Here is a 55,225-nt window from a genome sequence, read left to right on the forward strand (position 1 = left end):
CCTATCAAGCATCAAACCAGTATCGAGCAGTCATTCAACAGTATCTGGAAGACATTACCGCCGAGCTTGGAGAATCCTCATCCCTGGCGGTTCTGGATGGTGACGATGTAGTGTACGTGGTGCGGTCGGCCGCCCGGCATCGCCTAATGGCTATTACGCTGTCGGTGGGTACCCGCCTGCCTGCGGCCTATACCTCCATGGGGCGGGTGCTGCTGGCACAGTTGCCGCAGAGCGAGCTTGAGACCTATATAAACAGGATTCAGCTTGAGCGTCATACGTTATCCTCAATCACAGAAAAAAACGTTTTGCGGGAGGAGATCGACAAGGCGCGAAATCTCGGGTACGCCGTCGTAGATCAGGAGCTTGATCTTGGTTTGCGATCTGTGGCGGTGCCCGCCTATTCTGCGAGCGGCGAGCTTTTGGGTGCACTTAATATCAGCACCAATGCCGCCCGAGTGGACATGGATACTTTGTTGAACATGTATTTGCCGAGGCTGCAGATTGTGGCTGATCAGATTCGCCAGGCGGCTCGATAAGCCTCACGGATAACGACCGGTCAGCCGGTTCTGTACGAGTTCATCCAGGATAGTGTTAGCCAGCCGCATCACGGCGTTCGGGTTTTCGCCTCGACGACGGGAGGCGATAACGGGCGTGGTGATGTTGTTATCCTCCAGCGGCATGAATTCCACCCCCTCACGATTAAGTTTTCGGACCTGTTCTGGCACCAGCGTGAACCCCATGTCGGAGGCGACCAGCGATAGGGCCGTTTGAAGATCGTTGACATGCTGGCTGACATGAATTTTCAGGCCGCGTCTGTGAAAAAGCCCCTGGGTGATATCTGCAAAGTTTGGGCCCGGCCCGGAAGGGAAGGCGACCATGGGGTGGGCAGAAAGCTCTTTCATAGACGGAGGGTGTTTGCTGAGCGGGTGACCCATGGGTATGGCAGCGATGATGGGCTCGTCGAACAGTAGCTCCTGCTCCACGTCGGGGTCTTCTATGCTCACCCTTCCAAAGCCAATGTCGATCTTGCCAGTCTTAAGTGCTTCGACCTGTTCCCGTGTTTTCAGTTCATGCAGGACTATCTCCAAGTTCTTGTTTCGGCGCAGACGCCGAACCATGAGAGGTAGCTGGCCATAAAAAACGGATGGGACAAACCCGATGGAAAAAATAGTCTTTCGATGCTGTGCGATCCTGCGAGTGTCATCAACCGTCGCAGTTACTTTGTCCAGTATCTGTCGGGCCTGTTCCAGAAAATATTCCCCTCCATTGGTCAGCTCAAGGCCCCTGGGCTTGCGGATAAAAAGCTCTACACCTATTTCTTCCTCAAGCTGCTTCATTGCCCGGGTTAGTGGTGGTTGTGCAATAAACAGTTTTTCTGCTGCCCGGGTGAGGTTGCCTTCCTCTGCAACGGCGACGAAATATCGCAGGTGTCTGAGTTCCATCCATACCTCCTAGGTATCGCTAGCTACTTAATCAATATTGGTTCACATCCGTGAAACTTCGTACTGTTCGAGTCACAGGCATTATAACTTGCGATTCGGAGAGCACATGTCCGCAACCATTCAGTCCATCGAAGCGATCCTGGTCGACATTCCGACCATCCGGCCGCACAAGCTTTCCATGACAACCATGGGGGTTCAGAGCATGGTGATCGTGCGGATGAAGGATTCCGATGGTCTTGAAGGGTTGGGTGAAGCCACCACCATCGGTGGCCTTGCCTACGGCCCGGAAAGCCCCGAAAGCGTGAAACTTACCATCGACACCTATTTCAGGCCACAACTGATTGGCCAGCCGGCCGACGCAATCAATACCCTAAGGGTAAAGCTAAACCGAGCGTCCCGTGGAAACAATTTGGCCAAGTCCGCTATTGAAACGGCTCTGCTGGATCTGCAAGGCAAGCGGTTGAACTGCCCGGTATCCGACCTATTCGGCGGGGCTGTACACCAGCATATCCCGGTGCTCTGGACCCTTGCCAGTGGCGATACCGCCAAGGATATCGAGGAGGCCCTCGGCCTAATCGAAACCCGGCGCCATTGTGATTTTAAGCTCAAGATTGGGTCGCGGGCGTTAATGGACGACGTTCGTCATGTGGCGGCCATCAAGGATGCCGTGGGTGAGTCCGCCAGTGTTCGGGTTGATGTGAACCAGGCTTGGGATGAGTCAACGGCTGCCAAAGGCATGGCGGAACTGCAAGCCGCCGGTATTGACCTGGTCGAGCAGCCCACACCCATGAAGGATCACGCCGCGCTGGTGCGCCTGTCGCAGAAATTCCACCTGCCTATCCTGGCCGACGAAGCCGTCGCCGATGCCAGCGATATGTACAACCTCTCTGCCGCCGGCTTTTCGGGGGCCGTCGCCCTTAAGATCGCCAAGGCTGGCGGCCCGGCGCAGGCCCTAAAGCAGGCCGCGGTTGCCCAGGCGGCGGGTATCGGCCTGTATGGAGGTACCTTGCTGGAAGGCACGATCGGCACCGTCGCTGCACTGCATGCCTGGTCCACTCTGGAAACCCTGCACTGGGGCACGGAAATGTTCGGCCCGCTACTGATGAAGGACGACATTGTGGAAAAGCCCCTGAGCTTCCACGACAACGGAGTGGACCTACCACAAGGCCCTGGATTGGGCGTCACGCTTAACGAAGACAAGCTCGCTGAATACAGCCGCAAAGATCAATAACGGAGGAGCGCACATGCTGTTCAAAGTTGAAATGAAGGTCAATCTGCCCACCGATATGCCGACTGAGGTTGCTGGCGAGATCAAGGCCCGGGAAAAAGCCTACGCCCAAGGCCTTCAGGAAAAAGGCAAGTGGCGCCATCTGTGGCGTGTGGCGGGCAGCTACGCGAATGTCAGCATTTTCGACGTTGAGGACAACGCCGAGTTACAGGACCTGATCAGCAACCTTCCGCTGTTCCCTTATATGGACATCACCGTTGCGCCCCTTTGCCGCCATCCGTCCTCCATTCACGAGGACGATCGCTAAGCAAAATTTTTCACAAGATCCGGCCCCGTTCTGTGGTGAAAGGGGCTTCAAAGATGATGTTGCCAACTGATTGGGACGTCTTGAGCAACAACAACAAAAGACCGAGGAGACCAACAATGACTGTTAAAACCATGCAAACCGCCGAAGTGAAAGATCTTCTTGAAAAAGTTGCCGGCTTTGATCAGCAAGGCGGTGACGAGCGGATGAAAAAGATTGTCCACCGTGTAATGCACGACATTTTTCAGATCGTGGAAGATTTCGATGTCACGCCGGAGGAGTTTTGGAGCGCCGTCTATTACGTTGGCGAACTGGGTGCAAACGGCGAAGCCGCCCTGCTGGCCCCGGGCCTGGGCATGGACCGTTACCTGGATATCCGTCAGGACGCCGAGGACGAACAGGCCGGCTTGACCGGCGGCACGCCACGCACTATTGAAGGCCCGCTTTACGTGGCCGGTGCCCCAATCAGCGAAGGATTTGCTCGCATGGATGACGGCTCCGACAAAGACGCCGAGGTGATCCTGATCAAGGGCCAGGTTACCGACGAGAACGGCGCGCCGCTGGCCAATGCTATCGTGGATATCTGGCATGCTGATACCAAGGGCGCCTATTCCTACTTCGACCAGTCGCAGAGCGAGTACAACCTGCGCCGCCGCATCAAGACTGATTCTGAAGGTCGCTATGCTGCCCAGAGCATTATGCCGTCCGGTTACGGTTGCCCGCCTGAGGGTTCAACCCAGCAGCTGCTGAACCATCTGGGCCGTCACGGCCAGCGCCCGGCGCATATTCATTACTTCGTGTCCAAGCCTGGTTACAAGCACCTGACCACTCAGATCAACATCGCCGGTGACGAATACACCTACAGCGACTTTGCTTTTGCCACCCGTGAAGAGCTGGTGGTGGAAGCCAAGCGCGTAGACCAGTCCAAAGAAGGGACCAAGCACGGCGTCACAGGACCGATTACCGAAGTCGAGTTCAACGTCGCCCTGGTTGCTACTGACAAGCCCGAGCTCCAGGAACGCCACGCACGTCCGCGTGCCCTGGAAACCGACGCTGCGTAAGCGCCACCCAAGAACAAGACGGAGTGAACGACATGACCAGCAAGCTTGAAAAACTCGCCGAAAAGGTACGTGACGCGGTAATAGCCGATCCGAAAACCGGACGCTACCAGTGTGATCGCAGCATCTTCACCGATCAGGAACTGTTCGATCTGGAGATGAAGTATATTTTCGAGGGCAACTGGGTTTACCTAGCTCACGAGAGCCAGATCCCGGAGCCGGGTGACTACTTTACAGTAACTGTCGGTCGCCAGCCGGTGATCATCACTCGTACCAAGGATGGCGAGCTGAAAGCCATCCTCAACACTTGCTCGCATCGTGGTGCGACCCTGTGCCGTAAAAAACGGGGCAACAAGACCTCCTTTACTTGCCCGTTCCACGGCTGGACCTTCCGTAATGACGGTCAGCTGTTGAAGGCGAAAGACCAGAAAAAAGGCGGCTACCCAGAGCAGTTCAACACCGACGGCTCCCACGATCTGAAGCAAATGCCAAAGTTCGGCAACTACCGTGGCTTTCTGTTCGGCAGCCTCAATGCCGACGTGGTCTCTCTCGAAGAGTATCTGGGCGAGACAACCAAGATCATTGACAACATCGTGGATCAGTCCGAAGACGGCCTGGAAATCCTGCGCGGAAGCTCGACCTACACCTACGAGGGTAACTGGAAGTTGACCGCCGAGAACGGAGCAGATGGATATCACGTGGGCACCGTGCATTGGAACTACCTGTCCACCATGGGCCAGCGCAATTACGACAAAGGCGGCACTGAAGCGGTCGACGCCAAGAGCTGGTCTGCGGAAGGCGGTTTTTACTCCTTCGAGAACGGTCACATGATGCTGTGGACTCGACTGCTGAACCCAGAAGTGCGTCCGATCTTCAGCCAGCTGGAGCGCCTGAAGGAAACCTACGGAGAGGCTCGTGCGGACTCCATAGTAAGGACCACCAAGAACCTGTGTCTCTACCCGAACGTTTACTTGATGGATCAGTTCTCCACACAGATCCGCGTGACCCGGCCCATCGACGTCAACAAGACGGAAGTGACCATCTATGCCTTTGGTCCAAAGAACGAGCCGGCAGAGCTACGTGCCAAGCGTATCCGTCAATATGAAGACTTCTTCAATGTGACCGGCATGGGCACACCAGACGACCTGGAGGAATTCCGCGCCTGCCAGAACGGCTATGAAGCCCGCGACATGCGCTGGAACGACATGAGCCGTGGTGCAGCGCACTGGATCGACGGCCCCGATGAGCACGCCAACCAGATCGATATGAAGCCCATCATGAGTGGCGCGCGGCCCGACGACGAAGGGCTGTATGTTAATCACCACCAACATTGGCAGGAGGAAATGACCCGTGCCATCGAGGCGGAGCGGGCCCGTTTCATTCCAGTGACTTCAGAGGAGGCGTCGGCATGAGCCTGAGCTACCACGATATCGAGCAATTCATCATCCGCGAAGCCCGTTTTCTGGACGACCGCGAGTGGGACAAATGGCTGGCCTGCTATCACGAAGACGTCACTTACTGGATGCCGGCCTGGGACGATGACGATGAGCTGACCGAGGACCCGCAAAGCGAGATCTCGCTCATCTATTACCCCAACAAGGAAGGCCTGGAAGACCGGATCTATCGCATAAAGACTGAGCGTTCCGGTGCCAGCTCCATGCCGGAGCCGCGAACCACGCACTTCACCAGCAACTTGGAGATCCTGTCCCAGGATGAGAGTGAAGTGAAGCTGCGGTTCAACTGGCTGACCAAGGCGTACCGCTACAAGAAAACGGCGGAATTTTTCGGAACGTCCTTCTACACCCTGGACACTACTGGCGAGCAGCCGCTGATTCGGGAGAAGCGACTGGTTCTGAACAACGATTGCATCAATCAGGTGCTGGACGTTTATCACCTGTAATTGATGGGGAGAGCATCATCATGAGTTACAACATTGCGCTGAACTTTGAAGACGGCGTTACCCGTTTTGTGTCCTGCAACGAAGGCGAAACGGTTCTCGACGCCGCCTACCGTGCGCAGATCAATCTGCCCATGGACTGCTCCGATGGCGTTTGTGGCACCTGTAAGGGTGCCTGCCGTCAGGGCGACTTCGACATGGGTGAGGAATACATTGACGAAGCGCTGTCTGACGAGGAAGCCGAACAGGGCATGGTACTGACCTGCCAGATGGTGCCTTCCAGTGACTGTGTGGTGGAAGTGCCTGTCGCTTCCACCATGTGCAAAACGGGCAATGCCGAAGTCGGTGGTACCGTGGCGGAGGTGAACCTGATCTCGCCCACATCGATCGAACTGAAGATCACCGCGGACGATGACATTGCCTTCCTTCCTGGGCAGTACGTGAACATTCAGGTGCCGGGTTCTGAAGAGACGCGCGCTTATTCCTTCAGTTCCAAGCCAGGTAGCCGTGATCTGAGTTTCCTAATTCGCAATGTGCCAGGGGGGCTTATGAGCTCTTGGCTGGTGGGCAAGGCCCGCACTGGGGATAAGGTAACCCTAACCGGCCCCATGGGAAGTTTCTATCTGCGACCCATCGAGCGTCCGATACTGATGCTGGCAGGAGGCACTGGCCTAGCGCCCTTCCTATCCAAACTAGAGCATATGAAAGCCAATGGCTGCGACTTACCAACACATCTGATTTACGGCGTCACTAATGATGATGATTTGGTGTACCTCGATATCCTGGACCGTTTTACCGAGGAGTTGGCCAATTTTACATACGTCACTGTGGTTTCTGGAGAAGAGAGCGACCATCCGAGGAAAGGATATGTTACCCAGCATATGGATGACGCTCCCCTAAATGAGGGGGATGTCGATGTCTACTTGTGTGGTCCCCCTCCCATGGTTGATTCGGTGCTCGGATTTTTCCGAGAAAAGGGCTTGAAACCGAATTCGTTTCATTATGAAAAGTTCGCTCCTAGCGCTCCTGCAGAAAAGGAGAAGGTCGCATGACATCTCGCTTCACCGATAAGGTAATGGTGATCACTGGAGCCGCCCAAGGAATAGGTAAGCGTGTAGCCGAGCTGGCGGCCGCAGAAGGCGCTCGCCTGCTTCTCGTAGACATTGCGGACTATATTCACGGCGTCGCTGCAGAGTTGCGTGATGAGGGAGCTGATGCTGTTGCTGTTCAGGCCAACCTTGAAACTTGGGCAGGGGCCGAGAAAGTAATGGCGGAGGCGCATCAGCACTTTCAGCGTATCGATATTCTCATTAATAATGTCGGTGGCACTATCTGGGCTCAGCCGTTCGAGCACTACACGCCGGAACAGATTGAAAAGGAAATTCAGCGTTCGCTTTTTACGACTCTATGGTGTTGCCGCGCAGTTTTACCTTACATGCTTGAGCAAAATGAAGGAGTGATTGTCAACGTCTCCTCCATAGCAACGCGTGCTTTAATGCGGGTTCCGTACGGTGCAGCCAAAGGAGGGGTTAACGCTTTGACTGTGAACATGGCGTATGAATATGCGCCACACAATATCCGAGTAAATGCCGCAGCGGCGGGCGGTACAGAAGCGCCACCGAGACTGACGCCTCGAAATGCGGAAGAACAGAGTAAGCAGGAAAAGGCGTGGTATCAAACCCTGATTGATCAGACCATAGGGAACAGCTTCATGCATCGATACGGAACTTTGGATGAACAGGCTGAGCCAATTCTTTTCCTGGCATCTGATGCTGCCAGCTACATTACGGGAACAGTGGTCCCAGTTGCTGGGGGCGATCTAGGGTAAGTTCTGTAGGAAATGCGACCCCAGGGTAGACAGTCAGTCATGCCCTCTTTGGCCCCGGCGTTTAACCGCTCGGGGCCCTTTTTCATGACCTGAATCTACAATAATCAATAACGGATTCACACTTATGCAAAAACTTCTAAAAGACCTTTCCCTGCCGGCAGTCGTGGCGGGCTTCTTAGCGGTTCTCGTATCATATTCGGGCCCCTTAGCCATCTTTTTCCAAGCTGGAGCCAGCGCTGGAATCTCGTCCGATATGATGACCTCATGGGTTTGGGCTATTTCTGTGGGAGCCGGCATATCAGGGATCGCGTTATCGATTTGGCTTAGAGCTCCTATCGTGACCGCTTGGTCTGCACCGGGCACCGCGTTGCTGGTTACACTGTTCCCCGAGTTGTCTCTAAACGAGGCAATAGGCGCTTATATTAGCGCGGCGATTATGATCTTTATTATTGGTATTTCAGGTACCTTTGACACATTTGTCAGAGCGATTCCGAAGGGCATTGCTGCTGGGATGATGGCGGGTATTCTTTTTCAGTTTGGTGTGGGTGCTTTCACCGCAATAGAAACCACTCCCGCTTTGGCCATCGGAATGCTTGTTTCCTATGTTGTGTTTCGTCGCCTTTTTCCCAAATATACCCTGGTTCTCTTGTTAATTTCAGGGGTGGTACTTGCGGTCGCTCTGGAAGGTGCCTCCTTGTCAGGCGTTCGCTGGAGCGTTGCGGTGCCTCAGATCATTCAGCCAGAGTGGACATTAAGTTCAACCCTTAGTTTTGCCATTCCGCTTGTCTTGGTGAGTTTAACTGGACAATTTCTGCCCGGCATGGCGATCCTCCAAAGTGCAGGCTACCCGGTTAAGGCAAAGCCCATTATCGGAATAACAAGCCTGGTTTCACTCCCAATGGCTTTTTTCGGCGGAATCACTACTGTGGTAGCTGCTATTACCGCTGCCATCTGCACAGGTAAAGACGCCCATGAAGATCCGTCTCGTAGATACATCGCGGGGGTGTTCAATGGTGTTTTCTATCTGGTGGGAGGTTTGTTCGCCGGTACCATCGTTAGTCTATTTACATCACTTCCAGCGGCATTTGTAGCTGTGCTTGCCGGGCTTGCTCTCCTTGGAGCGATTGCAGGTAATCTATTCTCCGCCTTAGAGGAGCCTAGTCACCGCGAAGCGTCATTGATTACCTTTGTTGTTACAGCTTCGGGCATGTCTCTATTTGGACTCTCATCAGCTTTCTGGGGTGTTGTCATTGGTTACTTCTGTTATTTGGTTCTGAATGGTAGCGGCGGTCGCAAACGCTCCACTTGAAGTATTGGTCAACCAATCGCTCAGAAGATTTCAAGTCTACCCTCGTCTGTAACGTGCAGAATGCCCCGGTGACTGCGTAAGCTCATTGACGGTTATAAAAGCCCAGTAGAGCGCCACCGAGTTCGTTTTTACTCTGGACGAGAACTGCTACGAAATCGCCCCTTCGGCCCACTTGCGCAGGAGGTTTCGGATTTTTTGACAGCCCTGTTTCGTTCCCATCAGCGAGATTGGGGGGTGATTACCGAGTGCCCGAACAGAAGATGATAACCACCTATCAGCGGCAACTGTGTCGCCTTCAAATAGATCAACAGCCTCCTGATAAGTGAGTTCACGAAGTTCGGCAATGTTAGGTTCTCTATTCATAGTAGAAGCTCCAGCATTTGTTTCCGTGTCAGTCTTTCATAACTTTCCACGGCTGCAAGCAAAAGATGGTGTAGACCGAGCGAAGCTTCGCCAGTCTGATCTGCCTTGTAACCATCCCCTAAAATCGGAACACGGGTAATTAAGGGTTTTCGTTTCGCAGTAAGACGATTCCAGAATGGCCTTGAGGCTTTTCAGTTTCGACCATTGTCAGACAGATGTTGGCTCCAAATTGAGGGCCAGCATCTGTCGACAAAGTTCACTACCCCCCCCCTCTCAGATAACGGTTAGGTCGTCGGTAAACTAAAAGTTCTTTGTTTCTGACTGGTGCTCGCCAGCGTCTCGCTCATCGTGCTCTTGCAGCAGCATGTACATTTTTGCCCCGAATTCGACGGGCCTCAGCATTGGCAAGTGATCGTTGACTCCAACGATGCCTTCCAACACGGCCTGCTTGGCGAGTTCGTGCATGAGTCGCTCCTGATATTCAACAACTTCATCGTGTTTGTTTTCGGCTTCTTGGAGCTCTGCCTGATACTTATCAACAGCCTCACTCAGCCACTCGATTCTCAACCAAGCCGACTCGACGACCGAATGCATCTCGATAATTTCCCAGAGTTTTTCTTTCAAATTCATAATCTTCCTCGTGTGTGTTTTGAACATCACAGCCAGAGTAAAGAGGAATCACAATCTTGCGGTTCGTCTAATTGCACGAAAAATCGAATTAGACTGGAAATTGGCCTTTTTGCAGAAAAAAACATCTACACACCATCAGTGGATCGGTGATAGCCCCTTGTTTGAGCCGGTTTTTCCTGACCACAAGCATTACAGAAATGGAATCGGGATCATGTAGGTCTTGACGCCATGCTCCAGCCAGCCGATCAATGCCGGGAGCTTTTCTAAACCTTTCTCGGTGCTCACCAATCCCTGTAGTACTCCGTGACCAAGCCTTCGCCGAGCCGTTCAATCCATTACATGGGTGCTGTTTCTTCGCCTGCGAGCAGTGGTGTCGCTTCTCGGACAGCCGGTTTTCGCATTTCTTGGTTGATGCAAGGCTGTTGGAAAAGACAGTTACCGTTTTTTTAAAAAAAACAGAGTAAACGCATTTTTCGGTCAATTAGACAAAACAACGGTCGCTCATAGGTCGTCACAATAACTCTCATCACGTTTGAGGAGAGCAGCATGGCTGACCACATCTATACACTGAAAACGATCTCGCCTAAGGACCTTGAGGAATCCCCCGTATTGAGGGCTACTCACTTTCTTGAACAATTTGCAGCGCTACCTTTCCGGGCAAGCGCTCTGGATGAGCTGCCCGAGCCAGCAATCCTGGACTATCTGCACCGACACCCTGCGGTGGTCGAAGAGAGAAAGAAAAAGAAGAAAAAGAACGAAGAAAAAAAGGGAAAAGAAACGGGGAAAAAAACCGAGTACGTTTCATATTACATCGTAACGGGCAATCTGCGATCCGCGGCTTTGATCTCTTGTTTGAATTCTGAGACTCCGATTCCTGTCCTTGTTGAGAGCCCCCCAATCCCCACCGACATTTTGCTCACCGAAGTTATAGAGCGTGAGCTTCTGAATTTGTCCCTGATGGCAATGCAGACAGGGGGCTATTCAAAAGCTATCTCCTCTCTATTTCTCTTAATAAAGAAGCATGGCTCTGCGAGTTCGAGCTTCCCCACAAAGTCTCGCTTATCCCTGATCTCTGGCGTGAATCGCAGAGAGATTTGAGCAAGGAATCTCCGATTATTTTTCAAAAGTTAGGGAGTGAATGATGTCTCCGAGTAGTGCACTTGAGCAACTTATTCAGCCACCGGATACACGCGCCCAGATCCAGACGGTCGCTACGGCTTTTTTGCCAGTTGCGGGTCGGATGTTGTCGCTTCTAGAAAAAAAGAATCATCCTAGTATGGATGACCTGGGCAAGACATTGCCGGGAATCATCGAACTGTGTCGAGACATTATCGATGGTGTTTATGTTGACGAATTTTGGCATCCGACCTCTGACGAAAGGCCAAAAATCACTCCGTATCCTGTCTATGCCGCATTGTTGAAAATTGGAGACCAGATCTCTTTAAACAGCGAGCAAGCGTCGATTCTGGCTCATGTGTTTATCGCTATCTGGAGCGGGGTTCCCGAGGCGCCTGACGGGAAAGTTCCGCTCTCGAATCTGCAAAAAGTTTTTTTGGAGTTCCGGCGAGCTCATCTTTGGATGGATAGCCTTGAGAGAGTTGACACCTCGGAGCCTGCAAATTGCTATACCACGCTGGACCAATTGGAACAGCGACTAAGGGAGCGTGGTGACCTGCGAGCCAAGCATTTGTCGCCTATCCGTCGACTACTAGGACTGTCGTTACAAAAAGAGTCCCTAATTGAGCGGAGTGTTCGAGCTGAGACTGAAGACTTAACTGTTACAGATGAGTACGAGAATCCGGCCGGCAGCGGCCTTGAGATGGAGCGAATTCAGATTGATGTTGAGGAGAGTGATGAGACAGATTCCGCTGGGGTGATTGAGGCACTCACTTTCCCTCTTCGGACCAGTGTTGATCAGGACAAACTATTCCAAACAGCAGAGCGAAATGCGCTCCCATCAGATGACCTTGTTCACCGGCCCATAGTTGCTACAAGCCACGGCCTCTCAAAGCATCGAAAGCCTTGGGTTGGGCAAAATGGGGTTGCTAGAGACCGCGCAAAGTCCGATCAGCTTCGACGTTCTAATCAAACGCTGACAAACCGTTGGGAGCGGCCGACGGAGTACGAACTCTATGTTTACTGGAACGCGGTAACTGAGCCCGATGATGCCGATCTTTCAGCTGCTTTGGCCCTCCTTTTGGTCCTTTTGACAGGGCGAGAGCTAGATTTGGTTCTGGAGACGCAACTGAAATCCCGGCTGGGTGATTTGCCGGAACGTGGAGAAAACGGGCGAATATACATTTGCTATGAGTCTGCAGTTTGGCAAAGCGCCGCCCCGCAACCGGTACGGAAGACTCAGCTTGACGCAGAACTGCGGCATCAGTTGGTTCAGACCGTGCCGTCGGTGCGGATGCCCATTGTAGGTCCTCTCTGGAACTTGCTGGAACGTCATGTTGGCTCTGATCCCCGTGGCTGGCGTGGCGCGCTTTTTAAGAACCACGAAAAAGAGGGTGTTGCGGAACGAGCGTCTGACTTGTTTGATCGGATCAAAAAAGAAAGCGACGTCAGGCTGACCCTCAGGCGGGTTCAAAGGGCGTTGTTCCACCGTTTGTCTGACGGTGCCGGTGACATGGTTGCGTCAATTCTCATTGCCGGTGACCACGATGACATCAGCAGACATGCTGGAATCCACTACTACTGTGCCTATGAATCAGATCTGCAAGAACGTTACTTGCAGGCTATTTCACAGCTGATGCCCGAATCTCGTAATACTTTGCACCCGGTAGCATTGGTGCAGTCTGATCGGCGTATCGGGTCCCCCTATTGTCCAACGCCGGACGTTTTGAGGCAGCTGGCGACGGATTTGAAAACGCATTTCCAGGTAACGTTGCGTCAGCCAATCGGGAAATCGACGCTTCCCGATATTCATAATGCATATACGGTTTACACGGTCCTGCTGCTTTTCTTATGCACTGGGTACCGAAGCGTTCAGGCGCCTCTATCCCGGATTACCGATGTAGATCTAAATCGCAGGTGTGCCGTGATCGCGGACAAGGAAGCCGACTTTTGGAGCCACTCGCGTATTGCGCCATTGACCGAAAATTTCTTGAGCCACTGGCACTATTATCTGAGCCATCGGCGTCATGTGATGCGGATGGTCGAGACGTATCTAGGCGAGCCGGTCCCGGACCATACCCTCTTCTTTCTTTCAACGCCGAATAGGCGAATGGCCAAGCCGGTCGCTGTGACGCCTGATCAGATCGATGAGCACCTGTCGTCGTTTTCAAGTTTGCCGCTAAACGTCGGGCGCCACCTCCTACGTAGTGAGCTTTTACATCGAAGAATTCCACCAGCGTTGATTGATGCCTTGATGGGACACTGGGTGGCTGGGCGAGAGCCGATGGGGAAGTATTCGACCTTGTCTCCAGTTGAGTACAAGGAGTTTCTGGTGCCAGTGCTGGAGGAGATCCAAGTGGAGCTTGGTTGGACGCCGGTTAGGGGGCTGGGCTGATGGGCGAGACTGAGGCGAAAAATGAAAATCTTCACGGTGATGAGCTGCGTGAGAAAAAGCGCCACCAAATCGCAAAATCCGAACGTGATGCCGTGGACCGCATTCTCGACCAATCGTTTTCAAGGCTGGTGACCGGAGACGTTCCTGAACCGGTCCCTGAGGGGTTGGTAGCTTTTATCTTCGAGACCGCCTGTGCCGGAGTCACGGGGAACGCACTACGTATCCGTCACAATCACCTGGTGAGGCGTCTCGATGAGATAGCCGGGGAACATGGCTTCGAAATTCCGAACCGAGACCTAATGATAGTTGTCCGGATGGATACGCCACCGATGACCCCGCGCAGCTTTGCGCATAAATCGGTTTACGAGGTGATTGAAGCAGACTTCTGGAATAGCCTTCGGAGCGACGGGGTGAAAGGCTCGCGGCGGTTGACGCACGACGCCGGCCGACTTGTGTATTCCATGATTTGGTTTGGAGGTCTGCACTCCCAAAAATTTCTCAAGACCATCTGCGGCGCCATCACCAGTGGACTTCAAACCGCTAAGAGGTCCCGAGGAGACAAGCAACTTTATTGGTTGGAGAGTACCGAAAGCTCGGAAGGCTCCCGTTGGTTTCCTGATCCTGTCACGCTAATGCTCCTGCATCGGTTCAATCGCGAGCACGGTTTAAAGGCGTTTCCTGCCAATGCGCCGTCGCTCTTGGCAGGGTTTGTTTCACGAATTTCCTTTAGGAAGAGCGCAGTCTCTGCGGACCGTAATTTTGTCCGTAGTCTGATGGATGCAGCCTCGACCGTGGCATCACTGGACATCATGGGGTGTGCTGGCTTTGTACAGAGCGCAGCAAGTGTTTCCGTCTCTATGGGGCCTAGCTCGTGGGTTAGATTGATTACTGGTCTGGTTCCACCGAGGGTGCGTTACAACACGCCAACATCGCCCTCGGAACTGACTGTTAATAAGCCTTCTTGTCCCCTGTATGGCCCGAAAAACGGAAACGCCAAAGACGCGATCGCGTCAATACTTCGGGCCCTGGCGCTAGATGAGCGTAAAAAGAGCGCATCTGTAAAAAGTGCGAGCTATAAAGCGCTCAGGGGTATTGCTGAGTCATCTACTGTGTCACCAATTGTCAGGGTCGTTGCTTCATGGTGTGCCCTCTCTAGACTGTCTGTAACAGCGAGTACTATTCGACGGTACCTCTCCGAATTTGCTGAACCACTCATCGCTGAAATGATTGCTGAAGAGGATCTGAATGACCTAGATGAGGATGATTGGGAAGATCTTTACGCAGAGCTTTTAAAAGCCAGCTCGTCGATCCAACAGCAAGCATACCGTTCTGGGGTTCTCAGACGATTTCATCATTACCTGGTTACGCAACACGGTTTGCCAGATACGTATATTGAGGGGGTGAGCAGCAACGGTCAGGTCGATGCAGAGATATTAACGCCTGCGGAGTTCGGGCGAACACTGTCTATGCTTGAGGATGAGCCAGACCGAAGGCTATCTGAAACAAGGAAAACTGCACTGATACTGGGCTACCGGTGTGGCTTACGACGAGGGGAAATACGACGGTTACTTCTCCGGGATTTGCAGGGGTTGTATGAGCCAGCCTTGGCATTTCCGAGTTTAATTGTTAGGGGGAATAAGTTTGGCGCCACAAAGACCGCCAACGCCAATCGAGTATTGCCGTTGTGGGCCCTACTAACCGATTCTGAGCTGGATTTGGTCAGGTGTTGGTATCGTCGGCGAGTTTTGGAGCAGCCTTCGATAAAGCGTAACCAATTGGTGTTTAGCGAGTTGCACCAGCCAGATTCTTTGATGCCTGCTAGAACGTTGATTGATCCGATTCAGGATGCCATGAGATCCGCCTCGGGGACTCCGATTTTGCGCTTCCATCACCTAAGGCATTCCTGTGCCACTTTTAGTGCACTTCGGTTGATGGAATCGTGTCCCGGTGAGATTTTTCCGGTTGAATGGGCCTGCAGTGATGATGGAGCTGTCATCATGCCTCACTGGGGAGAGGACTGGTATGCGGTTTTGTGTGGGGAAGATCGTTATGTGCCTGCGTTCGAAAAGCTCCAGTACCTGACCGTCATGATGGGCCATGCGTCCCCTGGACAAACGATTCGAACTTACACCCACCTATTAGACTACGCAGTGGGTCTAATGCGCTGGTCGGTACCGATGGGCACCTTGTCGAATGTGTGCCAGGCCGAGCTACTGGGTTTCACTGATGATAATTTGCAGCAGTTTCGTAAACGGCGGGGTCTAAGTAAGAACAAGGATTCTGCGCCAGCTCAACTGGCCGCTGTTCTGTGCCGCTTTAAAAAAGGCGGAGAGGTCGCGCTAGACAAGTCGTTTACCAGTTTTGAGATGTCAGGGTCAGCTAGTAAGGCAGTGCCTGAGAACTCTCAGGTGCCAGCGTCGGCTCTGTTGGTTTACCGAGCGCTCGATCATATCTCTCAGCTCATAAAAAACGGCGCAACGTTGGAAAAGGCGATTGCCGGGACCGCAACCTTGTTTGGACCGTCTGAGGCCTGTTTAGCCCGCTGCTATAGACGTGGCGAATGGTTGATGGACCAGCGCGCACGGAATTTTAAAGAAGAGCACGCCGGTCAGCGCAACGCATTTTCTTTGAGCGAGAGACCTGATGTTGACAGCGTTGCTCACCGAAATGGGGAGGGCGGAGTAGACAACCCTGTCCAGCGCACTTGTCCGGCACCACCCAAGTTGAGAGCATGCCATTCGACCGTCGAGTTGATGTATCACAGCTTGGTGCAGCTTGCCGTCATAGACTCCGAACGCTTCGTGGCTCTTGTAGAGAACGTTGTCGAGGCGATACAGAGAAGTCATACGCAAATAAAATTTACTTCGACCGAGGGGAAAGTGCTGTATCTCAGATTTCTGGAGCTTACAGGCTTTTTACCGCTCGCGTGGGTGGATGTACGTGCACCTGAAAATGATCCTGGTAAACAGCAAATGATGGAGTATTGGAGTAAGGAGCTATCAATGCCGACATCTCGTATTCGGATTCGTTGGGATGACCCTGCGGGCCCCAGAAATGCAATGGGTGTCGCGCAAATAGAAGTCGATCCGCCGCGTAAAGGGTTTGGTGAGCGGCCGCGCCAGCATTACATGCCCGCTCTTCGATTTGTGGCATTCGTAGCGCTGATCGCATTCGCTGGACGAGTGTATGTTGATGACGAAATGCAGAAGTAAAGGGCCATCCATGGCCACTGAATGTAGTCCTTTTTAAGGCGAGATGAGGTTTGAAGCTTGAGCCAAGTGAGTTGAAGCTGTATGCATAAGCTCTGGCTGGAGTTGCGCGGCAAGCAGGTGGGATGACTGCACAACCATTACCGTTGGATCGGGTTGTGTATGGCTTCCGATGCGGTACATCGAGGCGATAATAAACTGAATGGTTCGTGCCGCCTCAGGCAGTTCTTGCGCTAGTCGTTTTAGGTCTTCCGCCAACAAGCCCAGCCCCTTCAAAACGACCTTCAGGTAATCGACTGGTTTAGAGTCAGATAACTCAATCCGGCCCACCCCATGTAGAAGTCCCGCAATAGCAGCGAGCCAGCGTTCCGCCTCGTTATAACCGCGGCATGCATCGAACGAACGTATGGCTACATCAAGGCCGTGTCTTGCCAGGCTTCCCGGCTGTTGGAAACTGGCTTCTTGCATCGCGCCATTCAAGAAGGGAAGTCCAACTGATGGTCGCCCCAACACTCGTCGAACAAAATCAGCCAGTGGTTGAACCGGGCATGATTCGAGAAACAGTTCAATATCGACCGCCAGATCAGGGCAGGCCAGTTGTGACTCAGGCAGATGCAGCAGTGAATCAGGCGTGTCCATCAGAATTACGGTGTCTGAGCGCGATACTGCATTCCCCGACTTGCCCTCCCAGAGCACCAACTGAACAGCACAGTCCGGGATTTTTGTGAGCTGGAGGTCCGGGTGGGGTTGGAACATCACGATCCGGTATTGCTCAAAAGAATTTTCGATGATCAGTTCTAGCACCGGCAGGGCCTCCCCGTTTGGTATCTCCGTCAGATTGGTAATGGTGCCAACGAAAATCTCGGGTTCAGATTGCCACTCGGTATTCACGATAATGCTCATGCGAAGAGCTCCTGTGCAGAGGTGAGGACGCGTTCCAGGCTATTTAGCAAGGCAGGAAGCGGATCCTGCAGGTTTTCGTCGTCCATCAACCAAAGCTCATTTTCCACCCAATTAGTAAGTGCAGCGAGATTGGAGCTTTCGTCACCTTCGCCAAGCACGGCGACAAGGTGATTTCCGTCCGGAATTTGCATCGAAAATGCGAGTGCGCTTGCCAAACGATTTGCGAAAGACTTTCGGCTGATAGAAAACGGTTGGGAATGGTTCATGAGTCACCTTCCTTCTTGGAATCAGTTTTAGCGTTGAATTCGTTGATGAGCAGACGCTCGATGGCGGAGCCATCGCGACGGGTCAGGTTTGGTACATACCGTGAGTAAACCCGGAACAACATTTCCGTGGTGGTGTGGCCCATCTGCCTGGCAATCCACTCAGGATTCTCACCGGCCGCGAGCCACAGCGTGGCTGCGGTGTGACGGGTCTGGTATGGCCGGCGTTTGCGTAGTCCTAGGTGCCTAAGCAGTGGATACCAAACTCTTTTCGTGACGTTGTTATGAGTCAGCGGCCCGCCGGTCCGTGTACAGAAAACGAAGCTTTTCTTTCCAGTCGCTTTTTGCTGGTCTTTCAGAGCATCGTAGACCAGCTGAGACATCTCGATAGTTCGGAAGGAACCGTCGTTTTTGGTGTACTCCATTCGGCCATCGACCAAAGACTGGCGGATCAAGATTTGGCGACGCGTGAAATCCACGTAGTCCCATTGGAGCCCGTCGATTTCTCCCGTGCGCATTCCGGTGAAAAATCGAACCGCGTAGTAATTTTGGAAGTCTGAGCGGACCGTGTTGATGATCTGCCTTACCTCATCAATAGTGAAAGGCTCTACATCAGTGCGCGGGACCTTCAGCGATTTAATCCCATGGTAGGGTGAGCTAAACTCATACCGGTTGGCTGCTTCACTGAGGATCATGCGCAAAGGCGTCATGATTCTGTTGATCCTACTGGCTGAAAGATGTTTTCCGCTCCGGGTTGTAACTTTGGCGAGTGAGGCCCGGAAATCGAGAATGTCTTTCTTGGTGATGCGGCCAACCTCTTGTTCCCCAAAATGGGGATTGAGGTAATTGTTCAGTGTTCCCATCACCGTCTCGATATGTGACTGGCGCCATTGAATCTTCATTTCGCCGAGCCAGTCCTTTGAGAAGGCTTTGAACAGCGGCGTGTCATGGGCCTGTCGAACCCTCTGAACCTCCGCTTGTTTCGTGAACTTTGCTGCTCTGGGACTGTTCGGGAAATGCCGGTGGTACTCGAATGTACCCAGCGTGATTTCGGCCTCGATTCGTTTGAGGATGGCTTCGAGTTTTTTGCGGTTGGCTGGCGTGTTGTCCAAAGTTGTCTGTTCTCGGCAGCGTTTGCCTGCATACCGGAAATCAAAAAAGAGTTTGCCAGTCTCCGTGCGCTCTACAATTTTACCCACGGCACATTCCTCCTCCGGCCATTGGCACGGCAAAGGCATGATTTGCGGAGTGGCCGAGCATGTCCTGCTCAATAACGTCCCATATGTAGAGAATCTTCCGCCCACCAAAAGGGCGGATGTAATGAATGCCCTCAAGCAGAACAGAGTCTTTGAGGCGTTCGCGAATGGTTCGGGCATCATATTTAATGCGCCCCGCCAGTTCTTCGGTGGTGAGATATACCTGTGACATAAGGTGGCTCCTTTGCTATCTTTGATCGCTGGAGGGCAAAAGGTTTCTTTAGTGATCAATATGTCCTCCTGTAGATCATTATGCACTCATTAAGACCTACTGCAAGTCTTTTTGATCTCCTGCGGGTTATTTTGTTCTTTGGTGGGCCAAATGGTTAAGTGCCATCTATCCAGGTTGATGGGCGAGAAGAAGCTGAAAATCGTTGATGTGGCGAGAGAGACCGGTGTAAATCGAGGAACGATTACCCGGCTATATCATGAGACCGCCAGTAGGGTGGATCTTGATGCTGTAGACGCTCTGTGTCGGTTTCTGGAGTGTGATGTTGGTGATTTGTTCGAGTTTGTGGACAAGCAGTAAGCAAAGTTCTGGCGAGGAGCAGTTTGGGCAATGGCCATACCCGATTTTCAATCAGTCATGCGTCCGGTTCTACTTGCCGTTGGTGATGGAGAGGCTAGGCCCTTAGCAGATGTTCGCGAGGCAGTGAAGGACTTTTTTCAGCTTTCAGATGCAGAGCGAAAAGAGCGACTGCCATCCGGTCATCAAACAGTGATCAACAACAGGGCTGGCTGGGCAAGGACTTACCTCAACAAGGCCGGACTTCTGACGATTCCGCAGCGGGGTATGGTGCAAATCACCGAGCGTGGGCTGGATGCGATTCAGAATGGTCCTGATCGGATCAGTGTTGCCTGGCTAAAGCAGTTCTCTGAGTTCCATGACTTCCATACGCAAAAGCCAAAGCCAGTTTCCAATAGCTCAGAAGAGGAAGTGAGCGAAGTTGACGAGATAACTCCGGATGAACAGCTAGCATCTGCCCACCAGTCTCTGATGGAAAACCTGGCGGATGATGTCTTGGAGAGCACCCGCAAGGCTTCCCCCTCTTTTTTCGAAAAGCTCGTTGTAGATCTGATGATTTCCATGGGGTATGGCGGCTCCCGGCGGGAAGCGGGGCAGGCCACACAAACGACCAATGACGATGGGATTGATGGAATCATCAAGGAAGACAAGCTAGGCCTGGATACCATATACCTGCAAGCTAAGCGATGGACCAACACAGTTCATCGCCCCGAGATCGATAAATTTATCGGCGCATTAACCCGACAGCGCGCGCGGAAAGGGGTGTTTCTTACAACGTCGGACTTCTCTGCCGGGGCCCGTGAGGCCATCGCAGGTTTGGATATGAAAGTCGTTTTGATCGACGGCCGGGAACTGGCTCAATTAATGATCGAGAATAACCTAGGGGTCAACGTCAAAGAAGTTTATGAGGTTAAGCAAGTTGATACCGATTACTTCATAGAAGAATGACAGCGCTTCATCTGAGATTGTTCGATGGCAGAGTCTGTCGCAGCTCAATATTTATGCTCGCGTTCGTCGCGATATCTTATCTGACTCATATACGGAGTTTCTTTAGGGTGAAATGTAGCCGTATTGCTACGCTGGCTTCTAGTTTCTCATTATCTGGCATGGAAAATCGCTCTGTGTCGCGTCTGCTGATTGACAAACAAATATCTGGGGTGAAGTTCTAAATTATGAAGGTCCGTTTCTGGAAACAAGATGACTGTGCTCTAGGCGAGGTAAAATATACAGATTTCAATGAGGTGCTGATTCCATATCATGATGAGAATGCCGCTGAGACGTTCATCATTAAGAGCTTCAGTGGCGACGGTAACATATCGTGGAAAGTTGAAGGTATTCAATTCACTGAGTCTGAAATCGATATTAGTCTTGCAGAGGTAAAGCACACCGATTCAATAGGATTGATGGCGTCAAAGGGTAGCTCATCTCCTAATAAAATAGTTACTCGCTTTAACATAGTTGAAGTTGATTTTGGGCACAAAGTATCTGCGATCGATTCACAAGGACAGCTGGGTCAAAGCGTTTTATGCTCAGCCTCTCACCTTCCTAGCGAATTGTACAAAAAACGGCCATGTATTGTTCTATCGGTGAACGGTGACCGAATTCAAGTCATGCCTTTGACCACCTCCCCGAATTCTGGTGACCCAGAAAGTATGGAAATATCAAAAGAATCCTTTGCAAAATTGCACGCTAAATACACCGAGAGAACGTGTCGAACTCTTCCTCGCATGATTCAGACAGTATCTTCATATCGGGTTTATCCCCCAATGCTTAAAGGCAATTCGTTTCCTGTTACTTGTTTCGCCTTTAAGCTTTGTTCCGATGATAAGGCTGAGATGAAGCTCCGGCTCGCAAGGCACTATGGGAGCGACGTAGTGGCTGACTTCGAAGCTTTAAAACAGTCTCATAGCCAGCTAAAGCATGAGCGTGGCGCCCTCTTGACGACAAAAGAGGATCTCAGAGATGCAAAGAAAGGCCTGGAGGATCGAATGACTCGACTTCTAGAAATAATAGGGGAGGTCTCGAAACAGTATGGGTTGGAGGGCGATCCTGAGGATGCCCTGAAAGCTCTCTTGGATTGAGTGGTAAGATGTTGACAGTAGGGAGTCGTTCACATAGTATTCTCTACATGGCGGTGCCAAGGTCGTATCAGCCCACCACCGCGACTAGTAGGAGGCATATGCTGTTTAGCTTGTGCTGAGCACTAATGATACAACGTAAAGTAAAAAAACCGACCTCTTGGTCGGTTTTTTTTTGGCATAAAGCGGCCGAGTGATTGGAGTCAGGCCAGCTCTGGCCTGAGAGGATAAAATCATACCGTAGCCTAAAGGTTTGAGATTGATGGGCGACAGCCAAACTACCGCCCAAGTAGCATAGTGAAATTAGCTATTTAACTAGCCTCAAACTAGGCTTGGATCTGTCAGAAAAATTGGTTGGCGAATTGCCACTCAAGGCATTCAACATCAGGCCAAATGTAAGCTCATCCAGTTCTTCCGGTTCAATCAATAGTTCTCTGGCAACGTCAATTTTCGAGATGCCATCCTCGCGCAGGCTGGCAAAAACCTTCTTGAGCACCTGCGATGTTTCGAATGGTGATGGCTCGGGCTCGTGATCCCGGCCTAATTTAGCCAAGTCAATACACAGTGTTCGATAGGTCCAGTCCGATGTTAAATTGAGTGAGTGAAGCCGGTAGTTAAGGGCCGCGGCAGAGACGTTCCAGTATTTTTTATGGGAGATAAGGCTCTTTAGCGTCACTGTTCTTGGGGCATTTGCCAGCACACTTCTCCTGGGCATTAAAAACGCTGATGCAAAAGAGTTAGCTTCCTTCTCTGCTTCTTGACCTTGCGGTGCGCCGTGTCGGTGCATTACCAAATGGCCCAATTCGTGTGCGGCATCAAACCGGCATCGTTCCGCTGTTTTCTTTGTGTTGAGAAATACAAAAGGAATATCGCCATACCACATGGAGAAGGCATCGACCTCTCTAGCATCAACTGATAGAGAAAATACACGAACGCCCTTGGATTCAAGTAAAGCGATCATGCTTTTAATTGGAAGCTCGCCTAGATCCCAGTATCGACGCAACATTTCGGCTGCGGATTCAGGATCATTTTTCTGCCCGAGGCCTGGATATTGGTCACCCTCAGACGATCTTTGGCCGGCATCAATTTTTAAATCTACATTTGACGCAATTCTGTAATCCTCAGGAAATTCAGGTGAAGGCAAATCAAACTTGCCTTCAATCCAGCGGTTCAAGAGAAGTGCCACAGCACCCGCCGATAAAGCAATATCCCTTTTAGAGGCCGTCATCTTGGTCAGCGCACGAAAGCTTGCCACCTCAACGGGGAGCTCTTCTACGTCATCAGCAAAGAAAAATTCGACCGGAAACCTGAGTGCATTCGCGATCTTGTCGACTGTGTGGTTTTCAGGCACGGTCTGCCCACTCTCATAAGCAGTGATTGACCGATCAGTCACACTAACTTCCTTAGCCAAGGCCCGCTTTGTAAGGCCTCTGCGCTTTCTCGCGAGGGCAAAACGAGTATTGTTGAACATGCTATGCCTTTTTCTTAATTGGTACTTCTATATCGGGCAAGTCAGGAAGATCGATTTCGACCGAATCATCATCTAACGGCATACTCGGCAGAACAATCCGTTCCTTCCAGCCATTGATTTTTCCGCCGGAAATGCTAGATGGAAGGGAAAGTTCACAGCGTACTTCGTTGGCAGCCAAATGCATCAAAAGTACCCAAGTCGTGAGCCCTTGGTTTTCCTCTATCGCTTGCAACAACTCACTGAACATATCCAACTGATTGTTGGCTTCAATCGCTTCAGCAGTATTAATTCCCTTTGGACACTTATTTGAAGGCGTCGGCCCGACCATACCGGTTGCATCATCTCCGGTGGTGACAACGATAGCCAAGCCGTTTTCGTCGTTCACCGTGAGCTCATAGTTGCCTTTATCTGATTTCCTCCACCCCTCAGGCCTTAGCTGTTCCCGTAATACGGCAACGGTTTCTGCCCACATGATGATCCCGCGAGAGATACTCGGATGATTGGCCGTAGTGCGAGATCTTGCCAGGTATCCCTGCCAGACGGATTCTCTAAGGACAGGTAACTGAATCCCAAGTTGGGACAGTCGATCTACAGCATTCTCTTCAGTGTGTAAAAGGTTGTGCATGAGGTTGCCTCCGGGGCGGAACTCTAGTCTTCCTGTTTTTATACCTCAAATGAGGTTAAAAAACAAGAAGAGTAATGGCGTGATGGAACTGTCCGCGTGCCAGAGCCCGAAGATTTCGTTGAGGGGACATCGAAGATCTGGCGTCGAATTGAGCATCGCCAGAGAAATTCTCGCCGGTCTACCAAAGGCGTAGGACAAGCATTTACATCGAGGGCTATGGCAGCTCTATAGGGGGCCTACCAGAGGGACTTTTTCTGGTCGTTTTCTGTGTCCAAGTTGGGAGCCTTCGGCTTCTGTGCAAAGGTCAGTTATTTCAGACTGAGAAAAACGTCTCAAAAGCCGTGGACACACCATGGACACAATTTGGACACAGGCTCAGATTTATGTGCCAAATAGTAAAATTTCACAAGCGGGGCAAAAGTCACTGCCTAGTTGGAAGTTTATTCAGAAGTAATTTGCGAGGTAAAGGAGTGTTCAGACAATTCAGGTTTGTAACTTTCTGAATTTGCGATGAAATGGCCCGCCCGAGAGGATTCGAACCTCTGACCTCCGCCTCCGGAGGGCGGCGCTCTATCCAGCTGAGCTACGGGCGGTTATCAACAAAGTTGGCATATTTGACCGTTACCTTCGGTTCCGGATTTTTTCTCTGACCCTTGCCTCCGGAGGGCAACGCTCTATCCAGCTGAGCTACGGGCGGAACGAAAGCCGGCAGCGGTGTGCCGATTTCGAGTGCGCAATCTTACGTGCGAAGCGGGTCGCTGTCCAGCCCCTGCGGGCAAGTCCCAACGTCAGCTTTGGATGAGTCGCTGCTCCGGGGTGATTGTCACCAGATTGCTGTCGTTGCTGAAGGTGACTTCGCCGTCCTGAATGGTTACCTGGAAGCTCATGGAGCGGTTGGCGAGCTTGGCCAGGGCTTCGGTGCTGTCGCCGGGCAGGTGAAAGATGGTGAGGTTGTCGAATCGTTCCAGCTTGCCGTGGTGCTTGTCCCACCAGACGGGGAAAGCCCGATCGCCATAGGTGTACAGGATCACTTTACCGGCGCGGTTACAGGCCTTTCTCAGTCGATCCTCTTCTGGCAGCCCCAGCTCAATCCACACTTCAATCTCGCCGGTCAGGTCTTTCTGCCAAAGCTCGGGTTCGTCATCGGTGCTCAGCCCCTTGGTGAATTCCAGGGTCTCGCTGGCGTTCAGGGCAAAGGCGAGCAGCCGGATCATCATTCGCTGGTCGGTTTCTGACGGATGTTGGGCCACAGTCAGATGATGATCCGCGTAGTAGTGACGGTCCATGTCGGCAATGTTGAGCGTCGCCTTGTGGATGGTTGCTTTGAGCGCCATGGGCTTCCTGCATTGGTATCTATGTGGTGGTTTGGGCTAGTGTAATGCAATTCTTTCCCGGGTGAGTGTAAGCGCATGCCGATGTTGCGTGGTTTTCTGGTTCTGGTGCTGTTTTTTATTCTTGGCGAGTCTGTGCGCCTGCTTCTGGCGTTGCCGGTGAGTGGCGGCGTGCTGGGTATGGTGGTCATTACGTTTACCCTGATGGTTAAAGGCAGTGTCAGTGATGATCTGGCCCGGGCCAGCCAGGGCCTGATTTCGGTGCTTGTACTCCTGATCATGCCGGGGGTTGTGGGGGTGTTTTTCACGGCGGACCAGTTCTCGGGCCAGTGGCTGGCGGTTGCGGCGGCGCTGTTGGTGGGCACCTTCCTGAGTGTTCTGACGACTTTGCTGTTAATGAAGGCTGTGACCGCCAGGGGAGTGAGCGATCGTGAGTGAATTTTTTGCCCGCTTCCAGGCGTTACCGGACACGCTTGCCGCCACTCCAATCCTGGCGATCGGTTTGACGCTTGGTGCCTTCTTCGCCGGCAACTGGCTGTTTTCCCGCATCGGGCGGCCCCTGTGGTTGCCGCCGGTGGTTCTGTCGGCGTGTCTGCTGTCTGGCGTTATCGCCGCTCTGGCGGTGGACTACCAGGACTACCAGCAAGGCGCGCGCTGGCTGACGGTATTGCTGGGGCCGGCCACCGTGGCGTTGGGGATTCCGCTTTACCAACAGATGCACCATATCCGTGCCATGTGGCGCCCGATTGTGGTCACTCTGCCGATTGCCGCCACCATGGCGGCGGTTTACGCCGTCGTGATTGGCTGGGCTCTGGGGGCCACGCCGGAGGTGCTGGCGTCCCTGGCGCCCAAGTCGGTAACAGCACCCATCGCCATTGGAATAACGGAGCAATTGGGCGGTTCCGTGCCCCTCATGATGGGCGGGCTTCTGATTACCGGTGTGGTGGCAACCCTCTTCGTTGACCTGCTTGCGCGGCTTTTGCCGGTTAAAGACGAGCGTATCCTCGGGTTTGCCCTGGGTTTGAATGGTCATGCGATTGGCACGGCGCGGGCGTTTGAAATCAGTCACGCCGCCGGTGCCTTTGCCTCGCTCGGGATGGGGCTCACTGGCGTGTTTACGGCCCTGATCCTGCCTCTGGTTTTCCGGCTGTAAGTCTGCGCCAAATCAGGTCATTCACCTGGCGTATAGCCCCTTGTCGTAATTTCGATTGCCCTAAGTGTTTTCCGAGACTAGCTTGTTGGCCAGGCATTCGGCGCCGTTCTGCGCCGATGTTCCGTGAAAATTCCTAAAACAGCGACGGAAAACGCGATGAAAAAACTGATTGCAGCATTTGTCGGTTCCATGGCCCTGGCATCGGCACCGGTAGCCCTCTCTGCCGAGGCGACCAAGGAACTGAAGATGGCGTACGACGCCGACCCCGTGACCCTCGATATTCATGAGCAGCTGTCTGGCGGCATCCTTCAACTGTCCCATATGACCTTCGATCCGCTGCTGCGCTGGACCAAGGATCTTGGCTTTGAGCCGCGACTGGCAGAGAGCTGGGAGCGGATTGACGAAAACACCATGCGCTTCAAACTGCGTGAGGGCGTTAAGTTCCATTCCGGCAACGAGCTGACGACCGCCGATGTGAAGTTCACCTTCGATCGCCTGAAGCAGAGCCAGGATTTCAAGGCCATCTTCAAGCCTTTCAGCAGCATTAACATCATCGATGATCACACCTTCGAGCTGGTGACCAGCGAGCCGTATCCGCTGCTGCTGAATACCGCCACCTATATTTTCCCGTTCGACAGCGAGTTCTACACCGGCCAGACCGAAGACGGCAAGGACAAGAGTGCCATCCTCAAGCATGGCAACTCCTTCGCGTCCGAGAATCTGTCGGGTACCGGTCCGTATACCGTGACTGAGCGCAAGCAGGGTGTGCGCGTCGAGTTCGAACGCTTTGACGACTACTGGGATACCGAGTCTCCGGGTAACGTCGGCAAGATCGTGCTGACTCCGATCAAGGAGAACAACACCCGCGTTTCTGCCCTGCTGTCTGGTGGCGTCGACTTCATCGCGCCGGTTCCGCCCAATGATCTGGAGCGTATCCGCAACGACAAGAACGCCAACCTGGTCACTATGAGCGGTACCCGCATCATCCTGTTCCACATGAACCAGGAGCGTGTGGAAGCCTTCAAGAACCCGAAGGTTCGCCAGGCAATCGCCTATGCGGTCAATCAGGAAGGCATTGCAGCCAAGATCATGAAGGGTTTCGCAACCCCGGCCGCCCAGATGTCCCCAGAAGGCTACCAGGGTTATAACGAGTCCCTGAAACCGCGTTTTGATGTGGCCAAGGCCCAGCAACTGATGAAGGAAGCCGGTTATGAGGATGGCTTCACCATCACCATGATGGCGCCGAACAACCGCTACGTGAACGACGACAAGATCGCCCAGGCAGTGGCCGCCATGCTGGCGCGCATCAACATCAAGGTGGACCTGAAAACCCTGCCGAAGGCCCAGTACTGGCCGGAGTACGACAACCGTGCGGCGGACATGATGATGATCGGCTGGCATGCGGATACCGAGGACTCCGCCAACTTCTACGAGTTCCTGACCTTCTGCCCGGATGCCGACAGCGGCGCTGGCCAGTACAACGCCGGCAACTACTGCAACCCGGAAATCGACGCCCTGGTACAGAAGGCCAACGTCGAGACCGACCTGGACAAGCGCGCGGCCATGTTGCAGGAAGTGGAGCAGCGTCTGTATGACGACGCCGCCTTCGTTCCGCTGCACTGGCAGGACCTGGCCTGGGCCTCGAAGAAGAACGTGAAGATTGAGCCGGTGCTCAACGTCATGAACTTCCCGTACCTGGGTGACCTGGTTATCGAGTAATCGCCTTTAACGGCAGGCCGGTGCTGGAGTGATCCGGTGCCGGCCTTTTGTTTGCAAGCCTTATCCGGAAGCTTTCCATGTTAGCGTTTTTGGTTCAGCGGATTTCCCAGGCGTTTCTGGTCATGTTTGTGATCAGTGTGATTGCCTTTGCCATTCAGGATGGCCTCGGGGACCCGCTTCAGGAAATGGTGGGGATGTCCGTCTCCGAGGAGGAGCGGGAAGCCATTCGAGACGAGCTTGGCCTAAATGACCCGATGGTGGTGCAGTACCTGCGTTTTGCGGGCAATGCGCTGCAGGGTGACCTGGGCAACTCCTACTTCTACAGCAAACCGACCCTGGAAGTGATTGCCGAGCACCTGCCGGCAACACTGGAACTGGTCATCGGTGCCAGCCTGATTATTGTGTTTCTCTCTGTGCCGATCGGTGTCTATGCCGCGATCCGGCCCCAGGCGTGGTTATCCAAATTCTTTATGGGCGTCAGTACCGTGGGTATTTCCATCCCGGTGTTCCTGACGGCCATTGTGCTGATTCAGCTGTTCTCCATTGGTGTGACGGTGAACTGGTTTCCGTCGGACACCGGCTGGGGCCAGTGGCTGAACGAGTTCTTTTCCACCGAAGGCGGGTTGCCTTCCTATGGTCGTGGTGATGAGCTGACGCACCTGTTCGGCACCTGGGAATCCGGCTTTTTCTCAAGCGGTGGCCTGATGCACCTTATCCTGCCATCGGTGTCGCTGGCCTCGATCATGCTGCCGCTGTTTATCCGGCTGATCCGGGCCGAGATGATGGAAGTGTTGCAGAGCGACTACGTCCGCTACGCTCGGGCCAAAGGCCTCAGTGCCGGCCGCATCAACTTCCTGCATGCACTCAAGAACACCATGCTGCCGGTGATCACCGTCGGCGGTGTGCAGATCGGCATAATGGTGGCTTACACCATCCTCACGGAAACCGTGTTCCAGTGGCCGGGCGTGGGCCTGATGTTCCTGGAAGCCATTACCCGCAGCGACATCCCGCTGATCGTGGCTTACCTGATGGTGGTGGGCCTGATCTTCGTGATTACCAATACTCTGGTGGATCTGATCTACGGACTGGTGAATCCCACCGTCAAACTGACAGGAAAGAAAGCATGACAACGGCAACGGTTTCCCGCTGGGACCGCTTCCGCGAGTCCTTCTTCTGGTACAGCTTCAAGCGCGACAAGGTGGCCATTGTCAGCTTCGCCGTGTTGCTGCTGATGGTGCTGGCGGCGGTGTTTGCGCCCCTGCTGGCACCCGCCGATCCCTACGATCTGGCGCAGATCAATATCATGAATTCCGAGCTGCCGCCGGTGGGCATGAGCGGAGCTGATCCGGCCTTCCCCCTGGGCACCGACGCTCAGGGCCGGGATCTGCTGTCCACTATTCTGTACGGAACCCGGGTGTCCCTGATGATCGGCTTCGGGGCAGTGGTTCTGCAGGCGTTTCTGGGCATTCTCTTTGGCCTGCTGGCGGGCTACCTGGGTGGCAAGGTGGATGCGGTGCTGATGCGCATTGCCGATGTTCAGCTGTCATTCTCCACGCTGATGGTGGCCATTATCGTAGGCGCCGTGTTCAAGGCGAGCTTCGGCAACCTGATGTTCGGTGAGATCGCCATCTATATGCTGATCTTCATCATCGGTGTCGCCGAGTGGCCGCAGATTGCGCGGACCGTTCGCGCCTCGGTGCTGGCGGAGAAGAAAAAAGAGTATGTGGATGCGGCCAAGGTGATGGGCTTCGGGACACGTCGGATCATGTTCCGGCATATCCTGCCCAACACCCTGTCACCGATCTTCGTTATTGCCACGGTCCAGATTGCCAACGCGATCATTTCCGAGGCGGCGCTGTCGTTCCTGGGCCTTGGTATGCCGGAGACCCAGCCGTCCCTGGGGTCGCTGATCAAGTCCGGGTTTGACTACATCCAGAGCGGTTCCTGGTGGATCACACTGATCCCGGGCCTGGTGCTGGTGGTGCTCGTTCTGGTCATCAACCTGTTGGGTGACTGGTTGCGGGATGTGATGAACCCACGGCTGTACAAGGGGTAACACCATGGCACTGTTGGAAGTTAAAGATCTGGATGTGCGCTTTGCTGTCCGTGGTGGTGATCTGACCGCGCTGCGGGGAATCAGTTTTACCCTCGACAAGGGTGAGCGCTTGGGCCTGGTTGGTGAATCCGGTGCCGGTAAGTCGGTGGCGGCGTTCTCGATTCTCAACCTGATTGCCAAGCCGGGCTACATCGCCGGCGGGCAGATCCTGTTCGAGGGCAAGGATCTGGCGGCCATGAGCGAGCGGGAACTGCGGAAAATCCGTGGTAACCGCATTGCCATGATCTTCCAGGACCCGATGATGACCCTGAACCCGGTGCTCACCATTGGCACCCAGATGGTCGAGGCTATCCTGGCCCACCGGAAGATCAGTAAAAAAGAAGCCCGCGCCATTGCGCTGGACCGGTTGCAAAAAGTGCAGATTCCGTCGCCGGAGAAGCGTCTGGATCAGTACCCCCATGAATTGTCCGGAGGTATGCGCCAGCGGGTGATCATTGCCATCGCTCTGCTGCTGGACCCGGAAATCATCATCGCCGATGAGCCGACAACGGCCCTGGATGTGACCATCCAGGCGGAAATCATGGACCTGCTGCTGAACCTGTGCGAGCAGGAGAATGTGGCGCTGATGTTGATCACCCACGATCTGGGGGTGGTCTCCCAGGTGACCCAGCGGATGCTGGTCATGTACTCCGGCCGGATTATAGAGCAGGGGCCAACCCGGGAAATCATCAATGATGCCCGGCACCCGTACACCCAGGGGCTGATCAACGCGTTGCCCCAGATGGGCGAGCCCGGCGAACGGCTGTTCCAGATTCCCGGTTCCATGCCGTCCCTGAAGAACGTGCCCTCGGGCTGCCCGTTCCATCCCCGCTGCAAGTTCGCTACCGAACAGTGCAAGCAGGCGATGCCCGAGTATGTCCGCTCTGGCAATGTGAATGTGGCCTGTTACGAAGTCGCCAACCTGATTGAGCAGGAGAAACGCATGCAGGAGGCCGAATCATGACCTCCCCGTTGGTAAGTATCCGCGGTCTTGAGAAACGCTTTGACCTCTCCGGCAGCCTGCTGGAGCAGATCACCTTCGAGGGTGGCCGTTTCCGCCGCAAACAGGAAGCGGTCCATGCCATCAACGGCGTCGATCTGGAAGTGCAGAAGGGCGAAGCCCTGTGCGTGGTGGGCGAATCCGGTTGTGGCAAATCCACCGTGGCGCGAACTGTCATGGGCCTGCTCTCGCCCAGCGCCGGCGAGATCCACTACGACGGCCAGCGCATCGACAACCTGGAGCGCAAGGATTCTCTGCCCTACCGTCGCAAGATGCAGATGATCTTCCAGAACCCCTACGCTTCACTCAACCCGCGTATGACCATCCAGCAGACCCTGGAGGAGCCGATCCGGTTTCACCATCCGGACTGGTCGCCGGTGCAGGTGCGGGACAAGATCCACGAGGTGATGCATTCGGTGGGCATTGATCCGGACTGGGGCAGCCGCTTCGGCCACGAATTCTCCGGCGGCCAGCGCCAGCGGATCGCCATTGCCCGTGCCCTGGCGGTGGATCCGGAATTTATCGTGGCGGACGAGCCGATCTCGGCCCTGGACGTGTCGATTCAGGCTCAGGTGCTGAACCTGCTCATGGATGCTCAGGAAAGCCGCGGGCTGACCTATCTGTTTATTACCCACGATCTGGCGGTGGTGGAGCATTTTGGCACGCGGGTGGCGGTGATGTACCTGGGAAGAGTCTGTGAGCTGGCGGATACAAAAACGCTGTTCTCCGCCCCCCCGGCATCCATACACTCAAGCGCTGCTTTCTGCGATTCCGAAACTGGAGGACGACCGTCCCAACCACATCCGGCTGAAAGGGGAAGTGCCCACTCCCGTGAATCTGCCGTCGGGCTGCGTGTTCCATGGGCGCTGCCCCTATGCCAACGAGCGATGCCGGCAGGAAATCCCGCAGCTGATCACCACGGATGGCGGTACCCAGGTTGCCTGCCACGCGGTGGAAGAGGGCCGGTTGTAACGGCGCCGCTGCGATAGGCTATGATGCCAGCAGCAGAACTCGCATCGATACAACGACATACCCTCAGGGGACTCCATGGAAGTACGCTGGTTGGAAGATTTTCTGGCGCTGGCCCGAACGCGCCATTTCTCACGTGCTGCTGAATTGCAGCACGTGAGCCAGCCTACGTTCAGCCGACGGATCAAACTTTTGGAAGAGGCAATGGGAAGCACGCTGATCAATCGTCAGACGCTGCCCCTCTCATTGACGCCTGCCGGCGAGATCTTCCGGGAACTGTGTGAGCGGATTACCCGGGATGTTCGGGATACCCGTGATCGCATTACCGCCCTTGAAGCCGAGGTGTCTGCCAGGATCAGTGTGGGCTCCACCCAGGGCCTGTTCTCGCACTTCTACCAGGGCTGGGCCCAGGACGCCGGCATCGCTGAACGTCTGCAGCTAAACCTGAACGCTACCAGTTGGGTGGGGGAGCAGTTCCTGGAAGCGCTGGACAGTGGCGAGTGTGACCTGGTGCTGTGTTACTGGCACCCGGATCTACCCTGGGGCGGCAGGCTGACCGCCGACAGTTACGATTGGCTGGTGCTGGCTCGCGAACACCTGGTCCCGGTCAGCGTTTCTGACGATCAGGGGCATCCCCGGTTTGCCCTGCCGGGCAGTGCTGAACAACCGGTACCGCTGATTGCCTACCACAGTCGTGGTTTCCTGCAATCGGCGATTGAAGGCCATCTTGTTCGCAGCAGGCTAAGCGCCAACCTGTTGCCACTCAATGAGAATACCCAGTCGGCCAGTATCAAGGCGCTGGTCAAACAGGGTTTCGGCATGGGGTGGCTGCCCCGGCGCATGACCGAAAAAAGCGAACAATTCGGCAGTCTGGTGCGTGCTGGTGATGAGAGCTGGGACGTGCCCCTGGAAATCCGCCTGATCCGTCTCCGGGATACCCGCTCGGAGGATCTGTTAACCCTCTGGAAAACACTGGAAGATGGCTATGCCTGATGATGCCCTGTTGCACCTGCAGATCGATCACCTGAAAGAACTGCAGGCCCGATACGAATCGGCGCTGGCGGAGCATGGTTACGACAGCCTGCTCATCTCATCCGGCGCCGCGCCATACCACTATGGTGATGACCAGGCGTGGCATTTTCAGGGTTACGGTCCGTTCCTTCAGTGGACCGGGCTGGCCGGTCGCGAACATTGCTGGCTCTGGATTCGGGCGGGGCACAAACCCGTGCTGTGGCTGTATGAGCCGGTGGATTTCTGGCACGCCAATTCGCCTTTGGCGGAAGAACCCTGGCAGCAGTTTATCGAGGTTCGCAGCAGCGATTCACCCGAGGCGCCGTTGTTGGATGATCCCGACAGCCTGGCGGTGATCGGCGACCCCGCACTGATCAGTAATATTCCCGGAGACACAAACCCGGACGATCTGCTCCGGGAACTGGACGAAACCCGGGTGCGCAAGACTCAATATGAAATCGAGTGTCTGGCGCAGGCCAACAGTCTGGCTCTGGAAGGCCATGCCGCCGCCAGGGAGGCGTTCCTGGCCGGTGAAAGCGAGTTCGGCATCAACCTGGCCTACCAGAAGGCAACCGGTCAGCGGGAAGCCGAAGCGCCGTATCACAGCATTATCGGGCTGGACGAGCACGCAGGGACGTTGCACTACCAGTATTACGATACGCAGCCCCCGGGGCAGCCCCGCAGCCTGCTGATCGATGCTGGCGTCCGTTTTCGGGGCTACTGCTCCGACATCACCCGCACCACGGCAGGCCCGCAGGAGTCACACTTTGCGGCGCTGATCCATGGTCTCGACCGACTCCAGGTCAGGCTCTGCGACATGGTCGCGCCCGGGGTGGACTACATCGACATCCATCGCAAGGCGCATCAGGGGCTTGCCGCCCTGCTGTCGGCCACCGGTCTGGTGTCTGGCCTGGACGATGATGCCATCGTCGAAAAGGGCATCACCCGTGTGTTCTTCCCCCACGGCATCGGTCACTTCCTGGGCGTCCAGGTTCACGACGTGGCTGGAAAGCCAGCGCCGCCTCCGCAAGACGCGCCGTTTCTCCGTCTCACCCGCAGGCTGGAACCCGGTATGGTGGTCACCATCGAACCGGGTCTCTATTTTATTCCTTCCCTGATGGATCCCTTGCTGGAAGGGGAGTTGGGGCAGTACCTGAACCGCGAGTTGATTAGCCGGTTGAGGGGCTGCGGGGGCATTCGTATCGAAGACAATGTGGTGGTCACCGAAAACGGCTCGCGGAATTTGACCCGAGGTTAATGAGTCTCGCAACACAAAAAGTTGCACAAAATTAAGCCAGAAGGCTTGCATTTCGAGATGCCAATGACAATAATTATCACTAACTTTTATTGTCATTGGTGATTCACTGCTATGTACGTTTGCCTTTGCCACGGCGTAACCGACCGGGAAATTCGCGAAGCTGCCGATAACGGCGTGTCATCCATGCGTCAGCTTGGCAAAGAGCTGGGTGTTGGCACCCAGTGTGGACGCTGTGCCTGCACCGCCCGCGAAATCTTGCGCGAGAGCCGCACGCCCGACTACATGGCCATGGCCAATATGCTCGCCCAGCCTGCCTGACCGGTACGATTGTCCGGTTCTATTTTTCTCTTGTCCGATAAGGGGCTATCCTAAGAGGCTGACACATTCGGCCATCAGGGAGCCCTATCATGAAAGGCGATAAAAAGGTCATCCAGCATTTGAACAAGGTCCTCGGCAACGAGCTGACCGCGATCAACCAGTACTTTCTCCATTCCCGCATGTACAAGGATTGGGGCATTACCAAGCTGGCCGCCAAGGAATACGAAGAGTCCATCGACGAAATGAAGCATGCAGACCTGCTCATTGAGCGGATCCTGTTTCTCGAAGGCCTGCCCAATCTCCAGGATCTCAACAAGCTGTTAATCGGCGAGAACGTCGAGGAAATGATCTCCTGCGATCTGAAGCTGGAAGAAATTGCTCACAGCGATCTGAAAGAAGCGATCCTCTATTGCGAGGAAGTTCAGGACTTTACCAGCCGTGAGCTGTTCCGGAGCATTCTCGATAGCGAAGAAGAACACATTGACTGGCTGGAAACCCAGCTGGAAATGATTTCCCAGATGGGCGTCCAGAACTACATCCAGCTTCAATCATCCGCCGCGGAGTAACGCCAGACAATGGACTTGTCATGTTTCAAGGCCTACGACCTGCGAGGCCGGGTGCCGGATCAACTGAACCCGATCCTGGCTGAGAAAATTGGCCGCGCCTACGTGGAGATAACCGGCGCGAAGAAAGTGATCGTCGGCTACGACATTCGTCTCTCAAGCCCGGACATTGCCGAAGCGCTCAGCTCCGGCTTGATGGCCGCGGGGGCGGATGTGTTCGATATCGGCCTGTGCGGCACCGAACAGGTGTATTTCGCCACCAGCCACTACAGGATGGACGGCGGTATCATGGTGACCGCCAGCCACAACCCCAAAGATCACAACGGCATGAAAATGGTCGGCCCCGAATCCCGGCCCATCAGTTCCGATAATGGGCTGAATGAGATCCGAGATCGGGTGCTGGAACCTTTTGCTGATGCTGCAGAGCAGGGGCGGTACGAGCCCCTGGAAGTGATGAGCGCCTACGTTGATCACCTGCTGGGGTACATCGATGCCGGTTCTCTCAGCCCGCTGACCATTGTCTGCAACGCCGGTAATGGCGGTGCCGGCCTGGTTATCGACGAACTCGAACAGCACCTGCCTTTTGAATTCGTCAAAGTGCACCATCAGCCAGACGGCCATTTCCCGAACGGCGTACCTAATCCGATCCTCCCGGAGAACAGGGCGGCCACGGCCGACGCCGTTATCGCAGAAGGTGCCGCCATGGGCATCGCCTGGGACGGCGACTACGACCGCTGCTTCTTCTTCGACGAAAACGGCCGCTTTATCGAGGGCTACTACATCGTCGGCCTGCTGGCCGACCAGTTCCTGCACAAAACCGGCGGCGGCAAAGTCATACACGACCCCCGCCTGACCTGGAACACCCTGGATCTGGTGAAAGCCGCAGGGGGTGAAGCCATCGAAAGCAAAACCGGCCACGCCTTCATCAAGCAGAGAATGCGTGACGAGGACGCGGTCTACGGCGGCGAAATGAGCGCCCACCACTACTTCCGCGACTTCGCCTACTGCGACAGCGGAATGATCCCCTGGTTGCTGGTTGCCGAACGCCTCTGCCAATCAGGCCAGACATTGTCGTCGCTGATTGATGCCCGAATCGAAGCCTACCCGGCCAGCGGCGAAATCAACCGCACCATCGCCGATCCCCCCAAAGTCATCGCTGCGATTGAAGCCAAATACAGCGTTGGCGCCAAAAGCGTCAGCCACGTGGACGGCGTAAGCATCGAATTCGATGACTGGCGCTTCAACCTCCGGATGTCCAATACCGAGCCGGTTGTGCGTTTGAACGTGGAGTCGCGGGCGGATATCCCCTTGATGGAAGAGAAAACCGAAGAATTGCTGGCCGAGATGGATCGGCTGAACAAAGAAGGTTAACTCAGCGGCTGGCTCTGTCCCTCACTACACCGAAACGGTCAGAGCCAGTCGTTCAGCATAATCCCGATACCAAACCGCTGAATTCGATGGTTATAGTCAATCAGGCTCTCACCATACCCGTTGTAGTACTGGAAAAACCCTTTAATCGTATCCCCCATCGGAAAGCTGTACCCGAACTCCACCGACGTCTTGTTGTTCTCCGATCTCAGGTTATTCATCAGCCGCAACGAAAACGTGCGATCTTCGGTCAGCTTGTACACCGCGTAGTAATTCGCATACCCCAGATAACGTTCGATATCGGCGTTGTCGTCTTCGCTGTTCTCCGGAATCCGGTACCAGGGCTGAACCATAAACAGCCATCGATCATAGCTGTAGGCGGCAGACCCCATAATGCGGTTCCAGCTCCGGGAGCGCGGCTCTGACTGGCCGTTTGACTGGTGGTTGAATCCCAGGGTCACGCCATTGAGCCGGCCCGGTCCAATATCCCAGTCAGTCTGGTATCGGGCGAATATCTCTGGCTCGTAATTGGTCTCCCGGAATGGCGCCGAATCATCCTGGTTATATACCTGCCAGAACGAGGTCTGGGTATAGCCGAACCAGAGCGTTGTACGGTCATCCAGAATGCCCGTCAGCAGCGGCACCTTGAAGCTGATCTGGTACTTGGCTTCTTCCCGTTCCAGATCATAGTCATAGCCGATGGACCCCAGCCTGGGGCTGGAAGGGGATTCGTTCAGATCTTTCACCCAGCTTACGGGCAGGATATAGGTGGGACGGTGGCCCACAAAACTGCCAGAGAACGAAAATACGGCCTTTTCAGCCGCCACATATCGGTCCACCAGGGCCGCCATGACGCCCGCATCGGAATCGCCTTCCAGCCCATTGCCGGCTACGGCATCGAGATCTTCGCCATTCGGTGCCAGTTGCTCTGCACTTTTCTCGGCCTGCTCTTTGGCGCTTTCGGGGGCCTGGGCCTGACGCTCCTTTGGCTTGTAGAGGCTGTCAAAGCAGGCCAGGCGCTTGATTCCGTCGTCAATCAGCGCGCATTGCTCCGGTGAGTCAATCGAGGGTCTCTCTTCAGTCTGCGCCTGTACGATAGTGGGCGCTGACAGCAATGCGAGAGCAATGAAAGCCGACGATCGCGTCAACAGGTAGGCGGGTGTCATGGGGCGGTCTCCTAGCTGGCAGTCAGGCTGAACCAGGTGTTGGCAATGCCGTAGATCCAGACGCCGATCAGGGTGACGGCCAGAAGCGAGAAAACAAGCTTGTGCCTGAACCGGTTGCCACTGTCTGCCGAGGCAACCCAACGAAGGTACATCAGACCGATAAAGCTTATGAAAACCCCCAGACTGGCAAAGGCCGGGATGAGCAGCCAGGCGGCGCTGATTGTCTGGCCGCTACTGGTCTGGCTGGAAAACCACCCCATGGATCCAAGTAAAACCGCCAGCGCCGTGAATTCGGCGATCAGCAGTGGTTTGCGTAAGGGGTGGGGCGAAGTCGGTTCCGTATTGGTCATGAAAACAGGTCCTGGATGGTAGAACGTCGGCGAACACCATGGTAACCGGATTGCTCGCGAAACACCCCCAGACTTACGAAATCGCAATTAAAATGGTTGAAATCAATTTATGATTTTGCTGTTTGGTTTTTTTGCCAGGTTTCAGTCGCTATAATGCGGCGACCGAAGATTATAACGCTCAAATGCGAGGTGCATTGTGAAGATGAAGAGAGTCCTGGCTGCTGTATTGGTCGTTGCAGGCCTGACAGCTAGCGCCGTAATGGCAAGCGTCGAAGATGAAATCCGCGCACGTATCAGCCCGGTCGGTGAAGTATGTCTGCAGGGTGAAGAATGTGGCGAGGCTGCGGCGGCCACCGAAACTGCCAGCTCTGGCCCTCGCTCCGGCAGCGAAGTGTATGATGCTGTGTGCATGGCCTGTCACACTACCGGCGCCGCTGGTGCGCCTGTGATCGGTGATGCCGATGCCTGGGCTCCCCGTATCGACAAGGGTCTGGAAACCCTGGTGAGTCACGCGATCAATGGTTTTAATGCCATGCCGGCGAAAGGCGGCTGTGCCAGCTGCCCAGACGAAGAAATTCAGGCAGCCGTTGAACACCTTGTCGAGCAAAGCCAGTAAGCACCGCGGTTTTGTTTGTTGAAAAAGCCCCGTAAAGGGGCTTTTTTGCATCTGGGTATCCGGGCATCTGGATAGAAACTAGAGGCCCAGGTCACCCAACAGGGCGCTGAGGGTCGCCTTACCTTTTTTCTGGTTCGCCTCCGCATCCAGGTCACCCATGCCTTCCCACTTCAGGTCTTCTTCGGGCAGTTCATCCAGGAATCGGCTCGGAATGGTTTCCAGCTTTTCGCCGTACTGCTTCCGGGTGGCCGCATAGGTCAGCGTCAATGTCTCCCGGGCGCGGGTAATGCCCACGTACATCAGTCGCCGCTCCTCCTCGATGTTGCCTTCCTCGATGCTGCTGCGGTGCGGCAGGATTTCTTCTTCAAGCCCCATGATGAAGACGTGCGGGAACTCCAGGCCCTTGGAGGCGTGCAGGGTAAGCAGCTGGACCTTGTCGCTGTCGTCCTCTTCCTCCCGCTGCTCCATCATGTCCCTCAGGATCAGTTTGGTAATGGCATCTTCGATACCCAGTTCGTCGGCGGTTCCCTTACCGTCATCAAGCATGCGCTGGATGGATTCCACCAGGTACCAGATGTTTTCCATCCGGCGCTCGGCCTGCTTGGGTGTCCCGGAATGCTGATGCAGCCACTCTTCGTATTCGATGTCCGTGAACAACTGCTTGATGACGGGAACCGGGTTCTCGCTGTGCAGTCGCTCGCAGGTGGCATCCACCCAGTGGGCAAAGCGCCGGAGCCGATCCAGCCCCTTTTCCGTCACATGGGTTTCTGCCCCCATGTCGCCCAGAGCCTTGAACAGGCTCACGTTGCGTGAGCGGGCGTAGTGGCTGAGCTGTTCCAGGGTGCGCGGACCGATTTCCCTTCGCGGCACGTTGACCACTCGCAGGAACGCCGCATCGTCATCCGGGTTGATCAGCAGACGCAGGTAAGACATGGCATCCTTGATCTCGTTCTTCGAGAAAAACGACTGGCCGCCTGAGATCCGATAGGGAATCTGGTAAGCCTGCAATTTCATTTCCAGCAGTCGCGCCTGGTGGTTGCCGCGGTACAGCACAGCGAAGTCCCGGAAATCGAGGCCTTTCTTGAGCTTCTGGTCGAGAATTTCCGTGGCGACCCGGTCGGTTTCCGCGTCCTCGTTGCGGCACCGGACAATTCGGATTTCTTCGCCGATGGTGTGATCACTCCACAGTGCTTTCTCGAACACGTGGGGGTTGTTGGCGATCACCGTGTTGGCACTGCGAAGGATTCGTGCGGTGGACCGGTAATTCTGCTCCAATTTGACGATTTTGAGGCTTGGAAAGTCTTCTTTGAGCTGGGCCAGGTTTTCCGGTCGGGCACCACGCCACGCGTAGATTGACTGGTCGTCGTCGCCCACCACGGTAAACGCGGCCCGCTCGGCTACGAGGAGTTTGACCAGTTCGTACTGGCAGACGTTCGTGTCCTGGTATTCATCCACCAACATGTAGCGGATTTTCCGGCGCCACTTGGCCAGCACGTCCGGGTGTGAGCGGAACAGCATTACCGGCAGCAGGATAAGGTCGTCGAAGTCCACTGCGTTGTAGGCTTTCAGGTATTCGTTGTATTTCTTGTAGATTATGGCGATACGCTGTTCCCGCTCATCGGCAGCCTTGCTAAGGGCCTCTGCCGGGCCGCGCATGGCATTCTTCCAGGATGAGATGGTCATCTGGATGTCGTTGAGCTCGTCGCCGGCCTCGGCACTGGCCTCCCGGAGCATCAGATCCTGTAACAGGGCCTTGGCATCTTCGGCGTCGAAGATGGAAAAGCCGGGGTGGTAGCCGAGGTGCGTGTGCTCCTCCCGGATCATGTTGAGGCCAAGATTGTGAAAAGTGGATACAATCAGACCCCGGGTCAGCTTTCGGTCAACGATCCGGCCAACCCGCTCCTTCATCTCCCGGGCGGCCTTGTTGGTGAAGGTGACTGCGGCAATATGACGCCCCGGAATTCCGAGCTGCTCGATCAGGTAGGCGATCTTGCGGGTGATCACACTGGTCTTGCCGCTGCCTGCGCCGGCCAGCACCAGCATGGGGCCATCGGCATAGCGCACTGCTTCGCTTTGTCTCGGGTTGAGCTTGTTCACAAATACATGGCCAGAATGGAACTAAATGGGGATAAAGGACGTGGCCTTATTCTACACCACTCAGAGTTCCTGTACCTTGGTGATCTATAGACTATGATTAATAGAATGGACTCGGTTGTTCACGCATAAATGGATCCTGCTTGATGACATTGCCACTGGAAACCATGAGGCCCGGACAGTTGCGCCTGTTGGTTCTGACACCAGATTATTCTGATTTTCTCTGGCTGAATGCTCTTCTGGCGGGCGACGTCGAAATCAGTGCGGACGCAACCTGGTGCCCGGATCTGGTGGATTGCGATGATCTGATCCGCAACGCCAGTTTTGATGTTATCGTCTGGGATTGCGTGTTCCACAGTGGGTCTGAGGCCTCCTTCCTGCAGTACCTGGCGGTCGCCAGCAATGAAAAGCCCGTACTGGCCCTGAGTGCCGAGCCTCCCGGGGAGCGGGCGCCCGAATTGCTTGCTGCCGGCGCCGCCGATTACCTTTGCCGCCAGAATCTGGACCACTGGAATTTCCGTCGGGCCCTGAAATGCCTCTGGTACCGCGATCAGTTATCCGAATCTGCCCACGGACAACTGGGCCGTGAGGTGGCCACCGGTTTCATCAATCGGGATCTGTTCTTCGATCGCCTTCAGCAGGCCTTGCTGCGGGCCGAGCGGGCAGGCCATCGGCTGGCTTTGCTGCACCTCAACATTGATGACTTCCGCAGCATCAACGAATCGTTTGGCTATCAAAAAAGTGACCAGTTGATGATGAAGCTGGCAGAACGGCTTCGTCATTCGCTGCGGCGCGTGGATTCGCTGATGCGAATCGGCGGCGACGAGCTCGCAATCATTGTCGAGAAGGTTGAGGACTCCCTGGATATCACCCAGATCATCCGCAAGGTGGTGAACGCCCTTGATGAGCCGGTTACCATAGACGGCCAGACGGTGGTGGTCATTGCCAGCCTTGGCGTAGCAACCTACCCGGAAGCCGGCGACACCGCCGAGAACCTGTTGCGTCGGGCCAACCGTGCCATGTTCGAAGCCAAGCGCGACCCGGGCACCAGCTACCGCTTCTACGACCGCCAATTGCACATTTCCGCCGGTTACCAGCTCCGCCTGGAAGCAGATCTTCGCAATGCTTTACGAGGCAAGGAGCTGGAGCTGTACTACCAGCCGAGGATCGACCTGGCCACAGAGGAAGTCCGGGGTGTGGAATGCCTGCTGCGCTGGAATCATCCGGAGCGGGGGCTGGTAGGGCCGGACGAATTCATTCCGGTGGCCGAGCGCAGCGGGCTGATCGTGCCCATCGGTTACTGGGTGATCGAACAGGCCTGCAAGCGTCTGCAGGAGTCGGCCGAGATGGGCTTCCCGGGCCTGGTGTTCGCCGTCAATCTGTCGTTCCGGCAGTTCCACGACCGCAAGATGACCGAGACCATTTTCCGCATCATCTTCAATGCCAACGTGGATACCAGCCTGCTGGAACTGGAGCTGACGGAGAGCGCCATGATGCACGATCCGGAGTACGCCCAGCGCTGCCTGCGGGAGTTGAATCAGCTGGGTATCAGTTTTGCCCTTGACGACTTTGGAACCGGTTTTTCCTCCCTGAGCAATCTTCAGCACTTGCCAATTTCCCTGGTGAAAATCGACAAGTCGTTTGTGCAGGAGCTGGGTAACTCGGCAGACGCTGAACACATCATCCGGGCCATCATTAGTCTGGCCCACAGTCTGCAGATCAGCGTGGTGGCCGAGGGTGTTGAAACCGAAGGCCAGTTGGAGTTCCTTCGCCAGCAGCATTGCGATGAAATCCAGGGCTATTACTACGCCCGGCCCATGCCCTGGGCCGATCTTGTGCAATTCCTGAACAAGCGGGGCCAGGCCGCTTGCCTGCAGCAGTAAGCCGCTGTACCTTTGCTGGTTTATTGGCAAAGCATCAGACAGAGGTTGCATGAACAGTATCTCCAGGCGCATCGCCGAGGAACTCGGTGTCCGCGAGCAGCAGGTTAATGCCACCGTCGAACTGCTCGACGAGGGCGCGACCGTTCCGTTTATCGCCCGCTACCGGAAAGAGATCACAGGCTCACTGGATGACAGCCAGCTGAGGAACCTGGAAGAACGTCTGCGCTATCTGCGGGAACTGGAAGACCGTCGTGCCACCATCCTCAAGAGCATCGAGGAGCAGGGGAAGCTGACCGACGAACTCAAGGCCACCATCCAGGAGGCCGACACCAAGAACCGTCTGGAAGATCTTTACCTGCCCTATAAGCCCAAGCGCCGGACCAAGGCCCAGATTGCCCGGGAGGCGGGTCTGGAACCGCTGGCTGATGCGCTCTACGACGATCCGACTCTGGATCCTGAAACGACGGCCCAGGGCTACCTGAATAAAGAAGCCGGTGTGGAAGACACCAAGGCCGCTCTGGATGGCGCGCGCTATATACTTATGGAGCGCTTTGCCGAGGATGCCGAGCTGTTGGGCAGCCTGCGGGACTTTATCTGGCAGGAAGGCCAGCTGAAAGTGACCGTGGTGGAAGGCAAGGAGAACGAGGGCGCCAAGTTCCGGGATTACTTCGATCATGTCGAGCCCCTGAAAAAGGTTCCGTCCCACCGCGCTCTGGCCATCCTTCGGGGCCGGAACGAAGGCGTTCTCGGCTACACCATCGTGGTCGGCGATACCGATGACGACCGCCGCGCACCCCATCCGGCCGAGCAGCGTATTGCCGCCCGCTGGAACATTCGTGACAACGGTCGCGCCGCCGATAAATGGCTTTCAGAAGTCGTTCGCTGGACCTGGCGGGTGAAGCTTTCCACACAGATTGAAACCGATCTCATGGCGCAGGTGCGAGAGGCCGCCGAAACCGAAGCCATCAACGTCTTTGCCGCTAACCTCAAGGATCTTCTGCTGCTGGCGCCGGCTGGCCCGCGCCCGACCCTTGGCCTGGACCCCGGGTTGCGTACCGGGGTGAAGGTGGCTGTTATTGATGGCACCGGCCAGGTGGCCGGCCACGGCGCCATTTTCCCCCACGCGCCACAGAACCAGTGGGACCGTTCCATCGAGCAACTCGCGGCCTGGTGTCGGGAGTACAAGATCGAGCTGGTGGCCATTGGCAACGGCACTGCTTCCCGGGAGACTGAGAAGCTGGTCGCCGATCTCAGCAAGCGTTATCCCGAATTGAAGCTGGCACGGATTGTGGTCAGTGAGTCCGGCGCGTCGGTTTACTCGGCGTCCGAGTTCGCCTCTAAAGAACTGCCTGATCTGGATGTCACCATCCGTGGCGCGGTATCCATTGCCCGCCGGTTGCAGGATCCGCTGGCAGAGCTGGTAAAAATCGAGCCCAAATCCATCGGGGTGGGGCAGTACCAGCACGATGTCTCCCAGGTGCAGCTGTCCCGCAGTCTCGACGCCGTGGTGGAAGACTGTGTAAACGGCGTGGGCGTGGACCTGAATACCGCCTCAGCGCCATTGCTGGCACGGGTCTCGGGCCTGAACCAGACCATCGCCCAGAACATCATCGAGTTCCGCAATCAGAACGGCATGTTCCGTAACCGGAAACAGCTGCTCAAGGTTACCCGGCTGGGTGGCCGCACGTTCGAGCAGGCGGCGGGCTTTCTGCGTATTGCCGGCGGCGAGAATCCCCTGGACCGGTCGTCGGTTCATCCCGAAGCCTATGGAGTGGTCGAGGCCATCGCGAAGAAGAATGGCCGCAAGGTGGACGATATTATCGGCGATTCTGCCTTCCTGCGTGGTCTGAATCCCCAGGATTACGTAACAGAACAGTTCGGTTTGCCGACTATCAAGGACATTATCTCGGAACTGGAGAAGCCGGGGCGGGATCCTCGCCCTGAATTCCGCTTTGCCAGCTTTGAGGAAGGGGTTGAGACCCTGAGTGATCTCAAGCCGGGCATGGTGTTGGAAGGCTCGGTGACCAACGTTACCAATTTTGGCGCGTTCGTGGACATTGGCGTGCACCAGGACGGACTCGTGCATATCTCCGCGCTGTCACACACGTTTGTCAAAGATCCGCGCGAAGTGGTCAAGGCCGGGGATATCGTCAAGGTCAAGGTGATGGATGTGGATATCCCGCGCAAACGAATTGCCCTGACCATGCGCATGGATGACCAGCCCGGCGAGAAGAACGAGGGCAAGCCAATGGCCTCCAATCGCTCTGGGGCCAGCCGTAAAGGCGGTAATCGGAACGCCAACAGTGGCGGTTCCGTTCAGAAATCCCCGCAGGGCGCCATGGCTGGCGCGCTGGCCCAGGCGCTTGCCTCGGCGCGCAAGGACAGCTGACGGGTTTACAATCTTTTCATCGGCCGGTTGTTCAGAAGAGCAAGCCGGCCGCAGCAGGAGTCGACCATGGCTGAATCCCGCCATTCCGTATTTCGTCAGTTCGCTGCCAGCGACTGGGATGGTTTTCTCAAGGGTGTCGAAAAAGAAGGGCTGCGGGTGGATCGCAATGGCTTCATCGCCCAGACCCCGCATCCCGAGGCCCTGGGGTCGGCGCTCACCCACCCGAGAATTACCACCGATTATTCCGAGGCCCTGCTGGAGCTGATCACGCCTGTGTTCAACAGCACCGGGGGTATGCTGAAGTCGCTGCGTGACATCCACACCTTCGTGCAGCAGAACCTCGGTGATGAGGTCTTCTGGGCAGCGAGCATGCCCTGTGAACTGGATGGCGATCCGAGTATCCCCATCGCCGAATACGGCAGTTCCAACATTGGCCAGCTCAAGCACGTTTACCGGCAGGGGCTGGCGGTAAGGTATGGGCGGATGATGCAGAGCATCGCCGGCGCCCACTACAACCTGTCGCTGCCAGACAGTTTCTGGCAGAAGTGGCAGGAGTTGCTGGGCAACGAACAAAGCCTGAAAGACTTCAAGTCAGACCAGTATTTCTGGCTCATCCGCAACTTCCGCCGCCGTAGCTGGCTGCTGATGTTGTTGTTCGGTGCCTCGCCAGCCCTGGATGCCAGCTTTGTTGCCGGCGTAAACCATGATCTCTCGCGATTTGACCAACGCACCTGGTACGGTGAGCACGCTACCTCCCTGCGAATGGGCGATCTGGGCTACCACAACAATGCCCAGGCCTCACTGAATATCTGTTTCAATGAACTGAGCACCTATACCCAGACTCTGGACCGTGCTATCCACACCACCTGGCCGGCCTATGAAGCCATCGGCACTCGCCGGGGCGATCAGTTCATCCAGATCAACACCAGTGTCCTGCAGATCGAAAACGAGTATTACAGCGCCGTGCGCCCCAAACGCACCACGCAGCGGGAAGAAAAACCCATCCAGGCCCTGGAAGCCCGGGGTGTGGAATATATCGAGGTACGGTGTCTGGACCTCGATCCTTTCTCACCGGTGGGCGTGAACGAGGCCCAGATCGATTTCCTCGATCTGTTCCTCCTTGATTGCCTGCTGTCAGACTCGCCCCGTATCGGCGATGAAGAGTGCGAGCGTCTTGATGACAATTACAAGGATGTGGTGGCCAGCGGCCGTTACCGGGAATTGAAGCTTTGCCGTGGTGGATCACGTACCCCGGTGGCAGACGCTGCTACCGACATTCTGGCACAACTGGAACCACTGGCCGAGTTGCTGGATAGCTGGCGGGGGGATGACACCTACCGTCGCGCACTGGCTGCCCAGCGCGAGACCTTGAGCGGTGAATGGACGGTACCCTCTGCCCGGGTTCTGGACGCCATGCGCTCCTCAGGCCTGGGCCACCGGGAGTGGGGCATGGAAATGGCCCAGCAGCATCAGCAAACCCTCAGGCAGGAAGGCCTGGATGCCAGTGTGCGCCAGGCCTTTGAGGCCATGACGGCGGAGTCTCTGGCCGAGCAGGCGCAGATGGAGCGTGCCGATACCCTGCCGTTCAGCGAGTTTCTGGAACAGTACCTGCGTTCCTGAGCAGTGAGTTGGTGCGCCGTCTCACAAGTCTGCGGACCTGACGCACAGAAACTGAACAAAGATTTGTCTCCTCCCGATCCGGCTGTTAATTTTTGTAACATCAGGATCGGGGGAAGCAGCTATGGCAAGGGATATCAAACTCGGCTGGGATGTGGAAGCGCTCAACAAGGCTTACCGTCAGGGCTACATGGCTGCGACCATGGGCATGGATAAAGCCCGCTGCCCCTATCGGGGTGAAGTTGTCATCGCCGCCTGGGAAGCCGGCTGGGACGATGCCGATCAGGTGGCCCGGGATGACCGGGACCAGGCAGACGATCTGTTTTCACGGATCGCCTGATTCACTGGCCGGGCCCGGCCTTACTTCTGCACCACGAATTCTGTAAACAGCACACCGGCTATGCTCTCGCCGGTTTGTTGTTCCTCCAATACCGCATTGATCCTCTGTTTGGCTTCTTCGCGCAACGCTTCCTGCCCTTCCATAGATGTAAGACGATCCGTATCGGTTTGTTCACCAAACAGCATGACCAGTTCGTGTCTCAACCGTGGCATATGCGCTTCCAGGGCGGGCCGTGCGCTGGTACTCCGGGCCCTTAGTGTCACCGCAGCTTTCAGGTAGGTTGGCTTGCTACCGGGAGTGCCAACGTGGGTCACGAACGGTGGATCCATGCTGATGTAATCGGTAACGCCGCTTTCCTCTTCAGCCACTTCCTCCTCGGTATTCTCCTCATCCTGGGAAACGGCGGGTAAGGGCATCATGGCAAACAACAGAAACAGAAGTGTCAGAACGGATTTTGGCTGGCGTGTCATAGGCTTGAAGTTGGTCGTGGTTTAGGGTTAAGTGACGAGAATAGCAGGCCCCGTGGCCGCTTGCAGTTTCAATTCACGATTCGAGGTGTTCTTTTGACCAGCAGATGGGTGTTCGGGCTTGTTTTCCTTGTTTGTGCCGCGCTTCTGGGTGTGGCGTTCTATATGGAGCATGTGATGGGCCTGGAGCCCTGCCCGCTATGCTGGTTGCAGCGCTTTGGCTTCATGGGTGCCGGTTTGGTTAGTTTCCTGGCCTTCCTCCAGGGGCCCACCGGGTTCGGTGTTCGCATTTATGGCTTTCTTCTGGTGCTGACTTCCGGAGCCGGGCTGGGTATCGCAGGGCGGCAATTGTGGCTGCAGAGTCTCCCGGCGGACCAGGTGCCTGCCTGTGGCCCTTCCGTTGACTACATGCTTGATGTCCTGCCCTGGTTTGAAGTCCTGTCTACCGCTCTCCGGGGTACCGGGGACTGTGCCGAGGTGGTATGGCGCTTCCTGGGGTTGAGTATCCCCGGCTGGACGGCTGTGTTTTTCTCACTGCTGGTCATCACTGGTCTGGTGTTGATGTTTCGCCGGCAAAAAGCCCGGGAATGGATTCGGGGCTGAAACGGTTGCGGGCGACCGCAGCCATGGGGTAACTTGATCCAAACCTAATAAAAATCAAAACCGACACAGAAGTACCGAAGACAAGCGGAGAACAGGCGTCATGTTGGAAAATTGCCGAAATGCCAGGGAGCGCTGGGGTGGCGTCAGCGAACTGATTGATCGCTGGCTCAAGGAGCGTCAGGAGCTGTTGGTGCATTACTGCGACCTGTCCGGGGAAAATGACTTCTCTCAGACAGAAGCGCTGAAAGAGAAGTTTGTGCGCCTGTGTGAAGTGTTGGTGGATTATGTCTCCACCGGCCACTTCGAAATTTATGAGCAGCTGGTCCGTGAAGCCAGGGAATTCAACGATGGTGGCCTCGAACTGGCTGCCAAAGTTTACCCCCGGATTGAGCAGACCACCGAGGTGGCCCTTAACTTCAACGACCGTCTGGATGGCCGGGACTTGTCGGAAGAAGATGTCAAAGAGTTGTTTGGCGAGCTGTCGAAGCTGGGTGAAACCCTGGAGACCCGGTTCGAGATGGAGGATTTCCTGATCGAGCACCTTCACAATGCCCATGCCGGCAAAGTAGCCTCTGCCTGAGAAATCTCGGAATCTAAAAAAGCCCCAGCCGGTCATGCCGGTCTGGGGCTTTTTTGTGGCAGGGCCAGAACTGACCGCTGCCAGTCCGGAACTTAGTCTCCTGAGCCCGGGTTGATCTCCAGCAGCTCGACATCGAATACCAGGGTTTCGTTGGGACCGATCGCCCGGTTGCCGCCCGGACCGTAAGCCAGATCTGATGGAATGTAGAGCTTGTAGCGGGCACCCTCGTTCATCAGCTGAAGACCCTCGGTCCAGCCGGGAATGACCTGGTTCAGGGCGAACGTAACTGGCTCACCACGCTCGCGGGAGCTGTCAAACACTTCGCCAGACAACAGTTCGCCGGTGTAGTGCACCTGAACCGTATCGGTCGCTGCGGGCTTTTCGCCGTCACCCTGTTCAAGGATCTCGTACTGGAGGCCGGACTCGGTGGTTTCCACGCCTTCACGCTCGGCATTTTCTGCCAGGAAGGCCTCACCCGCTTCAAGATTCTTCTGGGCCAGTTCTTCCATCTGCTTGCCCTGTTCTTCCTGCAGCTGCTGCTGATAGGTCATCAGAGCCTGCTGGATTTCCTCGCGGCTCATGCGCTTGGCTTCCTCGTCGCCGGCGTGGCCATGCTGGATGCCCTGAAGGAACTGGTCCATCTGCAGGTTCGGCAGGTCGTTGCCCATGCGCTCACCCAGAACCAGGCCCATGCCATAGCTGACCTTCTGGTCCGTTGAATCCAGTTTCGGTTGTTCCGGGGCTTCGGGCGGTGTGGAACAGCCGGCAACAAGGCCGGTCACTGCCAGTGCAAGGAGTGTTTTCTTCATTGCATTATCCTTTAACGTCGGTGCTCGGGGCGTGGCCCCGCGATGTGTTTATCAGAACGCAGAAGGTAACGGGTTCCGGCGCCAGATGCCACTGAACATGTGTTAAGAAACCGTACGCGTCAGCTCAGCTGCCGTTGGTTCCGGCGGCGGATGGTCCCAGAGAGAAAGGGGCGCTATAGGGGGATCGCCAGTCTGTTTCCGGCTCCGGGGATTGGAGGCGCGGGAAAGCCTTGTCGCGCCGCTCAATGGCGAGGGTGTTCCAGCGGCCCTGTTCCGGCGGCTGGTCAGCATAGTGCCAGTTGCCATCGGTGTCCTGCCATTTGAACACGATCTCGGGGCCCTCGGTGGGAATCGGTGAGGGTACCAGACCCTCGAAAGCAGGAATTTCCGGTTGTTCCTCTTCGGCCACTGGTTCGGAGACCTGCTCCGGATCGTTCAGGCCGAAGAAAATCAGCAATAACAGTAATCCGAGAGCCGGAAACGAGAGCCGTATTAGCCATTTCATGATCATGGCTGGTGGTCTCCCTTGGGAAAGTGGGCCAGGGTGTCGGCCAGTGTATTCAGCAGGAGCCTGGCACTGTCATCAACCGGTGATGTCGGTGCCGCCGCAACGAGATTGGATATGATCAGCGTGTCGCGTCCCTGCATGTCATTGTGTTCCGGGTTGTTGGTCATTAGCGTTCGCCAGCTCAAGGCCAGTTCGATCTGTTCGGCTTCAAGCTCCAGGCTGGCGATGCCGGTTCGGAGCTTCTGACAATTGTCGGCGTCTCGGGGCAGTGACTTCCTCGCCCTGCGCAGCGCACCGGTTACACGGTCGCGCCACTCTGTTACCGTAGCGTCCTCGACCCCGGTGAAGGCCCTTTCAGAGAGAGCCAGCCAGGCCGCACTGAGAATGCGCGTTACGCTCCAGCCCTGATCCTGAAGCGCCAGGCAGCTGGTCTGAACGTCCGGGTATTTCCAGAACGCCAATGCAAATCGCCAGAGCGGGTTCTCCGGCTCCAGGTCTTCCGGCAACTCAAGCGGCGATGTCGAAAAATCCGGGATGGTAGCCGAGCCGACCGACATAGGCGCTGTGCCTTCCCTGAACACTATACGTTGATAAAATGAAAACATGTTAACGATAACCGATCTCAGTTTACAACGGGGTGGCGTCTGGTTGCTAGAATCCGTCGACCTCACCGTGCAGCCCGGACAGCGTGTCGCGATCGTCGGTGCCAATGGTGCCGGCAAGTCCAGTCTTTTCCAGCTCTTGCTGGGCCAGTTGGCCCCGGAGCAGGGAACAGTCTCACTGCCCGGTGGTTGCCGCATTGCCCACATGGCACAGGAAGTCGAGGCAACCGACCGGAGTGCCCGGGATTTTGTCCTGGATGGCGATCTGGATCTGCGCCGCCTGGAAGCCGAGCTTGCCAGGGCGGAAACGGCCGGGGATGACCATGCCATTGCCCGCATACACGGAGAGCTCGATGTGCACGAGGCCTGGTCTGCAGCACGCCGGGCGGAGGCGTTGCTGCGTGGGTTGGGCTTCTCTGACGAGGACGCCGACCGACCGGTGTCGGCATTTTCCGGTGGCTGGCGGATCCGGTTGAATCTGGCGCAGGCCCTGATGCGGCCGTCCGATCTGTTGCTTCTGGATGAGCCTACCAACCACCTGGATCTTGATGCCTGCCTGTGGCTGGAGAACTGGCTGCGTCGCTACCCCGGCACCTTGCTGTTCATCTCTCACGACCGTGATTTCATGGATCGGGTTGCCACCCATGTGGTGCATTTCGATCGGCGCAAGCTGGAGTTGTATACGGGTAATTACTCAGCCTTTGAAGGCCAGCGCAGTGAACGTCTTGCCCAGCAGCAGGCCGGTTTCGAACGCCAACAGGCCAGAATTGCCGAAATCCAGCGTTTCATAGACCGGTTCAAGGCCAAGGCCACCAAGGCCCGCCAGGCTCAGAGCCGGGTCAAGGCGCTGGAGCGGATGGAGCGCATCGCCCCAGCTCATATTGATTCGCCCTTCAGCTTCGAGTTTCCAGTGGCGGAAAAGGTCTCCAACCCGCTGTTGTCGATACGCAATGGCAAGGCCGGCCACGGTAATACCCCGGTCCTCGATGGTATCAATCTGACCTTGTTGCCCGGCAGCCGGATTGGCCTGCTGGGTCCCAATGGCGCCGGCAAATCCACGTTGATGGATGCGCTTCGGGGTGAGGGTACCTTGTTATCCGGGGATCGCACCTGTGGCGAACATCTGGCCATTGGTTACTTTGCCCAGCATCAGCTGGAGTCGCTGGATCTTGATGCCAGCCCTTTCCTGCACCTGCAGCGGCTGTCGCCAAAGGCGTCAGAGCAGAGTATCCGGAACTTTCTTGGCGGTTTCGATTTCCATGGCGATGAGGCCCTGAGTGCCATCCGCTCGTTCTCCGGCGGTGAAAAGGCCAGGGTGGCGCTGGCTGTGATTGCCTGGCAGAAACCGAACCTCCTCCTGCTTGACGAACCGACCAACCACCTGGATCTGGAAATGCGCCAGGCCCTGACCATGGCGCTGCAGAACTTTGAAGGCGCCATTGTGGTGGTTTCACACGATCGCCATTTGCTGAGAAACACGGTGGACGAGTTCTGGCTGGTCAATGATGGCCGGGTGACCGAATACCAGGGCGATCTGGAGGACTATGAGCGCTGGTTGGCGGACCGCCGGAAAGACGACACCGAAGCACCGAAACGAATACCTGCCGGTCAGCAGACTGCCGAGGAGGCCTCCGAGGCAGTGGGGGCAGTGGGAGAGAGCGCCGAGGATCGAAAGGCCCGCAAGCGGGCAGAGGCGGCCCTGCGCCAGAAACTGAGTCCCTATCGCAAGAAGCAGGGTGCCCTGGAAAAGGAAATGGAGCAGCTTCAGCAAACGCTGTCGGCTCTGGAGGAGCAACTGTCCGATCCGGCTCTGTATGACGACGGCGGCAAGGCGCGCCTGAAAGAGCTGCTGGGCGAGCAGGCCAATGCAACCGCACGCCTGGAAGAAGTGGAGGCCCAGTGGCTTGAAGTCAGTGAAGAGGTGGAATCCCTGGAGGCGGAGCTGGCTGGCTGAATGCCGTCAGCCGCCGTTCAGCTCCAGGACAAAATCCTGTTTGGCAAGGTAGTCTCGCTCGTTCTCCAGGTCGGCCAGGGTCAGTGGCCTGTCGTCGAGCCAGCCCTCCGGAAACTCCAGCACCAGCTTGTCCTTGTGAGCGGTCAGGGTAAAGGCCGGAGGTAGTTCCATATTGCGCGGGTGTTGGATCAGAACGGCCAGACGGACCAATACGCACAGGTAGCGCAGCCTTGCGATGTCTTCCGGGTCCAGGCCTTCGAAGATAGCCGAAGCGAACTTGCGTCGGTGGCCACGCACCAGGGTGGCCAGATCCCGCTGGAACTGTTGGGTGAAACCGGGCAGGTCCGAGTAGCGCAACAGGTAGGCGCCGTGCTTGTGATACTGGCTGTGGGAGATGGTCAACCCGATTTCATGCAGGCGGCAGGCCCAGCGCAGGACCTCTTCATCGGCCGCCGTGTTCAGCCCCCAGGCGTCGGCCACCTGCTGCCAGGCGGCGACGGCGGTTTCCTCAACGGCGGCACCGTGTTCCTGGTCCACATGGTAACGCTCCTGTAGCGCGGATATGGTCCGCTCCCGGACGTCCTCATGCTGGATGCGCCCGACAATGTCGTAGAGCAGGCCTTCCCGCAGTGCTCCGTCGGCGAACGCCATATCCCGGATGCCAAGAGACTGGAATGCCCCCATCAGTATGGCAAATCCCGCCGGGAAAATGCTCTGGCGGTCCGAGCGTACACCCAGGTCTCCCAGTTTTTCCGTCTTACCCATATCCACCAGCCGCTTGCGAAGCTCCTGCATGGCCGCGAGCGTAATGGTGCCGTCAGTGATTTTCAGGGTCGCCAGGACGCTGGCAATGGCCTTGATCGAACCGGACGAGCCCACCGCACTCTGCCAGCCCACCGAACGGTAGTGCTGTCGGATGTTGAGCAGCTCCTGTTCGGCATGGGTCACGGCCTTGTCCATCTGCCGCTTGGTGATCTTTCCGTCCGGGAAGTACCGGTTGCGGAATGACACGCAGCCCATGTGCAGGCTTTCAAGCTCCTGGGGTTCGAACCGTTGCCCGATGATGAATTCGGTGCTGCCACCGCCAATGTCGATCACCAGTCGGCGGCCGATATCGTCAGACAGTGTGTGGGAAACGCCCAGGTAAATCAGGCGTGCTTCTTCGCGACCGGCAATGATCTCCACCGGATAACCGAGGACCTCTTCGGCCCGGGTCATGAACTGATGGGCGTTTCGGGCGACGCGAAGCGCGTTGGTACCCACAATCTGTACCGCCTCCGGTGGCATGCCCTTGAGCCGTTGTGCGAAGCGTCCGAGGCACGCCAGGGCTCGCTCCTGAGCCTCTTCCGTGAGCCGGTTGTACTGATCCAGCCCGGCCCCGAGCTGAACCTTTTCACCCATCTTTTCGAGGGTCCGGATTTCCCCATGCACTAGTCGGGCAACCACCATGTGGAAGCTGTTCGAGCCCATGTCGATGGCTGCCAGTACCTCGGGTGAGGCGGCAGCGTTTTCGGCGGTGGATGCGGCCGTCACGTGGTCGGAATCCTTTTAAGGTGAACGTGCGAGGTACTATAAGCGAAATCCCTCAGGGCTGTCAGTAACCGGAAAACCGCGTATTTGACCAGGGTCAGGCGCGGATCGTTTCTTACCGCTTCACATCCGGCTGATCAATCGCGTAAAGTATGTCTTACCGTGATTTGGGTGAAAGGCTGCTTGCAACACCGGGCGGCCTTCAACGACAGTCAACAGCACCTGTGCCCCGGTATGGTTATCCCGGAAGAAAATACCGTTGTGCAGCAGTAGTGCATGAATCAGGAAAAGGTAATGAGCGGAAATATCGTAAATGTAACCGACGCTTCTTTTGAGCAGGATGTACTACAGTCAGACGTTCCCGTACTGGTGGACTACTGGGCTGAGTGGTGCGGTCCCTGCAAGATGATTGCGCCGGTGCTTGAAGAGATTGCCGACGAATACGACGGCAAACTGAAAGTCTGCAAGCTCAACATTGACGAAAACGAGCAGACCCCGCCGAAGTTCAACATCCGCGGTATCCCTACTCTGATGCTGTTCAAGAACGGCAATGTGGACGCCACCAAAGTCGGCGCCCTTTCCAAGTCCCAGCTGGCGGCCTTCCTGGACAGCAATCTCTGATTGCCGTCGGGTCACCAGAAAACCGCCCCTGAGCCAAGGCTCACGGGCGGTTTTTTTATGGCACTTACTCCCAGTCCCGGGATCGCGCCAAATCCGAGTCTTTCTGTTCCACCCAGTGTTCTCCGCCTGAAGTAATCTCTTTTTTCCAGAACGGCGCTGATGTTTTCAGGGCGTCCATGATGAACTGGCAGGCTGCGAACGCGTCCCCGCGGTGAGCGCTGCACACGCCGACAAAGACAATCTGGTCGCACAACGCCAGTCGCCCCACCCGGTGGATCACGCGGGCCTTGCGCACGTCCCAGCGTTTCGAGGCGTCATCGATAAGCCCCTGAATGACCTGTTCGGTCATGCCGGGGTAGTGCTCAAGATAGAGCCCCGTGACGCCCTGCAGGTCACCTCTGTCGCGAACC

Annotated in this window: 54 protein-coding genes, 1 tRNA gene and 1 pseudogene (2 of these 56 cut by a window edge); 36 read left to right on the plus strand and 20 right to left on the minus strand. The window is 55.7% G+C overall.

Going from position 1 to position 55,225, the window contains the following annotated elements; genetic code table 11:
* A protein-coding gene (locus NUW46_RS02305; RefSeq protein ID WP_305965640.1) for an IclR family transcriptional regulator domain-containing protein crosses the window boundary here: on the plus strand, nucleotides 1-536 show its 3' portion. Its footprint begins 244 nt before the window's first position; only the last 536 of its 780 coding nucleotides appear in the window; the start codon falls outside the window, past its left edge; it ends in the stop codon at nucleotides 534-536.
* A gap of 3 nt (nucleotides 537-539) precedes the next feature.
* Here NUW46_RS02305 and NUW46_RS02310 read toward each other — a convergent pair whose 3' ends face one another.
* Nucleotides 540-1,442 carry a LysR family transcriptional regulator gene (locus tag NUW46_RS02310; RefSeq protein ID WP_108017975.1) on the minus strand — a complete coding sequence of 301 codons (903 nt, stop codon included), beginning with the start codon at nucleotides 1,440-1,442 and terminating at the stop codon, nucleotides 540-542.
* 106 nt (nucleotides 1,443-1,548) lie between these two features.
* Here NUW46_RS02310 and NUW46_RS02315 point away from each other — a divergent pair, with 106 nt between their 5' ends.
* The 8 genes from NUW46_RS02315 to NUW46_RS02350 all read left to right on the plus strand — a co-directional run bounded on the left by NUW46_RS02315 (nucleotide 1,549) and on the right by NUW46_RS02350 (nucleotide 9,066).
* Entirely contained in the window at nucleotides 1,549-2,673 is a 1,125-nt protein-coding gene (locus NUW46_RS02315; RefSeq protein ID WP_108017974.1) for a muconate/chloromuconate family cycloisomerase, read from the plus strand.
* A 13-nt stretch (nucleotides 2,674-2,686) separates the two neighbouring features.
* Nucleotides 2,687-2,977 (plus strand): muconolactone Delta-isomerase, encoded by a 291-nt coding sequence (gene catC / locus NUW46_RS02320; RefSeq protein WP_053114064.1) that lies wholly within the window; start codon nucleotides 2,687-2,689, stop codon nucleotides 2,975-2,977.
* Nucleotides 2,978-3,093: 116 nt separating this feature from the next.
* Nucleotides 3,094-4,035 (plus strand): catechol 1,2-dioxygenase, encoded by a 942-nt coding sequence (catA, locus tag NUW46_RS02325; RefSeq protein WP_053114066.1) that lies wholly within the window; start codon nucleotides 3,094-3,096, stop codon nucleotides 4,033-4,035.
* Between the two features lie 32 nt (nucleotides 4,036-4,067).
* Nucleotides 4,068-5,444, plus strand: coding sequence for a Rieske 2Fe-2S domain-containing protein (locus tag NUW46_RS02330; RefSeq protein WP_053114068.1), 1,377 nt, complete (start codon nucleotides 4,068-4,070; stop codon nucleotides 5,442-5,444).
* Nucleotides 5,441-5,932 (plus strand): benzoate 1,2-dioxygenase small subunit, encoded by a 492-nt coding sequence (benB, locus tag NUW46_RS02335; protein WP_418141301.1) that lies wholly within the window; start codon nucleotides 5,441-5,443, stop codon nucleotides 5,930-5,932. The genes NUW46_RS02330 and benB overlap by 4 nt, the downstream gene beginning before the upstream one ends.
* A 20-nt stretch (nucleotides 5,933-5,952) precedes the next feature.
* Complete coding sequence (gene benC / locus NUW46_RS02340) at nucleotides 5,953-6,981, plus strand: benzoate 1,2-dioxygenase electron transfer component BenC (protein WP_053114072.1); 1,029 nt, start codon at nucleotides 5,953-5,955, stop codon at nucleotides 6,979-6,981.
* Nucleotides 6,978-7,757 (plus strand): benzoate diol dehydrogenase BenD, encoded by a 780-nt coding sequence (gene benD, locus NUW46_RS02345; protein WP_053114074.1) that lies wholly within the window; start codon nucleotides 6,978-6,980, stop codon nucleotides 7,755-7,757. Before benC ends, benD begins: the two co-directional genes overlap by 4 nt.
* Before the next feature lie 124 nt (nucleotides 7,758-7,881).
* Nucleotides 7,882-9,066 (plus strand): benzoate/H(+) symporter BenE family transporter, encoded by a 1,185-nt coding sequence (locus NUW46_RS02350; protein WP_053114076.1) that lies wholly within the window; start codon nucleotides 7,882-7,884, stop codon nucleotides 9,064-9,066.
* A 147-nt stretch (nucleotides 9,067-9,213) separates the two neighbouring features.
* Here NUW46_RS02350 and NUW46_RS02355 read toward each other — a convergent pair whose 3' ends face one another.
* Together NUW46_RS02355 and NUW46_RS02360 are read right to left on the minus strand one after the other, a co-directional pair.
* Entirely contained in the window at nucleotides 9,214-9,429 is a 216-nt protein-coding gene (locus tag NUW46_RS02355; RefSeq protein WP_053114078.1) for an MbcA/ParS/Xre antitoxin family protein, read from the minus strand.
* A gap of 300 nt (nucleotides 9,430-9,729) precedes the next feature.
* Nucleotides 9,730-10,059: a hypothetical protein gene (locus NUW46_RS02360; RefSeq protein ID WP_094182558.1), complete on the minus strand. Its 330-nt coding sequence runs from the start codon at nucleotides 10,057-10,059 to the stop codon at nucleotides 9,730-9,732.
* Between the two features lie 546 nt (nucleotides 10,060-10,605).
* Between NUW46_RS02360 and NUW46_RS02365 the strand changes: the two genes are divergently transcribed.
* The 3 genes from NUW46_RS02365 (at nucleotide 10,606) to NUW46_RS02375 (ending at nucleotide 16,782) form a co-directional block, all read left to right on the plus strand.
* Nucleotides 10,606-11,157: a hypothetical protein gene (locus tag NUW46_RS02365; RefSeq protein WP_053114081.1), complete on the plus strand. Its 552-nt coding sequence runs from the start codon at nucleotides 10,606-10,608 to the stop codon at nucleotides 11,155-11,157.
* Nucleotides 11,158-11,335: 178 nt separating this feature from the next.
* Nucleotides 11,336-13,570, plus strand: coding sequence for a hypothetical protein (locus tag NUW46_RS02370; protein WP_418141302.1), 2,235 nt, complete (start codon nucleotides 11,336-11,338; stop codon nucleotides 13,568-13,570).
* Nucleotides 13,570-16,782, plus strand: coding sequence for a hypothetical protein (locus tag NUW46_RS02375; RefSeq protein ID WP_418141303.1), 3,213 nt, complete (start codon nucleotides 13,570-13,572; stop codon nucleotides 16,780-16,782). The genes NUW46_RS02370 and NUW46_RS02375 overlap by 1 nt, the downstream gene beginning before the upstream one ends.
* A gap of 33 nt (nucleotides 16,783-16,815) precedes the next feature.
* On the opposite strand, the gene NUW46_RS02380 is transcribed toward NUW46_RS02375, so the two are convergent.
* From NUW46_RS02380 to NUW46_RS02395, 4 genes are read right to left on the minus strand one after another with little or no spacing between them, the layout of a single operon-like run.
* Nucleotides 16,816-17,682, minus strand: coding sequence for a hypothetical protein (locus NUW46_RS02380; protein WP_053114088.1), 867 nt, complete (start codon nucleotides 17,680-17,682; stop codon nucleotides 16,816-16,818).
* Entirely contained in the window at nucleotides 17,679-17,948 is a 270-nt protein-coding gene (locus NUW46_RS02385; protein WP_053114090.1) for a hypothetical protein, read from the minus strand. Before NUW46_RS02385 ends, NUW46_RS02380 begins: the two co-directional genes overlap by 4 nt.
* Nucleotides 17,945-19,144 (minus strand): tyrosine-type recombinase/integrase, encoded by a 1,200-nt coding sequence (locus NUW46_RS02390; protein WP_418141304.1) that lies wholly within the window; start codon nucleotides 19,142-19,144, stop codon nucleotides 17,945-17,947. Before NUW46_RS02390 ends, NUW46_RS02385 begins: the two co-directional genes overlap by 4 nt.
* Nucleotides 19,137-19,373 (minus strand): hypothetical protein, encoded by a 237-nt coding sequence (locus tag NUW46_RS02395; protein ID WP_053114095.1) that lies wholly within the window; start codon nucleotides 19,371-19,373, stop codon nucleotides 19,137-19,139. Before NUW46_RS02395 ends, NUW46_RS02390 begins: the two co-directional genes overlap by 8 nt.
* 150 nt (nucleotides 19,374-19,523) lie before the next feature.
* Here NUW46_RS02395 and NUW46_RS02400 point away from each other — a divergent pair, with 150 nt between their 5' ends.
* The 3 genes from NUW46_RS02400 (at nucleotide 19,524) to NUW46_RS02410 (ending at nucleotide 21,808) form a co-directional block, all read left to right on the plus strand.
* Nucleotides 19,524-19,730, plus strand: a complete 207-nt coding sequence (locus NUW46_RS02400) for a helix-turn-helix domain-containing protein (protein ID WP_053114097.1) — start codon at nucleotides 19,524-19,526, stop codon at nucleotides 19,728-19,730.
* 30 nt (nucleotides 19,731-19,760) lie between these two features.
* Entirely contained in the window at nucleotides 19,761-20,675 is a 915-nt protein-coding gene (locus tag NUW46_RS02405; RefSeq protein ID WP_053114099.1) for a restriction endonuclease, read from the plus strand.
* Between the two features lie 224 nt (nucleotides 20,676-20,899).
* On the plus strand, nucleotides 20,900-21,808 hold the full coding sequence (locus NUW46_RS02410) for a type II toxin-antitoxin system PemK/MazF family toxin (protein WP_053114101.1): 909 nt from the start codon (nucleotides 20,900-20,902) through the stop codon (nucleotides 21,806-21,808).
* Between the two features lie 304 nt (nucleotides 21,809-22,112).
* Here NUW46_RS02410 and NUW46_RS02415 read toward each other — a convergent pair whose 3' ends face one another.
* The 4 genes from NUW46_RS02415 to NUW46_RS02430 all read right to left on the minus strand — a co-directional run bounded on the left by NUW46_RS02415 (nucleotide 22,113) and on the right by NUW46_RS02430 (nucleotide 25,235).
* Complete coding sequence (locus tag NUW46_RS02415; RefSeq protein WP_053114103.1) at nucleotides 22,113-23,276, minus strand: helix-turn-helix domain-containing protein; 1,164 nt, start codon at nucleotides 23,274-23,276, stop codon at nucleotides 22,113-22,115.
* 1 nt (nucleotide 23,277) lies between these two features.
* On the minus strand, nucleotides 23,278-23,901 hold the full coding sequence (locus NUW46_RS02420; protein WP_053114105.1) for a hypothetical protein: 624 nt from the start codon (nucleotides 23,899-23,901) through the stop codon (nucleotides 23,278-23,280).
* A 516-nt stretch (nucleotides 23,902-24,417) separates the two neighbouring features.
* Nucleotides 24,418-24,494, minus strand: a tRNA-Arg gene (locus tag NUW46_RS02425).
* A gap of 195 nt (nucleotides 24,495-24,689) precedes the next feature.
* The gene (locus NUW46_RS02430; RefSeq protein WP_069184694.1) at nucleotides 24,690-25,235 is read right to left on the minus strand and encodes a YaeQ family protein; all 546 of its coding nucleotides are present in this window, start codon (nucleotides 25,233-25,235) and stop codon (nucleotides 24,690-24,692) included.
* 75 nt (nucleotides 25,236-25,310) lie between these two features.
* On the opposite strand from NUW46_RS02430, the gene NUW46_RS02435 reads away from it, so the two are divergent.
* The 12 genes and pseudogenes from NUW46_RS02435 (at nucleotide 25,311) to NUW46_RS02490 (ending at nucleotide 36,689) form a co-directional block, all read left to right on the plus strand.
* Nucleotides 25,311-25,670: a CidA/LrgA family protein gene (locus NUW46_RS02435; protein WP_209399080.1), complete on the plus strand. Its 360-nt coding sequence runs from the start codon at nucleotides 25,311-25,313 to the stop codon at nucleotides 25,668-25,670.
* Nucleotides 25,660-26,385, plus strand: a complete 726-nt coding sequence (locus NUW46_RS02440; RefSeq protein WP_136630869.1) for an LrgB family protein — start codon at nucleotides 25,660-25,662, stop codon at nucleotides 26,383-26,385. The genes NUW46_RS02435 and NUW46_RS02440 overlap by 11 nt, the downstream gene beginning before the upstream one ends.
* A 156-nt stretch (nucleotides 26,386-26,541) precedes the next feature.
* Nucleotides 26,542-28,104 (plus strand): ABC transporter substrate-binding protein, encoded by a 1,563-nt coding sequence (locus tag NUW46_RS02445; protein WP_418141305.1) that lies wholly within the window; start codon nucleotides 26,542-26,544, stop codon nucleotides 28,102-28,104.
* A 77-nt stretch (nucleotides 28,105-28,181) separates the two neighbouring features.
* Complete coding sequence (locus NUW46_RS02450) at nucleotides 28,182-29,231, plus strand: ABC transporter permease (protein ID WP_418141306.1); 1,050 nt, start codon at nucleotides 28,182-28,184, stop codon at nucleotides 29,229-29,231.
* Complete coding sequence (locus NUW46_RS02455) at nucleotides 29,228-30,160, plus strand: ABC transporter permease (RefSeq protein ID WP_014575818.1); 933 nt, start codon at nucleotides 29,228-29,230, stop codon at nucleotides 30,158-30,160. Before NUW46_RS02450 ends, NUW46_RS02455 begins: the two co-directional genes overlap by 4 nt.
* 4 nt (nucleotides 30,161-30,164) lie before the next feature.
* Nucleotides 30,165-31,163: an ABC transporter ATP-binding protein gene (locus tag NUW46_RS02460; protein ID WP_418141307.1), complete on the plus strand. Its 999-nt coding sequence runs from the start codon at nucleotides 30,165-30,167 to the stop codon at nucleotides 31,161-31,163.
* Nucleotides 31,160-32,171, plus strand: a pseudogene (locus NUW46_RS02465) (ABC transporter ATP-binding protein). Before NUW46_RS02460 ends, NUW46_RS02465 begins: the two are co-directional and overlap by 4 nt.
* Nucleotides 32,172-32,246: 75 nt before the next feature.
* The gene (locus NUW46_RS02470; protein WP_418141308.1) at nucleotides 32,247-33,161 is read left to right on the plus strand and encodes a LysR family transcriptional regulator; all 915 of its coding nucleotides are present in this window, start codon (nucleotides 32,247-32,249) and stop codon (nucleotides 33,159-33,161) included.
* Nucleotides 33,154-34,437 carry a Xaa-Pro dipeptidase gene (gene pepQ, locus NUW46_RS02475; protein ID WP_418141309.1) on the plus strand — a complete coding sequence of 428 codons (1,284 nt, stop codon included), beginning with the start codon at nucleotides 33,154-33,156 and terminating at the stop codon, nucleotides 34,435-34,437. Before NUW46_RS02470 ends, pepQ begins: the two co-directional genes overlap by 8 nt.
* A 111-nt stretch (nucleotides 34,438-34,548) precedes the next feature.
* The gene (locus NUW46_RS02480; RefSeq protein WP_153634833.1) at nucleotides 34,549-34,755 is read left to right on the plus strand and encodes a bacterioferritin-associated ferredoxin; all 207 of its coding nucleotides are present in this window, start codon (nucleotides 34,549-34,551) and stop codon (nucleotides 34,753-34,755) included.
* Between the two features lie 89 nt (nucleotides 34,756-34,844).
* The gene (gene bfr, locus NUW46_RS02485; protein ID WP_136630861.1) at nucleotides 34,845-35,321 is read left to right on the plus strand and encodes a bacterioferritin; all 477 of its coding nucleotides are present in this window, start codon (nucleotides 34,845-34,847) and stop codon (nucleotides 35,319-35,321) included.
* Between the two features lie 9 nt (nucleotides 35,322-35,330).
* Entirely contained in the window at nucleotides 35,331-36,689 is a 1,359-nt protein-coding gene (locus NUW46_RS02490; protein ID WP_418141310.1) for a phosphomannomutase, read from the plus strand.
* Between the two features lie 38 nt (nucleotides 36,690-36,727).
* On the opposite strand, the gene NUW46_RS02495 is transcribed toward NUW46_RS02490, so the two are convergent.
* Nucleotides 36,728-37,852: a phospholipase A gene (locus NUW46_RS02495; RefSeq protein WP_418141311.1), complete on the minus strand. Its 1,125-nt coding sequence runs from the start codon at nucleotides 37,850-37,852 to the stop codon at nucleotides 36,728-36,730.
* A gap of 11 nt (nucleotides 37,853-37,863) precedes the next feature.
* Entirely contained in the window at nucleotides 37,864-38,202 is a 339-nt protein-coding gene (locus tag NUW46_RS02500) for a hypothetical protein (protein ID WP_069184705.1), read from the minus strand.
* A 202-nt stretch (nucleotides 38,203-38,404) separates the two neighbouring features.
* On the opposite strand from NUW46_RS02500, the gene NUW46_RS02505 reads away from it, so the two are divergent.
* Complete coding sequence (locus NUW46_RS02505) at nucleotides 38,405-38,818, plus strand: c-type cytochrome (RefSeq protein WP_069184706.1); 414 nt, start codon at nucleotides 38,405-38,407, stop codon at nucleotides 38,816-38,818.
* Between the two features lie 78 nt (nucleotides 38,819-38,896).
* Here the strand turns inward: NUW46_RS02505 and rep are convergent, their stop codons facing one another.
* On the minus strand, nucleotides 38,897-40,915 hold the full coding sequence (gene rep / locus NUW46_RS02510) for a DNA helicase Rep (protein ID WP_136631235.1): 2,019 nt from the start codon (nucleotides 40,913-40,915) through the stop codon (nucleotides 38,897-38,899).
* 143 nt (nucleotides 40,916-41,058) lie between these two features.
* Between rep and NUW46_RS02515 the strand changes: the two genes are divergently transcribed.
* The 4 genes from NUW46_RS02515 (at nucleotide 41,059) to rmf (ending at nucleotide 47,141) form a co-directional block, all read left to right on the plus strand.
* Nucleotides 41,059-42,795, plus strand: coding sequence for an EAL domain-containing protein (locus tag NUW46_RS02515; RefSeq protein WP_418141312.1), 1,737 nt, complete (start codon nucleotides 41,059-41,061; stop codon nucleotides 42,793-42,795).
* A 49-nt stretch (nucleotides 42,796-42,844) separates the two neighbouring features.
* A complete protein-coding gene (locus NUW46_RS02520) occupies nucleotides 42,845-45,184 on the plus strand; it encodes a Tex family protein (protein ID WP_418141313.1) in 2,340 nt (779 codons plus the stop codon).
* Between the two features lie 66 nt (nucleotides 45,185-45,250).
* A complete protein-coding gene (gene gshA, locus NUW46_RS02525) occupies nucleotides 45,251-46,804 on the plus strand; it encodes a glutamate--cysteine ligase (RefSeq protein ID WP_153634838.1) in 1,554 nt (517 codons plus the stop codon).
* 121 nt (nucleotides 46,805-46,925) lie between these two features.
* Nucleotides 46,926-47,141 carry a ribosome modulation factor gene (gene rmf, locus NUW46_RS02530; RefSeq protein WP_069184711.1) on the plus strand — a complete coding sequence of 72 codons (216 nt, stop codon included), beginning with the start codon at nucleotides 46,926-46,928 and terminating at the stop codon, nucleotides 47,139-47,141.
* 20 nt (nucleotides 47,142-47,161) lie between these two features.
* Here rmf and NUW46_RS02535 read toward each other — a convergent pair whose 3' ends face one another.
* Complete coding sequence (locus NUW46_RS02535) at nucleotides 47,162-47,611, minus strand: flagellar basal body-associated FliL family protein (RefSeq protein ID WP_069184712.1); 450 nt, start codon at nucleotides 47,609-47,611, stop codon at nucleotides 47,162-47,164.
* Between the two features lie 93 nt (nucleotides 47,612-47,704).
* Here NUW46_RS02535 and NUW46_RS02540 point away from each other — a divergent pair, with 93 nt between their 5' ends.
* Complete coding sequence (locus tag NUW46_RS02540) at nucleotides 47,705-48,211, plus strand: disulfide bond formation protein B (RefSeq protein WP_194839004.1); 507 nt, start codon at nucleotides 47,705-47,707, stop codon at nucleotides 48,209-48,211.
* Between the two features lie 100 nt (nucleotides 48,212-48,311).
* On the plus strand, nucleotides 48,312-48,791 hold the full coding sequence (locus NUW46_RS02545; RefSeq protein ID WP_069184714.1) for an Rsd/AlgQ family anti-sigma factor: 480 nt from the start codon (nucleotides 48,312-48,314) through the stop codon (nucleotides 48,789-48,791).
* Between the two features lie 92 nt (nucleotides 48,792-48,883).
* Here the strand turns inward: NUW46_RS02545 and NUW46_RS02550 are convergent, their stop codons facing one another.
* The 3 genes from NUW46_RS02550 to NUW46_RS02560 form a co-directional block, all read right to left on the minus strand.
* Nucleotides 48,884-49,600, minus strand: a complete 717-nt coding sequence (locus tag NUW46_RS02550) for an FKBP-type peptidyl-prolyl cis-trans isomerase (RefSeq protein WP_136630855.1) — start codon at nucleotides 49,598-49,600, stop codon at nucleotides 48,884-48,886.
* A 124-nt stretch (nucleotides 49,601-49,724) separates the two neighbouring features.
* On the minus strand, nucleotides 49,725-50,111 hold the full coding sequence (locus NUW46_RS02555) for a DUF4124 domain-containing protein (protein WP_069184716.1): 387 nt from the start codon (nucleotides 50,109-50,111) through the stop codon (nucleotides 49,725-49,727).
* The gene (locus NUW46_RS02560) at nucleotides 50,108-50,665 is read right to left on the minus strand and encodes a TIGR02444 family protein (RefSeq protein ID WP_153634842.1); all 558 of its coding nucleotides are present in this window, start codon (nucleotides 50,663-50,665) and stop codon (nucleotides 50,108-50,110) included. Before NUW46_RS02560 ends, NUW46_RS02555 begins: the two co-directional genes overlap by 4 nt.
* 46 nt (nucleotides 50,666-50,711) lie before the next feature.
* Between NUW46_RS02560 and NUW46_RS02565 the strand changes: the two genes are divergently transcribed.
* Entirely contained in the window at nucleotides 50,712-52,664 is a 1,953-nt protein-coding gene (locus NUW46_RS02565) for an ATP-binding cassette domain-containing protein (RefSeq protein WP_305965685.1), read from the plus strand.
* 6 nt (nucleotides 52,665-52,670) lie between these two features.
* Here NUW46_RS02565 and ppx read toward each other — a convergent pair whose 3' ends face one another.
* Nucleotides 52,671-54,197 carry an exopolyphosphatase gene (ppx, locus tag NUW46_RS02570; protein WP_305965686.1) on the minus strand — a complete coding sequence of 509 codons (1,527 nt, stop codon included), beginning with the start codon at nucleotides 54,195-54,197 and terminating at the stop codon, nucleotides 52,671-52,673.
* A 291-nt stretch (nucleotides 54,198-54,488) separates the two neighbouring features.
* Between ppx and trxA the strand changes: the two genes are divergently transcribed.
* Nucleotides 54,489-54,815 (plus strand): thioredoxin TrxA, encoded by a 327-nt coding sequence (gene trxA / locus NUW46_RS02575; protein WP_008169901.1) that lies wholly within the window; start codon nucleotides 54,489-54,491, stop codon nucleotides 54,813-54,815.
* Nucleotides 54,816-54,879: 64 nt separating this feature from the next.
* Here the strand turns inward: trxA and NUW46_RS02580 are convergent, their stop codons facing one another.
* Nucleotides 54,880-55,225, minus strand: the 3' portion of a protein-coding gene (locus NUW46_RS02580; protein ID WP_418141314.1) for a molybdenum cofactor biosynthesis protein MoaE. Its footprint extends 101 nt past the window's final position; the window shows 346 of its 447 coding nt (coding positions 102-447); its start codon lies beyond the right edge, outside the window; the stop codon is at nucleotides 54,880-54,882.

The sequence above is a fragment of the Marinobacter sp. MA genome, from assembly GCF_048298425.1.
Taxonomy (GTDB): domain Bacteria; phylum Pseudomonadota; class Gammaproteobacteria; order Pseudomonadales; family Oleiphilaceae; genus Marinobacter; species Marinobacter salsuginis.

What these genes read in the sequence shown, in the direction of transcription:
- NUW46_RS02310 (WP_108017975.1), bottom strand. Translation starts at nt 1,442, where the DNA reads ATGGAACTCAGACACCTGCGATATTTCGTCGCCGTTGCAGAGGAAGGC.
- NUW46_RS02315 (WP_108017974.1), top strand. Translation starts at nt 1,549, where the DNA reads ATGTCCGCAACCATTCAGTCCATCGAAGCGATCCTGGTCGACATTCCG.
- catC (WP_053114064.1), top strand. Translation starts at nt 2,687, where the DNA reads ATGCTGTTCAAAGTTGAAATGAAGGTCAATCTGCCCACCGATATGCCG.
- catA (WP_053114066.1), top strand. Translation starts at nt 3,094, where the DNA reads ATGACTGTTAAAACCATGCAAACCGCCGAAGTGAAAGATCTTCTTGAA.
- NUW46_RS02330 (WP_053114068.1), top strand. Translation starts at nt 4,068, where the DNA reads ATGACCAGCAAGCTTGAAAAACTCGCCGAAAAGGTACGTGACGCGGTA.
- benB (WP_418141301.1), top strand. Translation starts at nt 5,441, where the DNA reads ATGAGCCTGAGCTACCACGATATCGAGCAATTCATCATCCGCGAAGCC.
- benC (WP_053114072.1), top strand. Translation starts at nt 5,953, where the DNA reads ATGAGTTACAACATTGCGCTGAACTTTGAAGACGGCGTTACCCGTTTT.
- benD (WP_053114074.1), top strand. Translation starts at nt 6,978, where the DNA reads ATGACATCTCGCTTCACCGATAAGGTAATGGTGATCACTGGAGCCGCC.
- NUW46_RS02350 (WP_053114076.1), top strand. Translation starts at nt 7,882, where the DNA reads ATGCAAAAACTTCTAAAAGACCTTTCCCTGCCGGCAGTCGTGGCGGGC.
- NUW46_RS02355 (WP_053114078.1), bottom strand. Translation starts at nt 9,429, where the DNA reads ATGAATAGAGAACCTAACATTGCCGAACTTCGTGAACTCACTTATCAG.
- NUW46_RS02360 (WP_094182558.1), bottom strand. Translation starts at nt 10,059, where the DNA reads ATGAATTTGAAAGAAAAACTCTGGGAAATTATCGAGATGCATTCGGTC.
- NUW46_RS02365 (WP_053114081.1), top strand. Translation starts at nt 10,606, where the DNA reads ATGGCTGACCACATCTATACACTGAAAACGATCTCGCCTAAGGACCTT.
- NUW46_RS02370 (WP_418141302.1), top strand. Translation starts at nt 11,336, where the DNA reads ATGGATGACCTGGGCAAGACATTGCCGGGAATCATCGAACTGTGTCGA.
- NUW46_RS02375 (WP_418141303.1), top strand. Translation starts at nt 13,570, where the DNA reads ATGGGCGAGACTGAGGCGAAAAATGAAAATCTTCACGGTGATGAGCTG.
- NUW46_RS02380 (WP_053114088.1), bottom strand. Translation starts at nt 17,682, where the DNA reads ATGAGCATTATCGTGAATACCGAGTGGCAATCTGAACCCGAGATTTTC.
- NUW46_RS02385 (WP_053114090.1), bottom strand. Translation starts at nt 17,948, where the DNA reads ATGAACCATTCCCAACCGTTTTCTATCAGCCGAAAGTCTTTCGCAAAT.
- NUW46_RS02395 (WP_053114095.1), bottom strand. Translation starts at nt 19,373, where the DNA reads ATGTCACAGGTATATCTCACCACCGAAGAACTGGCGGGGCGCATTAAA.
- NUW46_RS02400 (WP_053114097.1), top strand. Translation starts at nt 19,524, where the DNA reads ATGGTTAAGTGCCATCTATCCAGGTTGATGGGCGAGAAGAAGCTGAAA.
- NUW46_RS02405 (WP_053114099.1), top strand. Translation starts at nt 19,761, where the DNA reads ATGGCCATACCCGATTTTCAATCAGTCATGCGTCCGGTTCTACTTGCC.
- NUW46_RS02410 (WP_053114101.1), top strand. Translation starts at nt 20,900, where the DNA reads ATGAAGGTCCGTTTCTGGAAACAAGATGACTGTGCTCTAGGCGAGGTA.
- NUW46_RS02415 (WP_053114103.1), bottom strand. Translation starts at nt 23,276, where the DNA reads ATGTTCAACAATACTCGTTTTGCCCTCGCGAGAAAGCGCAGAGGCCTT.
- NUW46_RS02420 (WP_053114105.1), bottom strand. Translation starts at nt 23,901, where the DNA reads ATGCACAACCTTTTACACACTGAAGAGAATGCTGTAGATCGACTGTCC.
- NUW46_RS02430 (WP_069184694.1), bottom strand. Translation starts at nt 25,235, where the DNA reads ATGGCGCTCAAAGCAACCATCCACAAGGCGACGCTCAACATTGCCGAC.
- NUW46_RS02435 (WP_209399080.1), top strand. Translation starts at nt 25,311, where the DNA reads ATGCCGATGTTGCGTGGTTTTCTGGTTCTGGTGCTGTTTTTTATTCTT.
- NUW46_RS02445 (WP_418141305.1), top strand. Translation starts at nt 26,542, where the DNA reads ATGAAAAAACTGATTGCAGCATTTGTCGGTTCCATGGCCCTGGCATCG.
- NUW46_RS02450 (WP_418141306.1), top strand. Translation starts at nt 28,182, where the DNA reads ATGTTAGCGTTTTTGGTTCAGCGGATTTCCCAGGCGTTTCTGGTCATG.
- NUW46_RS02455 (WP_014575818.1), top strand. Translation starts at nt 29,228, where the DNA reads ATGACAACGGCAACGGTTTCCCGCTGGGACCGCTTCCGCGAGTCCTTC.
- NUW46_RS02460 (WP_418141307.1), top strand. Translation starts at nt 30,165, where the DNA reads ATGGCACTGTTGGAAGTTAAAGATCTGGATGTGCGCTTTGCTGTCCGT.
- NUW46_RS02470 (WP_418141308.1), top strand. Translation starts at nt 32,247, where the DNA reads ATGGAAGTACGCTGGTTGGAAGATTTTCTGGCGCTGGCCCGAACGCGC.
- pepQ (WP_418141309.1), top strand. Translation starts at nt 33,154, where the DNA reads ATGCCTGATGATGCCCTGTTGCACCTGCAGATCGATCACCTGAAAGAA.
- NUW46_RS02480 (WP_153634833.1), top strand. Translation starts at nt 34,549, where the DNA reads ATGTACGTTTGCCTTTGCCACGGCGTAACCGACCGGGAAATTCGCGAA.
- bfr (WP_136630861.1), top strand. Translation starts at nt 34,845, where the DNA reads ATGAAAGGCGATAAAAAGGTCATCCAGCATTTGAACAAGGTCCTCGGC.
- NUW46_RS02490 (WP_418141310.1), top strand. Translation starts at nt 35,331, where the DNA reads ATGGACTTGTCATGTTTCAAGGCCTACGACCTGCGAGGCCGGGTGCCG.
- NUW46_RS02495 (WP_418141311.1), bottom strand. Translation starts at nt 37,852, where the DNA reads ATGACACCCGCCTACCTGTTGACGCGATCGTCGGCTTTCATTGCTCTC.
- NUW46_RS02500 (WP_069184705.1), bottom strand. Translation starts at nt 38,202, where the DNA reads ATGACCAATACGGAACCGACTTCGCCCCACCCCTTACGCAAACCACTG.
- NUW46_RS02505 (WP_069184706.1), top strand. Translation starts at nt 38,405, where the DNA reads ATGAAGAGAGTCCTGGCTGCTGTATTGGTCGTTGCAGGCCTGACAGCT.
- NUW46_RS02515 (WP_418141312.1), top strand. Translation starts at nt 41,059, where the DNA reads ATGACATTGCCACTGGAAACCATGAGGCCCGGACAGTTGCGCCTGTTG.
- NUW46_RS02520 (WP_418141313.1), top strand. Translation starts at nt 42,845, where the DNA reads ATGAACAGTATCTCCAGGCGCATCGCCGAGGAACTCGGTGTCCGCGAG.
- gshA (WP_153634838.1), top strand. Translation starts at nt 45,251, where the DNA reads ATGGCTGAATCCCGCCATTCCGTATTTCGTCAGTTCGCTGCCAGCGAC.
- rmf (WP_069184711.1), top strand. Translation starts at nt 46,926, where the DNA reads ATGGCAAGGGATATCAAACTCGGCTGGGATGTGGAAGCGCTCAACAAG.
- NUW46_RS02535 (WP_069184712.1), bottom strand. Translation starts at nt 47,611, where the DNA reads ATGACACGCCAGCCAAAATCCGTTCTGACACTTCTGTTTCTGTTGTTT.
- NUW46_RS02545 (WP_069184714.1), top strand. Translation starts at nt 48,312, where the DNA reads ATGTTGGAAAATTGCCGAAATGCCAGGGAGCGCTGGGGTGGCGTCAGC.
- NUW46_RS02550 (WP_136630855.1), bottom strand. Translation starts at nt 49,600, where the DNA reads ATGAAGAAAACACTCCTTGCACTGGCAGTGACCGGCCTTGTTGCCGGC.
- NUW46_RS02555 (WP_069184716.1), bottom strand. Translation starts at nt 50,111, where the DNA reads ATGATCATGAAATGGCTAATACGGCTCTCGTTTCCGGCTCTCGGATTA.
- NUW46_RS02560 (WP_153634842.1), bottom strand. Translation starts at nt 50,665, where the DNA reads ATGTCGGTCGGCTCGGCTACCATCCCGGATTTTTCGACATCGCCGCTT.
- NUW46_RS02565 (WP_305965685.1), top strand. Translation starts at nt 50,712, where the DNA reads ATGTTAACGATAACCGATCTCAGTTTACAACGGGGTGGCGTCTGGTTG.
- trxA (WP_008169901.1), top strand. Translation starts at nt 54,489, where the DNA reads ATGAGCGGAAATATCGTAAATGTAACCGACGCTTCTTTTGAGCAGGAT.